The sequence below is a fragment of the Rhizobium sp. SEMIA4064 genome (genome assembly GCF_003025035.1).
Taxonomy (GTDB): Bacteria; Pseudomonadota; Alphaproteobacteria; order Rhizobiales; family Rhizobiaceae; genus Rhizobium; species Rhizobium paranaense.
On the sequence record NZ_PYJN01000016.1, the window covers coordinates 56,540 to 114,210 of the forward strand.

Here is a 57,671-nt window from a genome sequence, read left to right on the forward strand (position 1 = left end):
ACGCTTGTCGGCATCTGGATGTATTTCCGACTGCCGGAAACGCTCAAGCCGGAGAATGTCCGCCCGCTTACCGTAAAATCGGTCATTTCCGGCTTCGGCATGGTTCTGACGAACCGCGTCGCCCTGTGCTACACGATCGCCAACACCTTCTTGTTCGGGGCGCTGTTCGGCTTCATCAATTCGGCGCAGCAGGTCTATAACGACATTTACGGGCTTGGCGTCTACACACCCCTTGCCTTCGGCGGCGTCGCGCTGTTCATGGCGCTGTCCTCCTTCATAAATTCGCAACTCGTCGGGCGCTTCGGCATGCGGCGGCTGTCGCATGCCGCTCTCATCGGCTTCGCAACCATCACCTTCCTTTGGCTAATGGTGCAGATCTATGGCCCGGCGCCGATGCCCTTCCCGCTGTTCATGATCCTCTTCGCGCTGGCCATGTTCCAGTTCGGATGGATCGGCTCGAACTTCAACTCGCTCGCCATGGAGCCATTAGGCCATGTCGCCGGCACCGCTTCTTCGGTGCTTGGTTTCATGAGCACGGTCGGCGGCGCCTCGATCGGCGCGGCGATCGGTCAGCTCTACGACGGGACGGCAACGCCGATGATCATCGGCTATTTCACGGTCTCGCTAGTCGGCATCGGCTTCGTGCTCATCGCCGAGAAGGGGCGCCTCTTTAGGCCGCAGAATGCGCCCCCGCCCTCCGACCAGTCCCTCGCCCTTCACTGACAGGCATTTTGACATGAACCCGACCCAAACAAAGCCCGCGGAGCAATCCGGCTCCGCCCGCATCGGCCTCGGCATCGTCGAATTCATCATCATCATTGCGCTGATGACGGCGAGCATCTCGATGGGCATAGACAGCATGTTGCCGGCCCTGCCGAATATCGGCCAGTCGCTGGCGGTCGCCAATCCCAATGACACGCAATTGGTCATCGGTGTCTATTTCCTCGGCTTCGGTATCTGCCAGCTATTTTTCGGCAGCCTGTCCGATGCCTATGGCCGGCGGAATATCCTCCTCGGCGGCCTCATCTTCTATACCGTAACGCTGTTTGCTGCCGCTTGGAGCGGCAGCCTTACGACGTTGCTCGTGTTGCGCTTCATCCAGGGCGTCGGGGCTGCCGCCGTTCGGATCACCACCTTGGCGATCGTCCGCGATTGCTTCGGCGGCCGCGAAATGGCGCGAGTCATGTCCTATGTCACCATCGTTTTCATGATCATGCCGATGGTCGCCCCTTCCGTCGGTCAGTTGATCGTTGCCCATTCGAACTGGCAATGGATCTTCATTGCGCTGGGTATCGCAAGCGCCGCTCTCTTCCTTATCGCGTTCTTTCGCATGAAGGAAACCTTGCCTGACAATGAGCGCCTGCCGCTCTCCATCAGTTCGGTGATGTCCGGCTTCAAAACAGTCCTGACCAACCGCGTCACCTGCGGCTACATGCTCGGTTTGACGCTCTTTACCGGCGTCATCTGCGCCTATGTGGTCTCGGTTCAGCAGGTCTTCGGCGAAGTCTATGGTCTCGGCGATTGGTTTCCGATCGCTTTTGCAGCAACGGCGGGAGGCACTGCGGTTGCTCAGTTTGCCAACGGCTATTTCGTTCGCAGCTACGGTATGCGGCGCATCTCCCATGTCGCGATGATCATCTTCACCGTTCTCGGCGCCTTCGGTTATGTCGCTGGCACGGCGGGGCTGCCGAGCTTCCTGTTCACCTATATTCTGATCTCGGTGATGTTGATGATGTTTGCGGTCATCACCACCAATTTCATGGCCATCAGTCTGGAGCCGATGGGTCATCTGGCGGGCACGGCTGCAGCAATTACCAGCTCCGTTTCCACCACCGGCGGCGTATTGCTCGGCGGCATCGTCGGTCAGATGTTCGATGGAACCGTCCAGCCGCTGATTGCCGGCCTCACGATTTTCGGGGCCTTGACGATTGTTGCCACGCTATGGGCGGAAAAGGGCAAGCTCTTTACTCATCCGGGCGACAGCCCGCAGCTTGAGCCTGGCATGGGGCATGTTTGAGCAACAGTCTCTCAACGCGGCGTCAGATGTCGCCGCGTTGGCGCTTAACCCAGCGAATGCCGGCAAGAACCGCTAGACCCAATAGCGGCCAGATCACCCAGGGTGTGCCGTGCCATGATAGAAAGTTGACACCGACGAGGCCGGCGCCGACCACCGCGAAAGTGGCAAGGCGGCGATCAAACTGCGTATTCGTCCGCGCCCAGCGAAGCCCGGCGGCCATCGTTATGCCAAGCACTGGCCACGCCGCCCAAAACTCGCCGTGCCATGTGAGAATATTGAGCGCCACCAGACCCGCAGCGATCACCGCAAGCACGCCGTAACTGCGCTCACCTCGCACAGCGGCTTCCACGATGGTCGTGGGCGTACTGGGAGCTTGTTCTCGGACGCTGCGAGGATGTGTCGGTGATGAATCCGTTTGAGATGCGCCAATCCGCACCGCATAGCTCGGTACGCCGCCGTCGATGTTCTTGACCTCCAGTTGGCCGAGAAAATCGAAGCCTACTGCCACCTTGTTACGGACCTGGTCGTAGACCGTATTCGAAATGACAATGCCGCCGGCGACTGCACATGCCTGAAGGCGGGCGGCGATGTTGACACCATCGCCATAGATGTCGTTGCCTTCGGCGATGACGTCGCCAAGGTTGAGACCGATGCGGAAGAGCATCTGCGTATCGGAGTCGCTGCTGGCATTATAGCCGGCAAGTTCGTTTTGTACGTCGATTGCCGCGCGCAAGGCCTCGACAACGCTGGGGAATTCGGCAAATACCCCGTCACCCCAGGTGTTGATCACCCGGCCGCCGTGCGCTTCGATCAGTCGCGCCATGGCGTCGCGATAGCGTTTCAGCGTCGCGAGCGTGCCTTCCTCGTCGTTCCGCATCAAGCGCGTATAGTCTTGAACGTCGGCGGAGAAGATGGTGGTCAGCTTGCGGCTCGTTTCGGTCATCTAGCTTGTCCCAGCCGGAGATCCCGCCAAACGGCGGTTGCATAGCGTGAGTGAACATAATGTTCCGCTGACGACTTTCCAAGTGGGAACACCGCTATCTCAAACGGTGAAAACCTCTCGCCTCAACACGTCCCATGATGCCCTGTCCGGTGCAATCAACAGGCCGCCCTCGACATGATGCGGCAGATAGGGCGAGCCATCGAGGCGCCTGGGGTATGCGCCCGCCTCCTCCGAGATCAGGGTGCCAGCCAAATGATCCCAAGGCATCAGCTTGTTATACATGAGATAATGGACGTGCCCGCCGGCAAAGGTGCGGTATTCATGGGCCGCGCAGCGGTAGTTGGTGAGAAAGCGAACCTTGGCGAGATTGCCCATGATCTCCGCACGCTTGCCCTTCGGCAGGTAACCGGTGGAGGCCATGCCGACCATGTCTTCCAGTGCAACCGGCGTTGCCACGGAGAGGCGCTGCGCCTCGCCATCCGGCCGTCGGAGCCAGGCCCCGCTGCCCTTTTCCGCCAGCACCCAATCGTCACCCATTGGGTCGAAGATGATGCCGGCCACTGTCTCACCCTTGGAGATCACCGAAGCCATGACGCCGAATGCGGGGATGCCGGAGGCGAAATTGAAGGTGCCGTCGACGGGATCGACGATGATGGCCAGCTCCGCCCCGGATATCTTATCGATCAGCGCGGGGTCTGCGGCAACCGACTCTTCGCCGATGAAAAGCGCGCCCGGCCAAAGCTGTTTGGCCTCCGCCTTGATCATCCGCTCGGCCTGCTCATCCGCTTCGGTCACGAGATCGGTCGCCTCGCTCTTGGCGCGGACATCGTCACTGCCGAGTCTGCGAAAACGTGGCAGAATTTCCGCCTGCGCTGCACGGCGCAAAAGCTCGGCCAGGGTCGTAATGTCAACGGGCGATGTCATGATGCAATCCTTTCCAATCAGCCAATGATCTCGCGGCGGATCATCCGCCAGCTTTCCTCATCAGGTGCCAAAATAATGCCGCCCGTCGTTTCAGCGGGAAGATAAGGCGTGCCGTCGAATTTTGCGGCAAAGCCGCCAGCCTCCTGATGAATGAGCACGCCAGCGAGATGATCCCAGGGCATCAGCCTCGCGTGACCAATGAAGTGGATCCTGCCCGACGCAATCAACCAATATTCATAGGCCGAACAATTCAGCGAAAAAGGCATGCGTATCTTCGCCATATTGGTGCTGATGCGCGAACGATCCGGCTCGTCCAAATAGAGCCAGGATATCAAGCCCGCCATCTGGCTCAACGGTACGACCGGAGCAACCGCGAGCCGGCTCACCTGCCCTCCCCGTCGCCGCAAATAGGCGCCGGCACCACGTATGGCGGTGACCGTATCCCCAAGCACGGAATCATGGATGATACCGGCAATCGTCTCGCCCTTGGCGACAACGGCGAGGATCGTTCCGAAAAGAGGCGAACCGGATGCAAAATTGAAGGTTCCGTCTACGGGATCGATGACAAAGGCGAGTTCCGCATCCGCCAACGCCGGCACGACCGACTTGTCGGCCTCGTAGGCTTCCTCCCCCACGATGAGTGCGTCGGGAAAGCGCGCTTTCAGCGCCGCTGTGATATGTTTTTCCGCCAACAGATCAGCTTGCGTCACCACATCGATGGCCGAGGTTTTTTCGGAAATACCACCAACGCCCAGATTGCGGAAGCGCGGCAGGATTTCCTGCGCCGCAGCCTCTGCTACTGTTGCCATCAGATATTCGAAGTCTAAATCGGAGAGCGTCATCGGTGGCCTTTGTCTGAAGAGGGAGCCCCTCTTATGCCCGATTCGATGACGCCGATGTGGCAAAAGCTCAGCTTTTAGCGACTGCCTAAGCCCGCGCCTGCCGTGCTGCGTCTATATAAAGATCCAAGGTCTGACCCAGCCGCCGATACATCATGTTATCAAAGGCTTCGTGTCCACCGCCACGTTGCTCCTCTTCCAGAGCGGCAATGTAGGCAGGGCGATCTTCGGGTCGGATGGCTATAGGCGGAAATCCGGCTCTAAGCAGCACCAAATTCATCAGCAGCCGGGCGGTACGCCCGTTGCCGTCGTTAAAAGGATGGATGCGGACCAATTGCCGATGTGCTCTGAACGCTGTTTCCGGCGAATTCTCCGCATGTCCGAGCCAGCGGCAGAAATCACCCATCAATGCCACAACTTCGGTCGGTGACGGAAAATGATGCGCACCAGCATCCGTGTTGACGTAACGGGCACGATCCGCATAGCGGCCGGCGATCTCGGGCTTTGATTGGGCGACCACCAAATGGTGGAGATTGCGTATGTCCGCCTCCGTGATCGGTCCGCTGCCGTCGGCGGAAATCTCGACCACCCAATCCAATGCCCGCGCGTGGTCGATGGCCTCCAGATGGTCCTTGAGCGGCTTTCCGCCGACGGTGATGCCCTTTTCAATGACCAGAGCCGTCTCGCCCGCAGTCAGGGTGTTTCCTTCGATCGCGTTCGATGTGTACGTAATGTCGATCCGCTGCGCATGTTCCAGACCGTCCAACCCGCCCACGACCATGTTTCGCTTGAGTTGATCAAGCTCATGCTTTTTGGCGAGAAGTTGCTCCGCGTCTTGGGACGGCGTCATGACGGACTGCTTTCGAATTTCGACGATCCGATTGTAGGTTAGACGGAAAAAGCGCCGAGAACCATCGCCTTATCTATTCCGGCTTCGCAGTCATCAGCGCAGCAAAATCAAACAGCTTGGGGTCCAGCAGATGCGACGGGTTCACATGCGCCAGCGCCCGCAGCATCGTATCCTTGCGGCCGGGCATGCTACGTTCGATATCGGCCAGCATGTCCTTCATCGCATTGCGCTGCAGACCGTCCTGCGAACCGCAGAGATCGCAGGGGATGATCGGAAACTGCATGGCGGCGGCAAACTTGGCGAGATCGTCTTCGGCGGCATAGGCGAGCGGACGCAGCACCATCAGGTCGCCCTCGTCGTTCAAGAGCTTCGCCGGCATCGAGGCCAGCCGACCGCCGTGGAAGAAATTCATGAAGAAGGTTTCGAGGATATCCTCACGATGATGACCGAGCACCAGGGCGTCACAGCCCTCTTCACGGGCGATGCGATAAAGATTGCCGCGGCGCAGGCGCGAACAGAGTGAGCAATAGGTGGCGCCCTCCGGCACCTTTTCCTTCACGATCGAATAGGTGTCGCGATATTCGATCCGGTGTTCGACACCGATCTTCGTCAGATACTCCGGCAGTATATGCTTCGGGAAATTCGGCTGCCCCTGATCGAGATTGCAGGCGATCAACTCGACCGGCAGCAGGCCGCGCCATTTGAGATCGAGCAGGATAGACAGCAACCCATAGGAATCCTTACCGCCGGACAGACCGACGAGCCAACGCTTCTGGCCCTTCAGCATCTGGAAATCTTCGAGCGCCTGACGCACCTGACGCAGCAGGCGCTTGCGCAGCTTATTGAAGGAGACCGACCGCGGCGCGTCGGCAAACAGCGGATGGACGGCACCATGGCCATCCTCGGCTTCGATATCGAGCTCGTCCGCTACCGTCGTTGCGATATTCATCTTGTCATACCTCGGGCTTCGCCACGCTGATACCAGAAAGCAAGGCGGGAAGACACCATATCAATCACCGAAGACCGACCATCCGGTACGTGCGGCGAGCATTTCCAGCGCCACCGCACCAAGCTGCGAATTGCCGACCTTGTTCAGCCCCGGCGACCAGACCGCGATCGAACCGATACCCGGCGCCACCGCGAGAATGCCGCCACCGACGCCGCTCTTGCCGGGCAAGCCGACATGATAGGCGAAATCGCCGGAGCCGTCATAATGGCCGCATGTCAGCATCAGCGCATTGATGCGTCGCGCCCTCTTCGGCGATACGACGGAATGGCCGGTGATCGGATTGGTGCCGCGAGCCGCGAGATAAAGGCCCGCCTTGGCCAGTTGCTCGCAACTCATCGACAGAGCGCATTGATGGAAATAGACGCCGAGTACGTGCTCCACAGGATGATCGAGATTGCCATAGGCGCGCATGAAATTGGCGAGCGCGACGTTACGGTAACCGGTCTGCGTCTCCGAGCGCGCCACCTTATCGTCAATGGTGATCGACTCGTCGTCGGCGACGTAGCGCACGAAGCGCAACAACTCACCGATCGCCTCCCGTGGCGCATGGCCGGAGAGCACGATATCGCTGACGGCGATCGCACCGGCATTGATGAAGGGATTGCGCGGAATTCCCTCCTCCCGCTCAAGCTGGACGATAGAATTGAAGGCCGTACCGGAAGGTTCGCGCCCGACGCGCTTCCATAGGCTTTCACCCACCTTGCCAAGCGCCAAGGTCAGCATGAAGACCTTGGAAATGCTCTGAATGGAAAAGGGAATATCGGCGTCGCCGATGCTGCGGACATTGCCGTCCACCGTCGCGATCGCCATTCCGAACTGGTTCGGATCGACCTTGGCGAGCTCCGGAATATAGTCGGCGACCTTGCCTTCGCCGAGGCGCGGCAAAAGCTCCGCATGGATGCTGTCGAGAATTGCCTGCAAATCGCTCATCGGCCGCTCCAAAGACAAAAAAGCCGCTCGAAAAGAGCGGCTTTTGCATTCGTAAGAAGATATCCGCCTATTAACGCGAATAGAATTCGACGACCAGATGCGGTTCCATGACGACCGGATACGGTACATCGCCGAGGGCCGGAACGCGAGCGAAGGTCGCAACCATCTTATTGTGGTCGGCTTCGACGTAGTCCGGAACGTCACGCTCAGCGAGGCTAACAGCTTCCAGAACGGTCACGAGCTGCTTCGACTTTTCGCGAACTTCGATAACGTCGCCGGCCTTGCAGCGGTAAGAACCGATGTTGACGCGAACGCCGTTCACCGTGACGTGGCCATGGTTGACGAACTGACGGGCAGCGAAAACGGTCGGAACGAACTTGGCGCGGTAGACGATCGCGTCGAGGCGCGATTCGAGCAGGCCGATCAGGTTTTCCGAAGTGTCGCCCTTGCGGCGGTTAGCTTCATCGAAGATGGCACGGAACTGCTTTTCACGCAGGTCGCCGTAGTAGCCCTTCAGCTTCTGCTTTGCGCGGAGCTGCACGCCGAAGTCGGAGAGCTTGCCCTTGCGGCGCTGGCCGTGCTGGCCCGGGCCGTATTCGCGGCGGTTGACCGGAGACTTCGGACGGCCCCAGATGTTTTCGCCCATACGGCGGTCAATTTTGTATTTGGACGATTCGCGCTTGCTCATCGCATTTCCTTTCAAAGTGTTGTAGCGGCCCGTTGCCGAACCGCGAAGGAAACACGCCCTCCTCTGAACCCCTTTTGCGAGCTCTGACAGGTTTCTCACGTTAGCGAACGGACGAAACCACGGGACATGTCAAATGAAACACCGGACATTTCTGCCCGGCGTTGGCGCGGTCTCTAAGGGGTCGTCATGAAAATGTCAACAGCGCCAAACGCGCTTTGCGGAGAATACGACAGTTATTCCGCCGCCGCCTGCTCCCCGCCATGGACGTCGGGCGCATTGGCGTCACCCGGCGTAGTCTGGCAGCCGATGTCCGGGAATGCGACGATGCGCTTGCCGGAAAAATCCGTGTGGACGACGACGCTGCCCTGTTCTTCGAAATAGCTGAGCAGGCGCCGGGCGCGACGGGCCGAGTGGGTGCCGTAGGCACGGGCTATGCGGGCGTCGGAGGGGCATGGCTCGCCACAAACGGCCGCCTTGGCAAGCAGCAGGAAGACGCCCTGGAGATCGTCGGTGACACCGGAGGAGAGCGACAGAGCTGTCGCCCAGGCGTCAGTCGCCATCGTCGCCTCATCGGCACCAGAGCGTACGATGGCAACGCGGCGGCGAAACTCCGGCAGCGATATCGGCACACCCGGCACGCGACGCATACGCAGCCGGACAAGGAATTCCTGATAGAGCACTGAATCGGTGCGGAAGGCCGAGGCTGGATCATCGAGGATTTCGGAGAGTACGGCACTCACCCTCGCCTCGCGGTCCTCAGCCGACAATTCCGGCTGGCTCACCTTCGGTTCAGCCGGCGCAGCACTGGCAGCAGGCGCTGAGCGCGAGAGCTCCGCCAGAATATCCGTCGTCGGACGCGGTGCCGGCGTGGCGCGGCGAATGGCCGGCCGTGAGAATTCCTCCGGATCCGGCGTGAAGATCAAATCCTCCACATCCTGCGGCGCGTCCGGCAACGGCATCAGCTTGGGGCTAGAGGAGCGCGCCGAGGTTTCGACCGTGCCGATGGTGATTGGCAGCGGCCGACGCGACAGCGCCGGACCGAGCGCTACGAAATTGCCCCGCTTCAGGTCGCGGAACATTTCCGCCTGTCGTCGGTCCATGCCGAGCAGGTCGGCCGCACGGGCCATGTCGATATCCAGAAAGGTGCGGCCCATCAGGAAATTCGAGGCCTCGGCCGCAACGTTCTTGGCAAGCTTGGCGAGGCGTTGTGTGGCGATGACGCCGGCCAGTCCGCGCTTGCGGCCGCGGCACATCAGGTTGGTCATGGCGCCCAGCGACATCTTGCGCGCATCTTCCGAGACGTCGCCGCCGACCGAGGGGGCAAACATCTGCGCCTCGTCGACGACGACGAGCACTGGATACCAATATTCGCGATCGGCATCGAACATGCCGTTCAAGAAGGCGGCGGCGGCACGCATCTGTTGCTCGATGTCGAGCCCTTCCAGCGTCAGAACGCAGGAGACGCGATGCTGGCGGATGCGGTTGGCGATCCCGGCAAGTTCAGCCTCGGTGCGCTCGCCATCCACCACCAGATGGCCGAACTTGTCAGCCAGCGTGACGAAATCCCCCTCGGGATCGATGATGACCTGCTGCACCCATTGCGCCGATTGCTCCAGCAGACGCCGCAACAGATGCGATTTTCCGGAACCGGAATTGCCCTGCACGAGGAGACGCGTTGCCAGCAGTTCCTCGATATCGAGTTGGGCGCTGGTCCCGCCGGACGCCGTTCCCATGTCGATGCCGACCTGCAATGCACTACCCCTTTGACAAGACTCAGATGTGAAGGCGCCCATCTTTCAGAAACGGGGCACCTCCGTCTATCAAAGATTTCCAGGCTTCGCGCCCGTGGATTGAAAAAACCCACAGGCGATTGCTGATATCAGCGGAACCGAATATTGGCCCGCGACAGCTCGCTGACCGAGGTGCATCCCATCAGCTTCATGTCGCGCTCGATCTCGGTGCGCAAATGCCGTAGCGCGCGCTCCACACCCGCCTGACCGGCAGCGGCCAGCGGATAGAGATAGAAGCGGCCGATACCGACAGCCTTTGCGCCGAGCGACAGGGCCTTCAGGACATGCGTGCCGCGTTGGATGCCGCCATCCATCATCACATCGATGCGGTCACCGACGGCATCGGCGATCTCCGCTAGTTGGTCGAAGGCGGAGCGCGAGCCGTCCAATTGCCGGCCGCCATGGTTCGAAAGCACGATGCCCGTGCATCCGATATCGACCGCACGCTTGGCGTCCTCCACCGACATGATGCCCTTCAGGCAGAACTGCCCGTTCCAGTGCTTCACCATTTCGGCGACATCGTTCCAGTTCATCGACGGATCAAGCATCTCGGTGAAATACTTGCCGATCGACATGGCGCCGCCGCTCATGTCCACATGCTCCTCGAGCTGTGGCAGGCGGAATTTCTCGTGCGTGAGATAGTTCAGCGCCCAGGCAGGCTTGATGGCGAACTGGGTGACACCAGCCAGATTGAGCTTGAACGGAATGGAGAATCCGGTGCGAAGATCACGCTCGCGATTGCCGCCGGTAATGCTGTCGACCGTCAGCATCATTACGTTGACGCCGGCATCCTTCGCGCGCTCCATCATCGCGCGGTTCAGCCCGCGATCCCTGTGGAAATAGAACTGGTAAACCTGGGGCCCCGGATACTTCTTGCGGATTTCTTCGAGGCTGACGGTGCCGAGCGACGAAACGCCGAACATTGTGCCGAGCGAAGAGGCTGCGGCTGCAACCGCATTCTCGCCCTCATGATGGAACAGCCGCTGCAACGCCGTCGGCGAGCAATAGAAGGGGGTAGCGAGCTTTTGTCCCATGACGGTGACAGACATGTCGATCTCGCTGACGCCGCGCAGGACGTTGGGAACGAGATCGCAGCTTTCGAAGCTCGACGTATTTCGCCGCAGCGTCACTTCGTCGTCGGCTGCGCCGTCGATATAGTTGAAGATCGGGCCGGGAAGACGCTTTTTCGCGAGAAGGCGAAAATCATGGAAGTTGTGGCAATCACGCAGACGCATGGCTTGCCTCGACAACGACACTGCAATCATTCTCAAAAGACATCAAATATCGACCTCCCAATAGTCCGCCGCTCAGTCCGATCGTGAATTACATCCGGTGCAAGCGTGCTTCCCACTTGTAAAGCACATCCGGCTCCTTTTCCTCATTGCCTGCCCCGTCAGACTCGTCAACTGCGAAGAAGCCGTGTTTCTCGTAAAAGCGGCGTGAAGGCTCATTTCTCTTGAATGTCCAGAGCGATAGAACTGGATAGGTCGATTTTGCGATATCGAGCAGGCGGCTGCCGATGCCACGTCCCTGCGCCTCGGGCAGAACATAAAGCTGGTCGATCCAATCCTCGAGAAAGGCGATGACGCCGACGAGGCGGCCACCCTCTTCCGCACCCCAGATTTGGCAATCCTTGAAGACCACCGCCCTCCAGAAGCCGACATCCTCTTCCGGCGTGTGAAGTCCGGCAAGCGTCGGCAGCCGCTCGTTGAAGGAAGCGCGGTGGACGGCCGCAGCCGCCGGCATGTCCGCGAGATCGAGTTTACGCAACGAAACCTTGTCAGTCATCATCAAGCCTTGAGCCCAAAACCCTGCATCAGCCGGCGGGTGGGGAAATCCGGCGCACCGGAGGTGAAGACGGCAAAATCGAAATTGTCTGGATGCACGGCATCGGCCACCTGCTGCACCAGGCTGCGGGCACGGCGTGCGATCGCTTCGGCAGGATCGAGCCAATCGACCGGCCAGGGCGCCAGCCGGCGGAAGATATTGGCCATGAAGGGATAGTGCGTACAGGCGAGCACGACGATATCGGTCTTCCGCCCTTCCTTCTCGACGAAACACTGGTCGATTTCGGAGCGAACGGCATCATCCGAGACGGCATCGCCACGAATATAGGCTTCGGCCATGCGCGCCAGATTCTCGGAACCGACCAGACGGACATGGCATTGGGTCGCAAAGGACTGGATGAGATCGCGCGTGTAGGCCCGTTTGACAGTGCCCGGCGTCGCCAATACCGAAACCAGCCCCGAGCGCGTGCGCTCTGCAGCCGGTTTAATCGCCGGCACGGTGCCCACAAAGGTCATCTGCGGAAAGGCGGCGCGCAGATCGGCGCCCGCGAGCGTGAAGGCCGTGTTGCAGGCGATAATGCAGATTTCGGGATCGTGGTCCGTGAGTAGCTTGGCGAAGAGGCTGACGATGCGCTCCCGCAAGGCCTGTTCTTCCCAGCCGCCGTAGGGAAAGCCGGCATCGTCGGCGACATAGATGAAACCACGCTCCGGCATCAGCACACGGGCTTCCCGCAGCACGGTCAGCCCGCCGATGCCCGAATCGAAGATTAGAATGGGTTTCAGCTCATTCGCCGTTGCTGTCATCGCTTGTGGTTTCCTTGGGCGCAGCAGAGGATCGGGGGTGCGAGCCGCTGCCGCGCGGAGATTTGCGCGAGAAGCGGTCGAGGGACGAGATCACACCGCGCAGGACGCTGATTTCCTGTTCCGTAAACGCCCGGCGCGAGAGGACTGCGCGCAGATTGTCGACCATTTTCGGCTTTTTCCCGGCAGGATGGAAATAGTTGCGCGCATCCAATGCTTCTTCGAGTTGATCGAACAGGCCGAAGAGCTGCTCCTTGGTGGAAGGCCGCTGTCCCACCGCCTGGAAGGGCACGGCTCCCAGATCCTCCATGCCGGATTTCATCCACTCATAGGACATCAGCAGCACCGCTTGTGCGATGTTCAGCGAGGCGAAAGCGGGGTTGACGGGAAAGGTCACGATCTCGTCGGCAAGCGCCACTTCTTCGTTGGTCAGCCCCCAGCGCTCGCGGCCGAAGAGAATGCCGGTGCCCTCGCCGGCTGAAAATCTCGCCCGCAGCGTTTCGGCGGCGGCGACCGGAGAGCGCACGGGCTTATAGCCATCGCGTTCACGCGCGGTCGTGGCGTAGACGAAATTGAGATCGGCGATCGCCTGCTCCAGCGTGTCGTAGACTTTGGTCGCCTCGATGATGTGATCGGCCTTGGAGGCGGTCGCCTGCGCCCTCTCATTCGGCCAGCCGTCGCGCGGATTGACGAGGCGCAATTCCGCCAGGCCGAAATTTGCCATGGCGCGGGCCACCATGCCGATATTCTCGCCCATCTGCGGCTCGACCAGAATAATGGCCGGCCCTTCGGCTAGAAGTTGACGCTCGCTATTGGTACCTGCCATGAACTCAAATCCCCAGGCGGTAAGCATACCGCTCAAACAAGGGCCGGAATAGCGGCGCGAGCCTCAATCGGCAAGGGAGAAGTCGGTTATCGGCACCGATTGGGCCGTGGCTGTAGTCGGCAATGCCGCTATCGTCCGGCGAGATAAGGCCCCGCCGGCGATAAGCTGATCATTGCGGCTGGTCCTGCTGTGGCGTCTGATCCGTCGGCTGCTGTTGCTGCTGCTTGACGATGTCCTGCATGACCGACTTCAGCGAATTGGTTTGGCCGGCATCATCGACCGTGATGATGTCATCGATGACGGGCTTTCCAGCCTCCTTAATGACTTCGAAGCGCACGGTGGTCGTTTTCTGGTAGTCAGCTTCGGTGCCCATACAGACGGATTTCTTGAAGGTGGCGATCACCTCCGTCGTGTCGCCTTTCGGCGGTTGCGGGGCAATGTTCAGCTCCTGCAATGGGCATGCATCCTGTCCGCCGACGATGACATCATAATCGAAGGGCGAAATACCGTCTTCATCGGCAGCGGGGAACTGTGCCGCCGCCTGGTATTTCGCAATGAAATCCTTGCTATAGAGATCCTTCAGCTTGCTCTCGTCGAAAATATCCTGCCAGTCGCTGTCACCACCTGCCCAATTGGACACGGTCGCATCCATCACCGTCTTGACCGGCGTCATCGCGTCGGCTGCCGCGGCCGAATTGGCGCCTAGCGAGAGCGGAAGGAAGACGGCGAGAAGCGCGGCAGCGGCAATTTTTTGCATGATAAAAATCCGTGATGATCGGCGAAGCGTTCGCGCGACATTAGTCGCATCCAGCACTTTGGCAATGGCCCGGACCTGAAAAGCATGCATCGCGATGAAGTGGGCGTGATCGGCAAAAACGCCGTTTCAGCGCCTCTATCGGCTTTGCGTTCCGGACTTGCGGTGCTATAGCCCTCGGGACTTCATATCACTCACTGGGACATCCGGTCCCCATCAGCTTAAACGAGGCAGAAGCATGAAGAAGATCAAGGTCGCAAACCCAGTTGCCGATCTCGATGGCGACGAAATGACTCGCATCATCTGGCAGCTTATCAAAGAAAAACTGATCTTCCCCTACCTCGATATCGATATCGACTATTATGACCTCTCGGTCGAAAACCGCGACGCCACCAACGACCAGGTGACCGTCGACGCCGCCAACGCCATCAAGAAGTACGGCGTCGGCATCAAGTGCGCCACGATCACGCCGGATGAAGCCCGCGTGAAGGAATTCAACCTCAAGGAAATGTGGAAGAGCCCGAACGGCACGATCCGCAACATCCTCGGCGGCGTCATCTTCCGTGAGCCGATCATCTGCAAGAACGTTCCGCGCCTGGTTCCGGGCTGGACGCAGCCGATCGTCGTCGGCCGTCACGCTTTCGGTGACCAGTATCGCGCCACCGACTTCAAATTCCCCGGCAAGGGCAAGCTGACCATCAAGTTCGTCGGCGAAGACGGCTCGGTCATCGAGAAGGAAGTCTTCAACGCTCCGGGCGCCGGCGTTGCCATGGCCATGTACAACCTCGACGAATCGATCCGCGAATTCGCCCGCGCCTCGATGATGTACGGCCTGATGCGCAAATGGCCGGTCTACCTGTCGACCAAGAACACCATCCTCAAGGCCTATGACGGCCGCTTCAAGGATATCTTCGAAGAAGTCTACCAGAACGAGTTCAAGGCTCAGTTCGACGAAGCCGGCATCACCTACGAGCATCGCCTGATCGACGACATGGTTGCCTCCGCCTTGAAGTGGTCCGGCGGCTACGTCTGGGCCTGCAAGAACTACGACGGCGACGTCCAGTCCGACACGGTTGCCCAGGGCTTCGGCTCGCTCGGCCTGATGACCTCGGTTCTCCTGACGCCGGACGGCAAGACGGTCGAAGCCGAAGCCGCACACGGCACGGTGACCCGTCACTACCGCCAGCACCAGAAGGGCCAGGAAACCTCGACGAACTCGATCGCCTCGATCTTCGCCTGGACCCGCGGTCTCGCGCATCGCGCCAAGCTCGACGACAATGCCGAACTCGCCAAGTTCGCTTCGACGCTCGAAAAGGTCTGCGTCGATACCGTCGAAGCCGGCTACATGACCAAGGACCTGGCGCTGCTGATCGGCCCCGACCAGCCGTGGCTTTCCACCACCGCTTTCCTCGACAAGATCGACGAAAACCTCAAGAAGGCCATGGCCGCTTAAGCCTCGGCACCATCAAGCTTCCAGGAAACCCGGCCTCAGCGCCGGGTTTTCTTTTGCCGGAAAATCTTGCCGTCAAGCTTGGCTGGTGGCAAAAATATCGCAAGATTGATGAGGAGGAGCATATGACCGAGGAACTCGTTTTCTACACCAACCCGATGTCGCGCGGGCGCATCGCCCGCTGGATGCTGGAAGAGATCGGCCAGCCCTACCGCACCGAATATCTCGACTTCGGTACGACGATGAAGGCGCCAGGCTATCTCTCGGTCAATCCCATGGGCAAGGTGCCGGCCGTCAAGCATGGCGACATCATCGTCACCGAATGCGCCGCCATCTGCGCGTACCTGGCCGAGACCTTTCCGCAGGTCGGTCTTGCGCCGACGGCAGCCGAACGCGGCCGCTATTTCCGCTGGATGTTCTTTGCCGCCGGCCCAATGGAGATGGCGGTGACCAACCGCGCGCTGGGATTCGAAATCCCTCCGGAACGCCTGCGCATGGCCGGCTGCGGCAGTCTGGCCCATGTCTTCGACACTCTGGAACAGGCCGTCAGCGTCTCGCCGTTCATCGCCGGCGACCGTTTCACGGCCGCCGACGTCTATGTCGGTTCGCATGTCGGCTGGGGCCTGAATTTCGGCACCATAGAGAAGCGTCAGGCTTTCATCGATTATTGGGGCCGCGTCAGCGACCGCGACGCCTACCGCCGCGGCAACGAACTGGACAACGCCGCGATGCCAAAGCAACCGAACCCCTGATAAGACAATCAGTTATAGCTAAAATATCAAGTGAGATATCATGCTGCTATTGCAGCGGCATGTGAATTTCCGTCAGCAATTCCGTCGGCGGCACGTCGCGAGGATTGTTGAGATATTCCTCGAACATCACGGCATCGCGCAGTTGCCGGCCGGAAGCAGGCAGCCATTCCGCATAGAGCCATTGATAGGCCTTGTACATATCGGAATATGGCCCCTTGTGCCGTAGCACAGCATATTCGCCGCCATCGATTGTTCGCCGCTCCAGCGGCGCATCGGCGGCAACCTCGTCGACCGCGTTGACGCAGGCATAGGAGCGCAGCTTGTCTACATCCACAACATCGGGATCGTCCAGATAGACACCGATCATGCGCATATCCGGCTTGCCAAGGCCGCGGGCATAGATGGTGCCGAAGAGTGTTTCGAAAGCCTGACCGATCTGCATATAGGAGCCGCGATGGGCGACACCGATCAGTGACATCGGAGAAATGGCGCGAAGCGTAACATCGAACATAACCGTGATCCTTCCTTGGGTACTGGGTTCGAAGATCGTGTGGCTTCCCTCATTCCGATATCGCGCCGGCGGCATGCCGTAGACGGATTTGAAGATGCGGTTGAACGATTGGAGGTTGGGATAGCCCGACCGCTTTGCAATGTCGTTGACGGATAGACAGGTGTTGACGAGATCGCCGGCGGCACGATGCAGCCGCAGCCGCTTGACGGTGGCAGCCGCCGTCTCGCCATAGATCGCCCGATAGATCCTGTGCCAATGATAGCTGGACATGCAGGCGATCTCGGCAAGCTTTTCCATATCGAGCTCCTCATCCAGATGCTCATGGATATAGGCCGAAACCCGCCTCAGACGGGTTTCATAAAGCGCCCATGCCGTTTCGCCGTTCATGTCAAACCTCTTGCAAATCGATCGGCCTCAAGGAACCATATCTCGATTTGACAAATCCTGCTGACTTCCGTGCACAAACGAAAACGGCGGGAGCTATCAGCCCCCGCCGGTTGTAAATATGCATATGAAAACTGGCTATTAGCCGGCGAGCGCTGCAGCAACCGCCTCAACTGCATCATCGGCCTTGGCGCCGTCCGGACCGCCGGCCTGGGCCATGTCGGGACGTCCGCCCCCACCCTTGCCGCCGAGAGCGGCCGAGGCGATGCGCACGAGATCGACGGCGCTGAAGCGACCGGTTAAGTCTTCAGTCACCGCGACGACAGCGCTGGCCTTGCCGTCTTCGGAGACGCCAATTAGAGTCACGACGCCGGAGCCGAGGCTGGTCTTGCCCTCATCGGCAAGCCCCTTGAGATCCTTCGGATCGACGCCGGAAATGGCCTTGCCAAGGAACTTGACGCCGCCGATTTCCCGCACGGCATCCGCCGCGCCGTTCTGACCGCCGCCCATGGCGAGCTTGCGCTTGGCGTCAGCCAGTTCGCGCTCCAGCTTTCGACGCTCATCCATCAGCGCCTCGACGCGCGACACGACATCGGCAGGCTGCACCTTCAATGTCGAGGCAAGTGTCTTCACGCGCTCATCCTGCTCGGCAAGATAATCGCGCGCAGACTCACCCGTCACCGCTTCGATGCGGCGAACGCCGGCGCCGACGGCACTTTCGCCGAGGACGCGGATAAGACCGATCTGGCCGGTGCCTGAGACATGTGTGCCGCCGCACAGTTCAACGGAATAGGGCTTGCCGGATTTAGCGCCGCGCACGCCCTGCCCCATGGAGACCACGCGCACTTCATCGCCGTACTTTTCGCCAAACAGCGCCATTGCGCCTTCGGCGATGGCGTCGTCGACGCTCATCAGGCGGGTTGTAACCGGCGAATTCTGCAGCACGATTTCATTCGCCATATCCTCGACGATTTTCAGCTCTTCGGCCGACATCGGCTTCGGATGCGAAACATCGAAGCGCAGGCGCTCAGGCGCGACCAGAGAGCCTTTCTGCGCCACATGGGTGCCAAGCACCTCGCGCAACGCTTCATGCAACAGGTGGGTCGCCGAGTGGTTGGCGCGCAGGCGCGAGCGCCTGTTGTGATCGACCGTCAGGACAACAGCGTCGCCGACCTTGATCTTGCCTTCCGACACTTCCGAGCTGTGAACGAAAAGGCCCTCGCCCTTCTTCTGGGTATCGCTGACCGAAAGCTTGCCGTGGTCGCTGGAGACCACGCCGGTGTCGCCCATCTGACCGCCGGATTCGCCATAGAAAGGCGTCTGGTTGACGATGATCTGCACCTTGTCGCCGGCCGAGGCGCTGTCGACGGCAACACCATCCTTGACGATCGCCTGGATCACGCCTTCAGCCGCTTCGGTGTCGTAGCCGAGGAATTCGGTCGCGCCGAACTTCTCCTTGAGCTCGAACCAGATGGTTTCGGTCGCCTTGTCGCCGGAACCTGCCCAATGCGAGCGTGCCTCAGCCTTCTGCCGTTCCATTGCATCGGTGAAGCTCGATATATCGACGCCGATGCCGCGGGCGCGCAATGCGTCCTGTGTCAGATCGAGCGGGAACCCGTAGGTGTCGTAGAGCTTGAAAGCGGTCTCGCCGTCGAGGCTGTCGCCCTTGTGCAGCGTGGAAGTCGCATCGGCAAGCAGTGACAGGCCGCGTTCCAGCGTCTTGCGGAAACGGGTTTCTTCCAGCTTCAGCGTCTCGGAGATCAGTGCTTCGGCGCGCACGAGCTCAGGATAGGCGCGGCCCATCTGCTGAACCAGCGTCGGCAGCAGCTTCCAGACCAGCGGATCCTTGGCGCCGAGCAACTGCGCATGGCGCATGGCGCGGCGCATGATACGGCGAAGGACATAGCCGCGGCCTTCGTTCGACGGTAGCACGCCGTCGGCGATCAGGAAGGCAGACGAGCGCAGGTGATCGGCGATGACGCGGTGGCTTGCACGGCGCTCACCCTCGGCCTTGACGCCGGTCGCCTCTTCCGAAGCTTCAATCAGCGCGCGGAACAGGTCGATATCGTAATTATCATGTTTGCCCTGCAGCACAGCCGCAACGCGCTCGAGGCCCATGCCGGTGTCGATCGACGGGCGCGGCAGGTCGACCCGCTGCTCCTTGGTGATCTGCTCGAACTGCATGAAGACGAGATTCCAGATCTCGATGAAGCGGTCGCCATCCTCTTCCGGCGAGCCAGGAGGGCCGCCCCAGATATGATCACCATGATCGTAGAAGATTTCCGAGCACGGTCCGCAGGGGCCGGTATCGCCCATGGCCCAGAAATTGTCACTGGTGGCGATGCGAATGATCTTGTCGTCCGAGAGACCGGCGATCTTCTTCCAAAGATCGTAGGCAACGTCGTCGGTGTGATAGACCGTCACCAGCAGCCGCTTGGCATCGAGGCCGAATTCCTTGGTGATCAGGTTCCAGGCAAGCTCGATGGCGCGCTCCTTGAAATAGTCGCCAAACGAAAAATTGCCGAGCATTTCGAAGAAGGTGTGGTGACGGGCGGTATAACCGACATTGTCGAGGTCGTTATGCTTGCCGCCGGCGCGGACGCATTTCTGTGCCGTCGATGCCGTCTTGTAGGGGCGCTGCTCCAGGCCGGTGAAGACGTTCTTGAACTGCACCATGCCGGCATTGGTGAACATCAGCGTCGGATCATTGCGCGGAACAAGCGGGCTCGACGGTACGATCTCGTGGCCGTTCTTCTTAAAATAGTCGAGAAAGGTCGACCGGATTTCGTTCACACCGCTCATATTGGGCCCTTCAGTCCTTGCCTCGAGCGAGATTTCGTCTCGCTCATGTTCCTTCACCTAGTATGATCCTGTTCAAAAACCGCTTCGCACTTTTTCGGGATCACGCGCTGGCAAAATTTAATAAATCCAGTGGCTTTTATCGTCCGCTCCCGGCCCTGTCCAGCCGCACAAGCAAAACCGGCCGCACATCCCTTGGACAATACGGCCGGTTTTGAATTTTAGTCTTGATCAGTCCTGAAATCGCTCGCGGAAATTACGCGTCCGCGGCGTCGCTGTCATCAGCATCAGGTCCGCCATTCTGCAGGAAGCGATCGGCGATGAGACCGGCATTCTGGCGCAGCGACAGCTCGATCTCACGGGAGAGATCCGGATTGTCGCGCAGGAAGAGCTTTGCGTTTTCTCGACCCTGACCGAGACGCTGGCTGTTATAGGAGAACCAGGCACCGGACTTCTCGACGATGCCAGCCTTGACGCCGAGATCGATCAGCTCACCGGTTTTGGAAACGCCCTCGCCATACATGATGTCGAATTCAACCTGCTTGAAGGGAGGCGCCATCTTGTTCTTGACGACCTTGACGCGGGTCTGGTTGCCGACCACCTCTTCGCGCTCCTTGACGGAGCCGATACGGCGAATGTCGAGACGGACGGAGGCATAGAACTTCAGCGCATTACCGCCAGTCGTCGTTTCCGGCGAGCCGAACATGACACCGATCTTCATGCGGATCTGGTTGATGAAGATCACCATGGTGTTGGACTTCGAGATCGAAGCCGTGAGCTTGCGCAACGCCTGGCTCATCAAACGAGCCTGAAGGCCCGGCAGGCTGTCGCCCATTTCGCCTTCGATTTCGGCGCGCGGCGTCAGCGCGGCAACGGAGTCGACGACGAGAACGTCGATGGCGCCGGAGCGCACCAGCGTATCGGTGATTTCAAGCGCCTGTTCGCCGGTGTCCGGCTGCGAAATCAGAAGGTTCTGCAGGTCGACACCGAGCTTGCGGGCATAGACCGGATCGAGCGCGTGTTCGGCGTCGACGAAGGCGCAGATGCCGCCCTTCTTCTGGGCTTCTGCAATGGTCTGCAGCGCCAGCGTCGTCTTACCCGAGCTTTCCGGTCCGTAGATCTCTATGATACGCCCCTTCGGCAAGCCGCCGATGCCGAGCGCGATATCGAGGCTCAGAGAGCCGGTGGAAACTGTTTCGATTTCGACCACATTCTCGTTCGAGCCGAGCTTCATGATCGAGCCCTTGCCGAACGACCGCTCAATTTGAGAGAGTGCCGCTTCAAGTGCCTTGCTTTTATCCACCGATTTGTCCTCTACAAGCCGCAAAGAATTCTGAGACATCCGATCCACCTTTAGGTTATTGAAGCCGCTCAAGCAATGTCGCCGCTGATGAGAATTGTGTACTCTATTTGTTCTCATGCTACAAGAGCACAACAAGCAATTGAAAGAAAAAGGTAAAATGAATTCCGTTCTACATTTGTTTTCTTCTTTCATAGCAAGCACTTACGTGCCCTTGTCCGGCATTCTGCGCGAAAAATTCCCCGGCTCGATTCGCCTTTGGAACCGCTGAGGAGATCGGGATGGCAAAGAAGATTCTTGTTCTGGGTGGTGCCCATATCGACCGGCGCGGCCGCATCTTCGGCGAGACGGCGCCGGGGGCCAGCAACCCGGGCGCCTGGTTCGAGGAACCGGGCGGCGGTGGCTTCAACGCGGCACGCAATCTGGCCCGCCTCGGCTTCGATGTACGGCTGATCTCGCCGCGTGGCGGCGATGCGGCCGGCGAGATGGTGGCGGAGGCGGCGCTCAATGCCGGCGTCGACGACAAGCCCTTCGTTTTTCTCGACCGCAAGACGCCGAGCTATACGGCGATCTTGGAGCGCGACGGCAATCTGGTGATCGCGCTTGCCGACATGGAACTCTACAAGCTCTTCGTTCCGCGCCGGCTTGCGGTCCGCGCCATCCGTGACGCCTTCGAAGCCGCCGATCTCATCCTTTGCGACGCCAATCTGCCGGAAGAAACGTTGGCTGCCATCACGATGCGCGCTGCCGCCAACAGCAAACCGCTAGCCGCCATCGCGATTTCCCCAGCCAAGGTGATGCGCCTGAAGCCTTGCCTTGCCGGTATCGGCCATCTTTTTCTGAACGAGGCCGAAGCCGCGGCGCTGACGGAGAGCCGTCCGGACGATCCGCGTCGTTGGGTCGCCGGGCTGCGAGCGCTCGGCCTCAAGGGCGGCGTCATCACGCGTGGCAAACGCGAGTTGATTGCCTTCTCCGGTGACGACGCCATCAGCCTGCAGCCGCCCGTCGTCGATGAGGTCGCCGATGTCACCGGCGCCGGCGATTCGCTTGCCGCCGGCGTTCTCGCCGCCCTGCTCGCCGGTCACGATCTTAGCGAGGCCGCGCGCCACGGGGCAGCGGCAGCCGCGATCACCGTGCAATCACCTTTTGCCACGGCGGAGGATCTTTCGCCCGAGCTTCTGAACGCAATGCTGGCTCTTGTTCCCGAAGCCGCTATCTTGTCGTTAAACCCATGAATTTCGCATCTCCCATCTCAGCCAATCGGATACAACCATGAGCAAGCCTATTTCTCCCCTGCTGCCGATCTCCTATTCGAAGGAGGTTGCTGCGGCAAAATTGCGCGGAGCGCCGTTGGTGGCATTGGAATCGACCATCATCACCCATGGCATGCCCTATCCCGGCAATATCGATATGGCGCGCAGCGTCGAGGCCATCATCCGGCAGGAAGGCGCCGTGCCGGCAACGATCGCCGTCATTCACGGCGTGCTGCATATCGGCCTGGAGCCTGAAGAGTTGGAAGCGCTTGCCCAAACCAGCGGCGCGATGAAGGTGTCGCGTGCCGACCTCGCCTTCGCGATTGCCGAGCGCCGCACGGGCGCCACCACGGTCGCCGCGACGATGATCGCCGCGGCGCGCGCCGGCATCAAGGTTTTCGCGACCGGCGGCATAGGCGGCGTGCATCGCGGCGCCGAGGAAAGCTTCGATATCTCGGCCGACCTGGAAGAGCTAGCGCGCACCGATGTCATCGTGGTTTGCGCCGGCGCCAAGGCGATCCTCGATATTCCGAAAACGCTGGAAGTGCTCGAAACTCGCGGCGTACCCGTCGTCACCTACGACAGCGCCGAGTTCCCCGCCTTCTGGTCGCGTTCTTCCGGCCTGCCGAGCCCGCTGACGCTGAACAGCCCGGCCGCGATCGCCAACTTCCAGACAACGCGTGAACAGCTCGGCATCAACGGCGGCATGCTGATCGCCAATCCCGTGCCGGAAGCCGATGAAATCCCGCGCGAGGAGATGGAAATCTACATCGAACGCGCCTTGGATAGCGCCGAGCGCGACGAGATCGCCGGCAAGGCAGTCACCCCCTATCTGCTCAGCACCATCTTCGACATCACGGACGGCCGCAGCCTGAAGACCAATATCGCGCTGGTCGAAAACAATGCCCGCCTTGCCGCTGAAATCGCGGTTGCCCTGACGGATTGAGACAAGAAAGGCAGCCGCTCTAGGCTGAAAACCCAATCATATAGTTGATTATATATTGTCTTTCTGATTCAATCTAGCTGTTTGAAGGAGATTGGATCATGGCAGGGGAATTCTGGCTCGATGATTATCAGTGGGCGGCGATTGAGCCGCTGCTGCCGACGAACCAACCCGGAGCGCACCGCACCGACGATCGCCGCGTGATCAGCGGCATCATCCATGTGTTGAAGTCTGGCTGCCGCTGGCAAGACTGCCCGGCCTGTTATGGACCTTCGACGACGATCTATAATCGCTTCCATCGATGGTCGGCCCGCGGTATCTGGCGTCAGCTATTCGATGCTCTGGTCAAGACGGATGACACCGATATTCAGATGATCGACAGCACAACCGCCAAAGTCCACCGCTCGGCTGCAGGTGGAAAAGGGGGGCGGATGCCCAGGCCATCGGGCGCTCGCGAGGCGGCAGAACGACAAAAATCCATGCTGTTGTCGATCGTTGCGGCCGCCCCGTCGCGGTCAAAATAACACCCGGCCAGCGCGGCGACGCTCCCGTCGCCATCAGCCTGCTCGAACCCCTACCGCCCAGTCGTCTCTGCGCTGCCGATACCGCCTATGACAACAATGCCCTACGGCTTTTCCTCATCCAGCGAGGAACCTGTCCCGTCATTCCCAACAACCCGACCCGTAAACGAATCCAGCCGTTCGATCCCCAGGCCTATAAACGCAGAAACATCATCGAACGCATGTTCTGCCGTCTCAAGGACTGGCGCAGGGTCGCTACGCGCTACGACAAGCTCGCCACAAACTTCGCCGCAACATGCTATATCGCCGCAATCATCATTTGGTGGATCTGATTGCGTCTCGACCCTAGGTCAAGGAGAACAGACCTAGAGCGGCGCGCAGTTCCGTAAGGGTTGCTTCCGTCCGCTCCCTTGCCCTGAGCGTACCCTGTCGCAGCACACCCAGGGCGTAGCCAGGATCAGCGGCATAGCGAGCACGGCGCTCACGGATCGGGGCGAGCAGAGCTTGCAGAATATCTTCAAGCCGTCGTTTCACGACCATGTCGCCAAGGCCGCCCTTTCGATAATGCTCCTTCAGCTCCTCGGCGAAATCCCTATCCTCGGCAAAGGCATCGAGATAGGTGAAGACGACATTGCCCTCGACCTTTCCCGGATCAGCAGCGCGCAGATGGGCGGGATCGGTGTACATCTGTCGCACGGCTTGCCGAATATCGTCCGGCGACGCGGATAGCGGGATAGCGTTGCCTTGCGACTTGCTCATTTTGGCTTTGCCATCGATGCCTGGCAGACGACCGACGATCGGGATCATCGCCTCGGCTTCCAGAAGAACTTCGTGGCCAACCTGCCGGTTGAGGCGACGCACGATTTCGTTGGTTTGCTCGATCAACGGGGCTTGATCTTCGCCTACCGGGACGATCGTCGCCTTGAAGGCGGTGATGTCAGCCGCTTGAGCGACGGGATAGCAAAGAAACCCCGCCGGAATATCGCGTTCAAAACCGCGGAGCTGGATCTCTGTCTTGATTGTGGGGTTGCGCTCCAGCCGCCCGACGGCGACGAAGTTAAGATAGAGCACCGTCAGATCGGCCAACGCCGGCAACGCGGATTGCAGGCAAAACGTCGTCTCGGTCGGGTCGATCCCGACGGCAAGATAGTCGTAGACAACCTCCAGCACGTTACGGCGAATCTTCTCCGGATCATGCGCGTTGTCGGTCAGAGCCTGCATATCCGCCAGAAGCAGGAATTGCTGGTGAGTGTGCTGGAGGGCCACGCGGTTCCTGAGAGAACCGACATAGTGACCGAGATGGAGAGGACCCGTGGTCCGGTCGCCCGTGAGAATGACCGGGCGATTGTCGATAGGTAAAGACATTTGGTTGCTCCACAGAGGAGCCGCCGCGATCGGGGAGAGTGCCGGGAAATGACCATGCCTGCCGGATCACGGCGGCAAGGGTCGATTTCAAGAAATGACGACTGCCGCTCCTAGAAGGAGCGCCACCACATCCGGAGGCCGGTGTTCGCGAGATCGGTCATGTCGGTTTGATGCCATGGATCGAGCAAAGATGGCAATGGGAAACATCTGACTTGTGCCCCCCCCCAGCGTTCAAATCTTGCGCGCGCCTTAGTTAGCAAGACGATAAAGCGCATCGAAACAGCGCTTTCTACAGCTTCCCTCACCTAGCGATCCAACGTCTCCCTGACGACAACGGCAAGCTGCTTCAGCGAGAATGGCTTCGGCAGGAAACCGAACTTGGCGTCGGCCGGCAGATTGCGAGCAAAGGCATCTTCGGCATAGCCGGACACGAAGATGAACTTCATGTCGGGATATTTCTTACGCAATTCGCGCAACAGCGACGGCCCGTCCATCTCCGGCATGACGACGTCGGACACGACGACATCCACCTGGCCGTCGAGTTCATCCATGATGTCGAGCGCTTCGACGCCGGACCCCGCCTCATAGACGGTATAGCCGCGTGTCTCGAGCATGCGCTTGCCACCCCGACGCACCGCCTCCTCGTCTTCGACGAGCAGAACGACGGCCGACTTGCCGGTGAGATCGGCAGGTTCTTCCGGCGGCGGGACGACGGCGGCGACACTTTGATCCATCGCCGAGACGTCGCGGCTCTCCGACACCTGACCTTCGATCACCGTCGGGATTTCGACGATGTGGCGCGGCAGGAAGATGCGGAAGGTCGTACCCTTGCCGACTTCGGATTCCGGATGGATGTAGCCGCCCGATTGCTTGATGATACCGTAGACCATGGCAAGGCCAAGTCCGGTGCCTTTGCCCACTTCCTTTGTTGTGAAGAATGGCTCGAAGATCTTGTCCATGATATCGGGCGCAATGCCCGTACCGGTGTCGCTGACCTCAACCAACACCATTTCCTCATGCGGCAGATAGGCGTAGTTGAAGCCGGCCACTTCCGTTGCCGACAAATTGCGGGTGCGCAGCGTCAGCGTGCCGCCGCCCGGCATGGCGTCGCGCGCATTGACGCAGAGGTTGATCAGCACCTGCTCGAACTGTGACAGGTCGGTCTTCACCGGCCAGAGATCGCGGCCATAGTCGACATCCAGCTTGACATGCGTGCCAGACAGCAGCCGGTCCACCAGCATGCGCAGATCGCCGATCACATCCGTCAGATTGAGGATCGTCGGCCGCATCGTCTGCTTGCGCGAGAAGGCCAGCAACTGCCGTACCAGTACGGCCGCACGGTTGGCGTTGCGCTTGATCTCCATGAGATCGGCGAAGCTCGCGTCCGATGGCCTTGCCTGCAGCAGCAGATGGTCCGATGACAACAGGATCGCCGTCAGCACATTGTTGAAATCATGCGCGATGCCGCCGGCGAGTGTACCGACCGCATTCAGCTTCTGCGTCTGCGCCATCTGCGTTTCCAGCGCCTTCTGCTCGGTCACTTCGACGGCATAAACGATGGCCGCTTCTTCAGGCGCTTCGTCGGTCTGATCGATGACGGCATTGATATAGAAGCGGAAATGCCGCGTGTCGTCTTTCGGATTACGCGAATCGATCGGCGGGATATCGCCCTGCCGGTCCTTGGCGGCGGCAAGCGCCTGCTCCAGCCGCGGCCGGTCAGCTTCATAGACGATGTTCTCGAGGGCGGCGCCACGCTCGATATCGTCGCGCGAAACGAGATCGGAGAAGAGCTTCAGGAAAGGTGCGTTGGTGCGCAGAATGTGACCCGCGCCATCCACGGAGGCAATCGCCATCGGCGTGTTGTTAAAGAAGCGGCTGAAGCGCATCGCCGCGACGGAGGCGGATTGATCGTTATCGCCGCCGTTCTGCCGGGTCAGCACGATGGTGCGGCTTTCACCCGGGGCGCCGTCGCGCATCGACGTGACACTGTGAACGATCTGCACCGGTAGGCTCTGGCCGTTGGCGCGGCGCAGGTCGAGATCGAGCGTCACCGTCTTTTTGAGGCCGGGTTCGGCCTGGACGGACTGGATCAGCGTCAGGCCCTCGCCGGCCACGAGATCGCCGATGGTCATCGAACCCGGCGTGAATTTGGTCAGATCGAAGCCCAGCCATTCGGCAAGCGTCGCGTTCAGATAGAAAATCTCGCCCTTGCGGCCGGCCGAAAAGAAGCCTGCCGGCGCGTGATCGAGATAGTCGATGGCGTTCTGCAGTTCCTTGAAGAAGCGTTCCTGATCGTCCCGCTCAGACGTGATGTCGGTGATCTGCCAGATATGCAGCGCCTTGCCGCGCCCCTGCTCCGGCGGCAGCACACGCGCTTTCAAGCGATACCAATGCGCGCCGTTACCATTGCCTTCCCCGGGGCCGAGCGGCTTCAGGAGCCGGAACTCTTCCGAACCCTCCTTGCCCTCGCGCAACCCATTGGCAAGACGATAGAGCGCTTCATTGGATTCGCGATTACGCGACAGCAGCGTTTCCAGCGACTGCACCTCGGTCGCCTTGGCCGCGCCAGTCAACTGACCATAAGCGCCGTTGGCATAGATGATGCGGCCCTTTTCGTCGGTGATCAGCGTGCCATCCGGATGGCTGTTCAGGAATGAACGCGCTAGGCTGTCGGACTGCGTCTGCGGCATGACCTCGACGAAGCCGATAATCGACGAGACGAGAAAGAAAATGCCGACCATGGCGAGAATGCCGAGCCCGCCAAGCACGGTTTCGTTGTCGAGCTGGTCCTTGAAGATAACAAAAGCGGCGGCGGCGGCCACCAGCACTAGGGCGAGCAGAATGATGCGCAGCACGGTGCCCGAACGAACCCCGCGATCCACCAGCGGCACGCTATACTCGTCGGACTGACGCTGCTTCGTCATAAACCCCTCGTCTCCGCCCTCTTCCTTCTCCCGTCAGGCACTTGACGGATCGCGGATTCGGACCTTTCGAATCTTCTTTAGCAATTTGCGGCATCAGCAAAAAGCTTTGCGGGGCTAGAAAGGCCTGTATTCACAAGGAAGAGCGCTGGACAAAGAACGATCTATCTTGTTTCCAGAGCGGACCTGTCCATATGATCGCCTCATATCGATACAAAGGTGAAGACGTTGGGCCGGTCGTTTTTGCGGCAAGGCTGCGACATCGGGGATAATTACGGAGTATCTCGAAATGTGGGACGAAATCGCCGGGGCCTATGGCAGTCGCTTCTTCCTCGCAGCCGGTGGGGTCGGCATTGCCCTTCTCCTATTGATCTGCATCCTCTGGATCTTCCGAAACCGCGCTCCCTCGCCTTTCGTGCGCGGCGGCAAGAACCGCCAGCCTCGCCTGCAGGTGCTTGACGCCGCCGCCGTCGACGCCCGCCGCCGCCTCGTGCTGGTACGCCGCGATGGCATCGAGCACCTTATCATGATCGGCGGCCCGACCGATATCGTCATCGAGTCAGGGATTTCCGATGCCGCCAAGGCGGGCATGCCGGCACCGACCCCGGTCGGAACGCCGCTGGCCTACGAACGCCGGCTGGAACCGGCGCAGGAAGCGCCGCGCCTCGATCATGCACCGGCGGCAGCTTCGGAACAGCCGATCCCACAGAGAGCTTCAGTCGAAGCCTATATGCCGCCGGAACCCAGCCCTGCCGTAGAACCGGCTCCTCTTCGTGCCGCACCGGCAATCGAACGCCCGCAACCTCCCGTAACACCGCAGCAGCACATGCCACAGTCGGCGGCGATGCTTGGCGAAGCGGAAGTAGCCAATATTCTCGATGCAGCTCGTCAGCACGTATTGCCACAGCAGCAGCCGGCGCGTGTCGCTGCAGCCGCGCCGCAGCCCGTCCTCCAGCCGATGGCTCCTACCGTTGCTTCGGCGGCGCCAGTGGTGGCACCGCCGCCGGTGCGCGAACCCGGCGCCGATTTCCAGAGCATTTTGGAAGCGGAAATGTCTAATAATCTCACGGCGGAACGGATCATACCGAATGTGCCGCCACAACGGCAGATACAGCAGCCAGTCGCCGCCCCGGCGCAGCGCCGCGATCCGGAACTCCCGCCGATGACCGGCGCGGATAGTGCGCTTCAGAAAGAGGTCGCACGTATTTTCGGCGAAATGAGCGTCAACCGCGACAAGTGAGGCGCCGACGGGCGTTCTGGTGGCATGAAAAAGGCACGGCGGATATCTCTGCCGTGCCTTAATTTTGCGTTCCAATCGGAGTGGTCTGAAACCTATTCGTCGCGATAAACCTTCTCGCGGCGCTCGTGACGTTCCTGTGCTTCGATCGACAGGGTCGCGATCGGGCGGGCGTCCAGACGCTTGAGACCGATCGGTTCGCCGGTTTCCTCGCAGTAACCGTAGGTCCCGTCTTCGATACGCTGCAACGCGGCGTCGATTTTTGAGATAAGCTTACGCTGACGGTCGCGAGCCCGAAGTTCGATGGCTCTGTCAGTTTCGGAAGAAGCCCGGTCAGCAAGATCGGGATGGTTTGCGCTTTCTTCGGCCAAATGGTCGAGGGTTTCGCGCGCTTCTCTTAGGATATCATTTTTCCAGGCGACTAACTTCGCTCGAAAATAAGCTCGCTGATTCAGATTCATGAACTCCTCGTCTTCCGAGGGCACATAATTGCTAAGATCGATCTTCTCACTCAACGCGATTCTCCTGAAGAACATCTCATATGGCGCGCTGTATAGCCCAACCGGTAGTAACGATTCAAGCCAAATAGACGTGGTAAACGGATTTTTAAATTTGTCATAAAAGTTGGCTAAAGGTTTATTTTTCCATTATATATTCGCGATGACGTAAATGTGATAGAACCATAACCTTCGCGTGAATGACCGCCAACCCCTCCGTATTGCCGTTCGCCCCGCAGTTGACGGCATATAGGATCAGGCGGTACGTCAAAGGCAAATCGAGCACGGGAATTCCGCTATGACCCGCATCACGCCTCCACCGTCCCGGATTTACCTGTTGCGTCATGCCAAGGCTCTGCGGCCAACACCTGGTCAGAAGGATTTCGACCGCGCGCTTAGCAGTGATGGCTATGCCGCCGCTGAAATTGTCGCCAAAAAAGCCGTCGACAAAGGCTACAAGCCGGAACTCGTCATCTCCTCGACAGCTTTGCGATGCCGCCAAACCGCCGACGCTATTCGCCACGCCATGAGCCCCTCTACCAAGTTCCGTTACGTCGACGCGCTATATGACGCCACAACAGACATCTATCTCGAAATCATCTCATCGCAGGTGACCGAGGACTCCGTCATGTTGGTCGGCCATAACCCGATCATTGAAAGTACGCTGGAAGCACTGATTGGCCATCACGCCTTGGTCTCCGCGATTCCCAAAGGCTTTCCGACCGCCGGACTCGCCGTTGTCGACTCGACGCCGTCGGGCTGGGTCCTCACGGATTTCGTCAAAAAATAGGTTCGGCAGAAAAATATCAGGTGGAGCAATGATTTTGCGGCCCTGATCCGCAAAGCGCGGTCTCTTTTCGGGCCTCCTATTGCTTCCTATATTGACGATCACGCTGTCATTCTGGGATCCCGCCTTGCCGCCAAGCCTGACCTCCTTCACAGACGACGCCCTGATCGCATTCGACAATCTCGTCGACCGCACGACTGGCCTCGTCAATCCGACAATAAGACTCGGCGTCACCGGCCTTTCCCGTTCCGGCAAGACCGTTTTCATTTCCTCCCTGGTGCACAATCTGCTGAACGGCGGTCGCCTGCCGCTGTTCGAGGCGGTGCAATCCGGCCGGGTCTCCGCCGTTCGCCTTGAGCCGCAGCCGGACGATGCAGTCCCGCGCTTTCAATATGAGGATCACATCCGCGCACTGGTGAAGGAACGCATCTGGCCGGATTCGACGCGCGCCATCTCGGAACTGCGGATCACGCTGGATTATCAGAGCGCCAGCGGCTGGAACCGACTATTTTCGCCCGGCCGCCTTTCCATCGACATCGTCGACTATCCCGGCGAGTGGCTGCTCGACCTGCCATTGCTCGGCAAGGATTTCCGCGCCTTCAGCGAGGAGACGCTGACGCTCGCGAAAACCGGCATTCGGGCGGAGCTGTCGCGTGCCTGGCTGGCGATGACGCAGTCGACCGATGCTTCAGCTTCCGCTGACGAGATGATTGCGCGCGAACTCGCCACCGCTTTCTCTGCCTATCTCAAAGCCTGCAAATCCGACGAACGTTCGTTGTCGACGTTGCCGCCCGGCCGTTTCCTGTTGCCGGGTGACCTCGACGGTTCGCCGGCCCTGACCTTCGCGCCGCTGGTGCCTCCGCCCGAAGGCAAAGCGCAGAAGGGGTCGCTCTGGGCAATGATGGAGCGCCGCTACGAGGCCTATAAGTCCGTCGTAGTGAAACCCTTCTTCCGCGAGCACTTCGCCCGCCTCGACCGGCAGATCGTTCTTGTCGACGCATTGCAGGCCATCAATCGTGGCCCGGAAGCGGTTCAGGATCTGGAACGCGCGCTGACGGATGTGCTTGCCTGCTTCCGCCCCGGCGCCAATTCCTTCTTCTCCTCCCTGCTTGGCCGCCGCATCGACCGCGTTCTGGTTGCCGCTACCAAGGCCGATCATCTTCATCACGAAAGTCACGATCGGCTGGAGGCGCTGACACGCCGCCTGGTGGAACGCGCCATCGAACGGATCGGCATGGCCGGGGCCGGCATCGAGGTCATGGCAATCGCGTCTGTCCGCGCCACGCGCGAAGCGACGGTCAAACGCGACGGTCAAACGCTTCCTGTTATCGTCGGCACGCCGATGGATCGCGAGGCGATCGGCGGCGAGACCTTCGACGGCAGTCGCAAAACGGCGGTCTTCCCGGGTGACCTTCCGGAAAATCCGCAATGGCTGTTCGATGCGTTTGAACCCGGTGCGACAAATGTCCATCTGCCCGAGGTGAGCGTCGTCCGCTTCCGCCCGCCGGAACTGGACGAGACCGGCGCCGGCATCAAACTCTCCGTGCCGCACATCCGCCTCGACCGCGCCATGCAGTTCCTGTTCGGAGATCGCCTCGCATGACGAAGCCGACCGCAGACGATCCCAAAGGCCTTTCGCGCCGTCCCGCTGCCTTTTCAGTCGAGCCGGAAATGTCGAAGGACGATTCGGCTACTAAAACAGTTGCGGAGCCGCCGCGCCGCAAGCCACAGAGTTTCGATACGGAAGTCGTCCTGACGCCGGATGAGGAAGATCCTTTCCTCAACCCTGCTCTTACCGCCTCCGATGTTGATATCGCAGTAGCCAAGCCGCGCCGCCGCGGTTTTTCCTTCGGCAAAATTGCCGCCGGCGCCTTCGGCATTCTCGTGTCTCTCGCCTTCGGTCTGTGGACCGACCAGTTGATTCGCGATCTCTTCAGTCGCGCCGACTGGTTGGGTTATACCGCCCTCGCGGTGCTCGGCGTCGGCATTCTCGCCGTCCTCGCCATCGTCATTCGCGAGACCGCCGGCATGATGCGACTTGCGGCGGTGCAGACGATCAAAGCGGAGGCCGAAGCCGCTATCGTTGAGACGCGCCCCGCGCGCGCAAAGGCACTCGTCCAACGCCTCTGCACGCTTTTAGAGGCCAATCCGGAAACGGCGAAGGGCCGCGCGACCTTAAAAGCGGCAGAAAACGATATCATCGACGCGCCGCAATTGATCGACCTTGCCGAACGGGAACTGCTCGGTCCGCTTGATCGACGCGCCCGCGCACTGATTCTCGGCGCCTCCAAACGAGTTTCGGTCGTCACGGCCGTTAGCCCCCGTGCGCTGGTCGACATTCTCTACGTGCTCTATGAATCGGCCAAGCTGGTGCGCGCCATGGCGGAGCTTTACGGCGGCAGGCCCGGCACGCTCGGCATGATCCGGCTGATGCGCGACGTGCTCGCTCACCTTGCAGTTACCGGCTCCATTGCCGTGGGTGACAGCGTCGTACAGCAGCTAATCGGCCACGGTTTGGCCTCGAAACTCTCGGCCCGGCTGGGCGAAGGCGTCGTCAATGGCATGATGACGGCGCGCATCGGCATCGCTGCGATGGATCTCTGCCGGCCACTGTCGTTCAAGGCGTTGAAACGGCCGGGAATCGGCGATTTCGCCGGAGATCTGGCGCCCAACATCACCGGCCGCTGAATGCTGCAAACGCCTGCGAAAGCGCCTTTTGCCTCCATAAGAAACCAAGCATTAACCATTCTGAGGCAAAAGTGGAAACCAGTTTCCAGTTCCTCTTCGTTAGGGAATGTCCATGTTTTCGCGCCAGTTTCTTCTTGTTTGCGGCCTTGCCGCCGCGGCTCTCTCTGCAGGTGCCTGGGTGCAGTCCGCCGATGCGGCATCCCGTGACAAGGCCTTCTTTCAGTCCGTCGCCGGCTCATGGCGAGGCCCAGGCGAGATCGTCGCCGGCAAGTACAAAGGCACGAAATTCACCTGCAATCTGACCGGGCAGCCGCTCAGCGGCAACAGCGCCGGCGTCAAGCTCGACGGAACCTGCCGCGTCGGCGTCTTCCAGCAGCCGATGACGGCGGAAATCACCCAGAGCGGTGGCAGCTATAGCGGCAAATTCCTGGACGGCGCGGCCGGCAAGGGCCTGGATGTTACCTCGGGCACGGTCAACGACGGCACCGTGGTCCTTGGTCTCAATCGCCAGAAGCTCAACGGTGCCATGATTGCCCGCGTCGCGGACAACAAGACAATGAATGTAACGATTTCCGTCAAGGTCAATGATCAGATGGTGCCTGTCATCGGTGTGACGCTGCAGCGGGCCGCTGATCTCGATCAGATGGCTGTTGGGTCAATCCAGTAACGCTTATGCACTAACAGCAAATGACGCCTCCGCCTGAAATTCAGGTCGGAGGCGTTTATTTTTTGAGCGCTGACTGGATATGCCTTGGCACATGAGATGGCACGGGCGTTACGCCGTTTTCCACCAATCGCGGTTTTCGTCCGCCACTTCTATTCCCTGCACATCCGCTTCGCCCAGCCAATCCGCCACCTTGCGTCCGCTGATCAAGAGATCGGCCCCAAAATCCGCAAGCGGCATCAGCACGAAGCCGCGCTCGGTCATGCGCGGATGCGGGATCGTCAATAGCGGTTCGACCCGAACGATATTACCGTAGGTCAGGATGTCGATATCGATCGTCCGCGGCCCCCAGCGTTCGATACGCACCCGCTTCATGTCACGCTCGATACCAAGGCAAACATCGAGCAGCACCTCCGGCGACAGTGTCGTATCGACCGCTGCACAGGAATTGTAGAAGAAGGATTGGTCCGTTTTTCCCCAGGGAGGCGTGCGGTAAAGGCGGGAAACCGCAGCGACGCGGCAGTCCGCCCGCGCATCGAGCATGCGCAACGCGCGCGCCATGGCTCGAACGGGATTGTCGAGGTTGCCGCCAAGACCGAGAGTGGCGCGCGTCAGTCCGACTTCAGGCAAAATGCTCAACGCTCACCTGCACATAATCGAGAACGCCGGGAACCGGCGCATTGGGTTTGCGCACCGTGATCTTCGCCCTCCGCACGCTCGGAAAGCGCCGGGACAATTCCTTCGCGACATCGAGAGCCAGCGCCTCGATCAGATAGCGACGGCGCCCCGTGACGATCTCTTCGATAACGCTGAAGGCAATGCCGTAATTGACGGTGTCCTCGATCGAATCCTGCGCCAATGCCTCACCGGCATCGACATCGAGCTCGGCATCGACGAAAAAACGCTGGCCAAGAAATTCTTCTTCGTCGTGCACGCCATGGCGGGCGAAGAAGGCGCAGTTCTGAAGGGTGATGGTGTAGATCATATCGCTCATGGCGTCCTGCCGCCTAATTTCGCCCGTGTCTTGAGGATAGCATCGGCAACCGCCAGGGCATCCCTGTTGATTGCGACATTGTGTACCCGAAAAATTGCCGCACCTTGCAAACGCAATATAGCACTGGTCGCAGCGGTCCCCACATCCCGATCCGGCGCTTCCCGTCCGGTAACGGCGCCCACGAATCGTTTGCGCGAGGTGCCGGTCATCAAAGGCAGTTCGAAGCGGAGCAGTGCCGTGAAGCGCGCCATCAGCTCCAGATTTTCCTCGACATCCTTGGCGAAACCGAAGCCGGGATCGAGAACGATACTCTGCCTGTTCACGCCGGCCGCTGCTGCGATATCGAGCGATCGGCTGAGAAACAGCACCTGGTCGTCGATGACGTCAGGAAGCTTTGTCCGTTCGCGACCGGTATGCATGATGCAAAGCCCGGCGCCCGTCTGCGCCGCCAGCGTTGCAATTTCCGGCTCGCGCTGCAGGCCGAAGACATCGTTGACGATGTGCGCGCCGGCACTGATCGCCAGTCTTGCGGTATCGGCACGATAGGTATCGATGGAGATCAGCGCATCCGTCTTGCCGCGCAGCGCTTCGATGACCGGCAGAACGCGCCCTTGCTCCTCGGTGGCGCTGACTGCCTCGACATCCGGCTTGGTCGATTCCCCGCCGATATCAATGATGGCTGCCCCTTCCTCCACGCAGGCAAGCGCATGTGCGACCGCCGCGTCGACCGCCTCATAGTGTCCGCCGTCGGAAAAAGAATCCGGCGTCACGTTGACGATCGCCATGATGGCGCTCCGTTCGCCGACATCGAGGCTGCGCCCATGCGCGACATGCCAGCTATGGCTGCGAAGCTCTGTCACGATCCGTCCATCCCATTGAAAATGAAAAAACCTCGCGCCGGATATTGCGCTTGCAGTGGCTATGCCGCAAGCTCCGTCGAAGTTCAACCTGGTAGCAGCACGAATGCCGTTTGCACGCCGACAGATCCGTGTCTCGCTTATCCTATTGCTTCTGTGCGGCATTTCCACCGGCGCCGACGCGGAGGTGGTCGCCCGCAAATCCGTCTCCTATTTCGATATCAAGGGCGACAGCGCCGATGCGCTCGATGCGTCATTGAATGCGCACGGGCCGGTTACGATGGGCTCCAGCAGCCGCCATCCCGGCGCAACCAAGGTTCGCTTCGGCGGCAGTGCAACATACGCAGAGCGGAACGGCCGCTGCTATATCTCCGACGTCAGGATTACGGTCGACACCGAAATCATTCTGCCGCGCTGGCGCGACCGTCGGCATGCGAGCCGGCAACTGTCGATGATTTGGGATACGCTCTCGGCGGATATCCGCCGCCACGAGGACCGGCACGCGGAGATTGCGCGCGAACATGCGCGGCGGATGGAACAGTCGATCCTTGCCCTGCCTTCCGCCAAGGATTGTGACACGCTTCAGGACAAGGCAAACGCGGTCACCACGCAGGAAACACAGTTGCATGATGAGGATCAGGCCCGATTCGACAAAATCGAGGCGATCAATTTTCAGAGCCGCATCCAGAGGCTGATGACCTATCGCAGCCAGCAAACTGGTGAATGACGGGTCGCTAAGACACTTTTTTCGCGAAAATTGCGTCCTGACCACAGCAATCTGTGTGAAAACTGTCACTATACCTGTGAATCATTCACAACTTCTCATTTTTGAACTTTACGAGAATCTGAAATAGGTTTTTCCTATCAAATATCGGGGTGATCCGCTTCGGCGGCTTATCATCGGAAGCCGGAGGGGTTTTCGCAAAGACCGATCAAAGTTCTTGCGTTGACGGGTTATTCGTCCCGCCGCGCCGTCGAGTTGACGTGTAACGCGTGCGTCCAGTGTTCTCCTGGCGCGTCCTGAAGCCGCAGGTGTTTCCTCCCTTGCCTGTTGGTGATGCGCCCGCCTTGCCTCGCTCGCTGCGACAAGCTGAGCGGGGCTTCTTTTTGTTGACGCATCCCAAATCTGCTGGGAGGTAGGCCTCAGGCTTGGCGCTCCGGAACATGCACGACGAGGCCGTCAAGCGCCTTCGTCAGCTTGATCTGACAGGAGAGACGCGAACTCGGGCGGACATCGAAGGCGAAATCCAACATGTCTTCTTCCATCGCTTCCGGGCCGCCGACCTTCTCGGCCCACTCCTCGTCGACATAGACATGACAGGTGGCGCATGCACAGGCGCCGCCGCATTCCGCTTCGATGCCTGGTACGGAATTGCGTACGGCATTTTCCATCACGGTGGAGCCCTCGTCGGCGTCGAGATCAAAACGGGTGCCGTCGAAAGCGACGATGGTCAATTTGGTCATGTGATTGAATTCCGGTATTCGTGAGTGAAGGGAGGATCCGGAATTTTTCTTCCAACAATTCCCGGGGGCAGTCAACAATTGCGCCGCCGAAACGGCAGAAACCGTTTGGCGGCGCAATGGCAAAGATCAAGTGATCGCGCGCGGCGTCAGCTCAACGCGACAACTTCAGAATGAAGTTCTCAGCCTCGATGACGCAGGCCGTGACAGCAGCCATGCGCGCGGCATCACCGACATCGCTTTCGAGCGCATTGGCGGCATCGGCCACCTTGAACGCACCGACGGCACTTGCCGCGCCCTTCAACCGATGCGATGCGGCCGCTGCACGCTTGCGATCGCCGCAGCCGATTTCCTGCAGACAGGACCGCGCCTGCCGGGCAAACATCTGAAGCACTTCCACTTCGAGCGCCTTGTCGCCCATCGTCTGCTTCGCCAGGTGAACCAGATCGATCGCCCGCTCTCGCGACGGCGCCGCACCCCGCGAATTGTCCGGAGCTTCGAACGCGATATTCAATGCTGCCATGTGCCAAGTCTCCCGTCTTATATCTATAACTGTCTCTGGGATCTGCCGTATGGTTGCGGCCAGCCGATGGCGATCCAGTTAAATTTTGGCACAGGTGGGGCCTAAATCTGCCGACATGGTTAATGCGCGTTAAACATGGCTAAATTATTAGGTTTTCAGCAAGTTGCGCAGATGAAAAGTGTTAACAATGACTTAATGGGACAAGACTCCAGCCGTGGAATTAATTGTCACGCATGGGGGAATGTGTCACTACGGTACTGGCAAATTGGGTTCATGGCACATGCCTTTGCCCAAGGGGTGGATAGTGGTAATGTTTTAATACCATTCGTTTGAAAAAGCGGATATCCACTATGAAATGTAATGGGAAATCCACCTCCGGCGTCAGTCGAGGCGGGTGACCTAACGGGAGGCAGGTTCGTCTTTTCCGGACGTTGGCGGATTTCCGGAGAAGACACGGCAGGCCCGATCGAGTTGTAACGAGGCGTAACCGTATGGCGAACAAAAAGTACATCGAGTCGATCGAAGACAAGGCCTTTCAGGCTTTGGATGAAGCTTTGCAGATCGATTTCAGTGACGAGACCTTGGAGCCTCGCAACGGTTCAACGCCTGACACCCCGGAGACAAGAGTGTCTGAGCCATCGAATCCGCCTGCAAGACAGACCCAGGATGATGCGGCACGCAAGGCAGCCGCCGCGCGGAGCGCCGCAGCGGCCCGGCCGACCGAAGTGCCGAAGAGCCCGATCTTTGCTCCGGCCAATGACGCCAACCGCGTCAGCCCGGCCAGCATCCTGAAATCCCTCGATGGCGGTTCGCAGAGCCGCGCCGTCCGTAACGCGACGATCTTCTCGCTGTTCTGGATCATCGGCGGCATCGGCCTCGCTTTTCTGCTTTACGGCTCGCAGCTCCTGAACATCCGCACGGTCGCCGATCTCGCCGCCCTTCCCGGCGTCATCGCATGCATCATCGGCATCATCGTTCCCGTCCTTCTCTTCTATGCTTTCGGCATGATGATTTCGCGGGCCCAGGATATGCGCAATGCGGCCCGCTCGATGGCGGAAGTCGCGCTGCGCCTCGCCGAGCCGGAAACCGTTGCTTCCGAACGCATCATGACCGTCGGTCAGGCGGTGCGCCGCGAAGTCTCGGCCATGAACGAAGGCATCGAGCGGACGATCGCACGCGCCACTGAGCTTGAGACGCTGGTTCATACCGAAGTCAATGCGCTGGAGCGCAGCTACGCCGATAACGAACTGCGCGTGCGCGGCCTCGTGCATGAACTCGGCTCGGAACGCGACGCCATCGTCAACCACGCCGAACGCATCCGCTCGTCGATCGTTGGTGTTCACGACCAGATCAAGGAAGATCTGTCGCTGGCGACCGAGGAAATTGCCGTGCGCCTGTCGACCTCGGGCGAAGCTTTCGCTTCCATGATCGATACGCGCGCAGCGACGCTGATGGAGAAAACCGATACCGCCGTAGAGACGCTCGGCACCCTGCTCGCCGCCAAGACCGACAGCCTGTTGCAGAATCTCAATGCGTCCGGCTTTGCGCTGAGCCAGGAATTCGATACGCGTCTTGAATCGCTGTCATCGACGCTGGCGGAACGCGGCAAGGAGCTGTTGGGCCAGTTCGAAACCCGCGCCTCCACGCTCGATGCCAACACCGACAAGCTGAACACCGCGCTCAACGAACGCGCCCGTCAATTGAACGAGACTCTGGTCGCCCGCACGCGTGAAATCAGCGAAAGCCTGACCGGCAGCGAACGCTCGATCACCGGCACACTCGACAATGTGCTCTCCAAGCTCAACAGCGCCCTTGATGAAAAGGGCGCAAGCTTCCGCCAGAGCCTGCAGTCGACTGCCGACGACACTATTATGGACATCGACCTGCGCACCGGCTTCTTCGAAGAGCGTATGCAGTCGACCGTGGCGCAGATTTCGACGGCCTTCGACGAACGCGTCTCGGAGTTCACCTCCGCTTTCGACAAGCGTGCCGGCTCGCTGGACAGCAAATTGTCGGAAAGCCTGACACGGATCAACGAAACGCTGAGCGGCGGCTCGGATGCCATCGACGGCATCCTGAATTCCAGCATCGAGCGCCTCGGTTCTTCGCTGACCGACCAGTCCTTTGCGCTGGCAACGACGCTCGCCACCAGCCAGGAAGTGCTGGAAAGCGCGATCGGCTCCAAGGCCCTCGAGATCGCCTCCGCTCTCGAGGGCGCAACGAACGGAATTACCTCGGCCCTCGCCTCCGGAACCAACGAGCTGAACTCCGCCCTTTCCTCTCATGCGGGCACCTTCACCTCCGCCGTCCAAGGCGTAACGCGTGACGTCTCCGCCGCGTTGAAGAGCGGAACCGAGGAACTGACATCCGCTTTCGCCGGCCGCTCCAACGAACTCAACGATACGCTTGCGGCACATTCGGGCGAATTCACCAAGGCGCTGCAGACGGCGACGTCGGATATCTCCTCCGCCCTCAACAAGGGCACGAGCGAGCTCACCAACACCTTCCTCGGCCGCGCCAGCGAGATCAACAATACGCTTTCGGCCCGCACCGGCGAAATCACGCAGGCGCTTGGTTCGGCGCACGAGCGCATCGACGCCGTCATGGCCGAGCGCAGCGCCTCCCTCTTTGGCGCGCTCTCGGACAACCAGTCACGTTTCGAGCAGACTCTGACTGACCGCTCCGAGGGTATCATCAATGCCGTCACCGGCAGCCATGAGCATCTGACCGCAGCCCTCGACGAGCGCACCTCGATGCTGGCCATTTCGCTGGCCGAAAACCAGCTTCGTCTTGAAAATACGCTCGCAAGCCGCGCCGATGCGATTACCAGCACCGTTGCCGAAACCCACAGCAAGCTCGCCGATACCCTGGACGACAAGGTGATGGCGCTCGCCATCGCCCTCTCCGATGGCCAGTCGCGCATCGAAGACACGTTCACGGGCCGGGCCGAAAGCCTGACCAGCGCGCTGGCGGAGACGCACGACAAGCTCACCGACACGCTCGACGACAAGACGATGGCGCTGGCCATCGCTCTCTCCGACAGCCAGGCACGCCTGGAAGACACGTTGTCCGGTCGCGTCGAGGGCTTCACCGGCGCGATTGCCGATACGCACAACGCACTGGCCAGCACCCTGGATGACAAGACGAGAGCACTGGCCGCGGCACTCAGCAATAGCCAGTCCCGTCTCGAAGAAACGCTCTCTGGTCGTGTCGAAGGCCTGACGAGCGCGATTGCCGATACGCATAGCAAACTCGCCGACACGCTCGACGACAAGACGATGGCGCTTGCCGTTGCGCTCTCCGAGAGCCAGGCCCGCCTGGAAGATACTCTTTCTGGCCACGCCGAAGGCGTCGCAGATACGCTGGACGGCAAGACCAAGGCTCTGGCGGCAGCATTGACGACCGGCCAGTCGCGCCTCGAGGAAACGCTGTCCAATCGCGCCGAAGCGATCACCAACGCCTTCACGGGCAGCCACAGCAGCCTTGCCGACGCGCTGGACGAAAAGGCGATGGCCTTGGCCATTTCGCTTTCCGACACGCAATCGCGGCTTGAAGATGCCCTTTCCAGCCGATTGGACGCGCTCTCCGATACGGTCGCTGGCACGCACGACAAGATCGTCAGCAGCCTCGACGACAAGACGCTGGCGCTTGCCATCGCGTTGTCAGACAATCAGGCTCGCATCGAGGAAACGCTGGCAAACAGCGCCGAGGCGATTGCCCACTCCGTTACCAGCGGCCATGCGGCGCTGACCGATGCGCTCGACGACAAGAGCATGGCATTCGCCATCACGCTCGCCGAAAATCAGAGCCGTTTCGAGAGTGCTTTGGAATCCCGTTCCAACGCCCTGCTCGATAGCGTCGCCGGTGCGGAATCCCGCGTCGCCGGTGCCTTTGGCGACAAGGCCGATGCCATCCGCGCCGCTTATACCGAAAATCAGGATCGTCTCGACCGCTCGCTCAGCGCTCATACCGAAGCGCTCTCCGGCCTGCTCGGCAGCAGCAGCGACCGCCTCGAAACCGTCGTTGGCGGTTCGGCCGAGCGCATCGAAAGCGCGCTCAACACCACGACGCGCCAGCTCGAAAACACGCTGGGCATCGGCCTGTCGCAGATGGACGAAAACCTTGCCTCCGCCTATGAGCGGATGCGCAACACCCTCGAGGACCGCAGCAACGCCATCAGCCTGACGCTGCGTGATGCCCATGCGCAGCTCGACAATACGCTGACTGAACAGGCAACCGCGATCGGCACCTCGATCGCCACCAGCGCCAGCATGCTGGAAATGTCGCTGGAAGATCGCGAAGCTTCGCTGCGCCAGACCATCGACGCCAGTGCAAGAGCGCTCGAGGACCGGCTGCATGGCGGCGCGGGCGATATTGCCGGTCGCATTCAGCAGGCAGCCGGCGACATCACGCGCTCGGCCGAGACATTCTCTTCCAACCTCAACCAGTCCATCGACGGCATGACCAGCCGCTTCGCCGAGACCGGTTCGCGCGTTGAAGCCAGCCTGTCCGCCCTCGAAAACCGTATCCATGATGGCGTCGGCGGCGTTGCAGCGCAGGTCGATGCTGCCGGTAACCGACTGTCCGACACGCTTTCGAGCGGCGTCACGCAGATCGACCGTAGCGGCGGCGACGCTGCGGCCCGCATTGCAGCCGCGCTCGACAATCGCCTGGCAACCATGGCGGAAGCGATCGATAGCCGCACGGCCAATCTGAGCCAGGCGCTCGAAAGCGGCAGCGCCCACATCGAAGAGCGCCTATCGACCATGGACCGCGCTCTGAATGTCGGCCTCGAAGCCGTCAACCGCACCATCGAAGGCAAGGCCACGAACCTCGCCACGACGTTGCGCACTGCCGTTGCCGATGCCGCTCAGGGCATGGACAGCGAGGCGACGCGCACGGCCGACCTGCTTGCCCGCACCGGCCAGCAATTCGCCGACGATCTCGGCAACCGCAGCGATGCCTTTACCCGCTCCATGAACGAGCGTTCCGAAGAGATCGTCACGCGCGTCTCCGAAACGCATAACCGTCTGGCGAGCCAGGCGGCTGCAGTCGCTCAGACATTCTCAGAAGCCGGCAACGCGATCGTCAACAAGGTTGCAGAGGCTGAGGGCCTCGTCGGCAACCAGGTCAACGCCATTTCGCAGGCGCTGTCGTCCGCAGAGCAGTCGCTGGAAGCACGCGGCGCCGCCATCCGCAACACGCTCGCCGGTGGCAGCGAACAGATCGCCTCCACCATGGCGCAGGTCGAGCGCTCGCTCGACGAGCGCAGCAATGCGATCCGCACCAGCCTTGAAGATCGTGCTCGCGAGATCAACTCGACGCTTGCCGATGTCGACAAGGCTCTGGAAGCCCGCGGCACGTCGATCCGTTCTTCGCTGGACGAGCGCACGCGTGAGCTGAACTCCATGCTCGCCGGCCGCTCCAGCGAGTTGTCGCGCCTGATCGATGAGAAGGCCCGCCCGATCGTCGACCGCTACGCTGCGACCGGCCAGGAAGCCGCAGCGCTCATCTCGGCCGCCGCTCAGGAAAGCAGCGATCGTTTGCGCGCCGAAAACGCCGCTCTGATCAACGCGATCGCCTCGCGTACCAATGATACGCTGGCAGCAATCTCGGCTCGCACCGAACATGCCGCCAACGCAGTCAGCGCGCTGGAGAACAACCTTCTTGCCAGCGTCAACGGCATCATCGAGCGACTGGCGGAGAACAACTCCGCGATCGCCGGCATGCTGACGAGTGCCGCCGAGGAATTCGCCACCATCGACGGCCGCCTCAACGCGACATCGGCCCGGTTCGCCGACTCCGCATCGAAGGCGGGCGAAATGGTGTCTGCCTCGACGCGGCTTCTCGAAGGCAAGGTCGACAAGCTCTCGGATGTTTCCGGCAAGACGCTGTCGCAGGTCGGCGGCATCATCGGCCGCTTCGACGAGCATTCCAAGGTTCTGTCGCAGGCCTCCCAGCTCTTGGGTGCTGCACAGTCGAACCTCGTCTCGACGCTGGAAGAACGCGAAACGGCGTTGCAGAACCTGTCCATTGGCCTGGTGCAGCGCTCAGAGGAGATCGAAAACACCATGCGCGCCCTCGGCAGCATGGTGGAAAGCGCCTTCGACCGCGCCGAACAGCGCTCCAACCAGGTCACCGGCAATCTGCGCCAGGGCGTTCAATCCTCCTTCGCCGATATCGGCCGTGTGCTCTCCGACGCGGAAACCCGCGCCGAACAGGCTGCGGAAAGCATGCGCAGCGCGCTTCAGAAGGCGGGCGAAGAAGCCAACCAGACGATAGACGGTACCTTCGCCAACGCCGAGCGTCGCTCGGGCGAGCTGACGAACCGTCTCCGCGGCGGTCTCTCCGCTTCGATCGCCGACATCGAGCATATGCTGACAGAAGCCAGCAAAACTTCGGACGGCGCAGCCCAGCAGTTGCGCGAGACACTGCGCGTCGCCGTCGACGATGCCGTCGGCCGCTTCTCGGGCGCCACCGACGAGATCCGCCGCTCGGCAGGCGACATCCGCAGGGAACTCGACCTGACCCGCAGCGAACTGAAGCGCGGCGCCTTCGACCTGCCGGAAGAGGCCAAGGAAAGCGCTGCCGCCATGCGCCGCGCCGTTGCCGAACAGATCAAGGCACTGCAGGACATTTCGCAGATCGTCGGCCGCTCGACGCAGCAGTTGGAAATCTCCGAGCCTTCGGCCCGTGCGCTGGCCGATGCGCAGCCGGCTCAGCGTCCTCGTCCGGCGGCACCTGCCCCGGCAGCGCCGGCTCCGGTTGCGGCAACTCCCCGGCCCCAGCAGCCTGCCCCGCAGGCGCCCGTTCAGCCGATAGCACAGCAACCGGCGCCGCAGCAGTCGATACCGCAGCAGCCGGTGCCTCAGCCACAGCAGCCGCCGATCGAGGCTTTGGGCCTCCGTGGCACCATCACCGAGCGTCCGGTTGCGCCGCAGCCGCGCCCGATCGAGACGCCGGCTCCGGCCCGCCAGGAAACGGCGGCTGGCGGCGGCTGGATCAGCGATCTTCTGCGCGGCGCGTCGCGCGACGACCTTGCCGACCTGCCGCCGGCCCGCCAGGCTGCACCACGCCCGCAGACGGAGGCAGCACCGGTCGCGCGTAATCCGCGGCATGTGGTCGAATCGCTGAACTCGCTTTCGGTCGATATCGCCCGGGCCATCGACCACGATGCTTCTGTCGATCTGTGGCGGCGTTATCAGCGCGGCGAGCGGGATGTCTTTACTCGCCGCCTCTACACGCTGAAGGGCCAGCAGACCTTTGACGAGATCAAGCGCAAATACGACCGCGAGCCGGAATTCCGCACCGCCGTCGATCGCTATATCGCCGATTTCGAAAAGCTGCTTGCGGACGTCGCCCGTACCGACCGTGACCGCAGCGTCACGCAGTCCTACCTGACCTCCGACACCGGCAAGGTCTACACCATGCTGGCGCATGCGGCGGGACGTTTGAGCTGATAGCTCGGATAATGCGCAAACAAAAATCCCCGGTCATCGAGCCGGGGATTTTTGATTCAAGCCGAAATACGGGGAAAATGCGTCACAAAAAGAGCGGCCCGCCGGGCCGCCTTTTCATTCCGATGTCAGACTGAGTTCAGTGAGCGACCTGCACTTTGGAGATCAAACCGCTGGTGATACCGACAAGCAGGAAGCTGTTGTGGATGCGAACCCAATGATAGCCGCGTGGCGGAGCCGACAGGTGATAACGGCGATAATCGACGCTGGCCGCGCGGCTGCGATCGGAAGCGGATAGCCGACGCCCCTTCACCCAATCGCCCTTGCGGACGACAACTTTCTTCTTGGCGCCATTTTTCTCAACGACGACAGCCTGCTTGTTCTCCGGCGCCGCACTGGCTTCGGACGCCATCGCCAGCGGGGTTGCCAGAACCGAAGCGGCGAGCAGGACGGAGAAGAGCTTTTTCATCGAATGTTTCCTCAATTTATTTTCTTATTATCTGCGGGCAGAGTTATCCTGCAAGAGGTGAAGCGAATCTGAAGAGATTGTTACAATTTTGTAATAGAAATTATGCGTTTGCGAGCATTTGTTAATCGAACAAATACGTAAGTTTAGTGACAGGCGGCAGCTCAAAAACAATCCCGCCCGCCCTTGCGAACAAAGGCAGGCAGGTGAGCGATCGACAAATCGAAAACAGTTCACAGCTCGTCGTAGTTAAACCAATCGAAATCAGCCGTCTTTGCCCGGCCTGACGTATCGAAGGCAAACATGCCGGTGAAGGCGCCCGTAAAGGAACCATGTTCGCCACGGCCGCCCTCGTCGGAAATGACGCCAGCGTCGAGGACCGGGCCGATAGCCAGCCATGCTCCCATGCCCTCGGCCTGCCAGAAAAACTGCAGGTCGTTGTCGTGGACCTCCATGGCAAGCTGGATACGTCCATTCGGAACGGAGACGCCGCCTCCGATCGGGAAGCTCAGCCGACCATTCGGGTAATCGCCGCCGCAGGTCATGATCGTGACGGAACGGCCAAGTTTTTCGTGCAGGGTGACGACAATCGCGTGCAGCTTGAACCGGTTATAGTAGTGCGTCAGGCCAGCGACCTGCTGATAGGTGTCGGGCTGAAACTCGATGACCGTTTCGGCGCGGAAGCTGTGATGCTCCTGCCGGCGGGCAACGAGTGCCTGTTCGAACCAGGAGCCGATGCTTTCTCGCGCAAATAGACGCAGGTGACCGGGCCGTTCCGTCAGGCTGAAGATGCGTTCCGGCTGCGGCGTACGCAACCACTGGAAATCCTTCGGTAGCTCGGCGCCATCGAAATTGTAGCCGCTGCGGCGCGGCTTCTCGATGGGCAGCGCGTGGCGTAGGCCCTGCACCTCGACATCGGGAACCACCGTGCCGTTTTCGAGGTAGAGCCACTCATCTTCCTTCCAGACGCATTTCTGCAGGCTGGTTTCGCGCCCGAGCGTGCAGCGGCGATGCGGCGGTAGCGGCCGGCCCGAGAGATGCGTGTGATAGAACTGGCCATCTGATGTTTCGACATATTGGCCATGCCCTGCCCGCTGCAATGCCGCTTCCGGATGATCCTTCGAGGTGATGAGATGCTTGTTCGGATGCAGCTCGTAGGGTCCATCGATATTGCGCGAACGCGCCATGGTGACGGCATGGTCATAGCCCGTGCCGCCTTCGGCCGTCGTCAGATAGTACCAACCGTTCCGCTTGAAGAGATGCGGTCCCTCGACCAAACCGAGTTCGGTGCCGGCAAAGATATTCTTGATCGGCCCCTTCAGCGATTTCGTCTGCGCATCCCATTCCTGCAGCAGAATACCGTCGAAGGCCGGCGTCTTCGGCGAGCCGCCATAGCTCTCGGTGCGGTGGTTCCACTGCATGTTGACGAACCATTTGCGGCCGTCATCATCATGGAAGAGCGAGGGATCGAAGCCCGATGAGTTGACGTAGGACCGCTCGGACCATTCGCCCTCGATCGTCGGCGACGTCACGATGTAGTTATGCGCATCCTTGAAATTGCCATCGTAGCGTTTGACGTCGGTATAGACCAGCCAGAACAGGCCATCGGCATAGGAAAGGCATGGCGCCCAGATGCCGCAGCTATCCGGCTCGCCGCGCATGTCGAGCTGCGAGGCCCGCTCCAGCGGCCGGCGCACCAGCGTCCAATTCACCAGATCGCGCGAATGATGGATCTGCACGCCCGGATACCATTCGAAGGTCGAGGTGGCGATGTAGTAATCCTCGCCCACGCGGCAGATGGATGGATCGGGGTTGAAGCCCGGCAAAATCGGGTTGCGGATCATGGAACCATCTCCTCCAGAGAACATGCAATATGCGCCGTTCGCACAGCTATGGATACGCCACCGGCAACGGCCTGCCGATCACGACGCAGACAAAGAAAAACGCCCGGAAGCTGGTTCCGGGCGTCCTGAATGCTTATTCGCGCTCGGCCGACTTGGCCCAGAGATTGATGTCAGCCTCGCGGGCGTAGACATCGATCTCTTTGAGCTCTCCTGCGGTAAATTCGAGATTGTCGAGCGCCTTGACGCAATCGACGATCTGCGACGAGCGGCTGGCGCCGATCAGTGCGGAGGTAACGCGGCCGCCGCGCAGAACCCACGCGATCGCCATTTGCGCCAGCGTCTGGCCACGCTTCTCCGCGATCTCGTTGAGCTTGCGGATATTGTCGATGATCGACGGACGGATGAAGTCGCGCTTCAGGAAATGGTTCTGGGCAGCGCGGCTGTCCTCGGGAATGCCGCCCAGATATTTCGTGGTCAACATCCCCTGTGCAAGCGGCGAGAAGACAATCGAGCCGATGCCGAGGTCTTCCAGCACGTCCACAAGGCCGTCATCCTCGACCCAGCGATTGAGCATGGAATAGCTCGGCTGGTGGATCAGGCAGGGCGTGCCGAGATCCTTCAAAATGGCTGCGGCTTCGCGGGTGCGCTGCGAATTGTAGGAGGAGATACCGACATAAAGCGCCCTGCCCGAACGAACGATATGATCGAGCGCACCGCAGGTCTCTTCCAGCGGCGTATCCGGATCGAAGCGATGCGAATAGAAGATATCGACATAGTCGAGACCCATGCGCTTCAGGCTCTGGTCGCAGGAAGCGATCAGGTATTTGCGGCTGCCCCATTCGCCATAGGGACCCGGCCACATGTCGTAGCCGGCCTTGGAGGAAATGATCAGCTCGTCGCGCAGGCCGGCGAAATCGGTGCGCAGAATTTCGCCAAAGGCGGTTTCGGCGCTGCCGGGAGGCGGACCGTAATTGTTGGCGAGGTCGAAATGGGTGATGCCGAGATCGAAAGCGGTGCGGCACATGTCGACCTTGCGATCATGCGGGGTATCACCGCCGAAATTGTGCCAGAGCCCTAGCGAAACCGCCGGCAGCTTCAGACCGGAGCGGCCTGTTCTGTTGTATTTCATGTTCGCATAGCGATCGGATGCCGGTTGCCAAGCCATAGTTCCAATTCCTCTGTGATGAAAAACGCGCGGGCTAATTACCCGCGCGCAAACTAGCTTTTCCCGCGCTCACTTCAAGAGCTCCTGCGCCTCTTCGATGCCAAGTGCGGCCGGCTGCGTGCAGGTCGTGGTCAGATCGATGAAACGGTTCTCCGCACCCGATTTCAGGATCGAGGTCATGACATCGACACCGTGCAGCGTACGGTCGAGCGAGCAGCGGGCATCGCGGCCCTCGATCAGTGCTGCCGCCATGTCGGCAAGGCCTGCCGTGCGGTAGTTGGCTCGTGCGCCGTTCGGGCTCTCCTGATTGATAATGCCGAAAGGATGCGCCCATTCATCGATTGGCTTGATGTCCTTGCTGCGGCCGCTGGCTTCGACCGTGCCGCCGAAGAAGTTTGGATCGGGCACGTAGAGCGAACCTTCGGTGCCGTAGAGTTCCATATTGGCATGGCGATGCGACCAGACATCCCAGCTTGCCGTCAATGTCACCGTTGCGCCGCTGACGAATTCCAGCAGCGCCTGGATCGTCGTCGGCGTCTTCACCGGGATGACCTCGCCGCTGCGCGGCTCGCTGGTGATGGTACGGGTTTCCGACGCCATCGACGTCATGGCGCCGACACGCTTGACCGGGCCGATCAGGTTGATGAGGTTGGCGACGTAATAGGGGCCGAGATCAAGGATCGGACCGCCGCCCGGCAGGAAGAAAAAGTCCGGGTTCGGATGCCACATTTCCATGCCCGGGCTCATGACATAGCAGGCGCCCGAGGTAATACGGCCGATGCCGCCGTCGTCGATGAACTTGCGAGCGAGCTGATGGGCGCCGCCGAGGAAGGTGTCTGGAGCGCAGCCGACGGCAAGCCCCTTTTCCTTGGCGATACGGCGCAGCTCTTCGCCCTGCTCCAGCGTCAGCACCAGCGGCTTTTCGGAGTAGACGTGCTTTCCGGCCTCCAGGATGCGCTTGGAAACCGGGAAATGCGCATCCGGGATCGTCAGGTTGACGATGACGTCGAGCTCGTCATTGGCGAGCAGTTCGTCGATCGTTTGCGCCTTCACCTGATATTCCTCGGCGCGCAGGCGCGCCGCGTCCATGTTGATATCAGCGCAGGCGAGCACTTTCAGGCCCTTGAAGAGCGGAGAAAGCTTGAAATAGGTGGTTGAGATATTGCCGCATCCGATGATGCCGACGCCAAGTTCCTTAGTCATGTGGAATGCCTCAGTAGGTCTTGAAGGATGCGATGGAACGGGTGATCAAGCGATCGATATCGCTCGGATTGTCGTGCTCGAGCACATAGTGCTTTGCCTTGGTGCCGGCGAGCGCCTTAATCAGCTTCGGCCACGGGACAGTGCCGTGACCGAGGTCGGCCCAGCCGTCTTCATCCTTGTTTTCGCCAGCCGGGGCGATGTCCTTGACGTGGACGGAGGAAATGCGCGAGCCGAGCTTTTCGATCCATGCGAAGGGATCTGCGCCGCCGCGGACGACCCAGGCAATATCAGCTTCCCAGGAGATATCCGGAGCGCCTTCGAAGATCTGTTCGATCGGCAGCGAGCCATCGGCCTGTTTGACGAATTCGAAGTCGTGATTGTGCCAACCGAACTCGAAGCCGGCATCCTTGTAGGGCTTGCTCATCTCATGCAGACGCTTGCCGAAAGCGAGCCAGCCGGCAGCATCCTTCGGGCGCTGATCGGCGGCCAAGTGCGGCGCATAGATCGAATCCATGCCGAGGACCTTGGCAACGGTCAGCGATTTCTGCACCTGCCCATCAAGGAAATCCGGGCTGAAATGGCCGCTCGCCATGGCCAGGCCGTTCTTGTCGAGCTCGGCACGCAGGCTCTTCAAACCAGCTTCGTCCAGATCGGAATAGATGCCGCCAAAACCTTCGACTTCCGCATAACCGGCCTTGCCGAGCTTTGCGAGGATATCCGAATAAGGCTGAAAATTGCGGGCGCTATAAAGCTGGAATCCAAGTTTCGTCATCGATATTTCCTCCAATGGCCTCGCGGCCGTCTGTTTTGGGCCTGCGGCCCGTAAGTCGCCACCGAAAGGCGGCTGGTATCTCAGTCCACCGATTGGCTGGACTGCAAATCGTAGAAGCGGAAGTCGGGAACGCTGCCGGCAAGCGGTTTAGCCGGCGTGAAGACGATGCGGCGGCTCTCACCGGCGGCAAGATCGAAGGCGTTGTCGGAGTAACGCCCTTCCGTCTCGCTTTCGATCATCACGAACAGCGCCAATCCCTTCGCCGTCACGGTGAGCTGCAACGTGCCGTCCTCCTCGATCTCCTCCCGTTGCACGGTAAGACCTGCGGGTTGAAGCTCCAAAGCCTTGTAGGTGCCGTGAACATAGTGCCCCTCGCCGCCCATTCCGTTCGATGCGGTGAAATGCCACGCCAACAGGCAATCGGCCGGCACCTGAGATACGTCGATCGACAGCGCGGTGACGGCCGCATCCGGCGTGCAGACCGCATGAGCCTTCGTCAGCGGCACGCGCTCGCCATCGAGCTTGAGCAGCGACACGGCAATGTCGACGGTGACATCGGCATTGGTGTCATTGACGAGCGAGAAGCGGATGGTCTGGTTGTCCTCGGAGGGAATGGCTGCGACCGAAACCGGCTGGAAGAAGCGGCGCACGAGATAATGCATCGCCTTCCAACGCCCGCCGTAATCGAGGCTCGACCAGGAAGCCACCGGCCAAGTGTCATTGAGCTGCCAATAGATGGTGCCCATGCAATGCGGCTTGAGCGACCGCCAATATTCCACCGCCGTCTTGATGGCGAGGCCCTGCTGCACCTGGCTCAGGTAGACGAAATTCGGAAAGTCCTTCGGGAAGCGGAAATAGCGGAACATCGTGCCGGCGATGCGCTCGTTGCCGCCGGCATTCTTCTGGTGCAGTTCCATCACCGGCGACGCGATATTCATATCCTTGGCGGCGGCATAGGTCTTGATGACAGGCAGCGACGTGTAGGACTGGAAACCGAATTCCGAGCAGAAGCGCGGGCGCACGGAACGGTAATTGTCGAAGGACTTGTTCTCGTGCCAGACCGACCAGTAATGCATGTCGCCGGAGCCGTCGGCATGCCAGGCGTCGCCGAAATTGAGATAGCCGGACGCCGGGCTCGACGGCCACCAGATCGCGTCCGGCGCAGCTTTCTTCATCGCCTGCTCGATCGTCCGATTCAGGCGATCGTAGGAAACAAGATAGCGGTCGCGATCCCTGCGGGATTCCTCGAACCAGGTGAGCGCCCCCACGAGCTCATTGTCGCCGCACCAGAGCACGATCGACGGGTGCGTCGCCAGGCGCTTGACCTGATAGCCGACCTCCGCTTCAACATTCCCCAGGAAATCGCCGGTCGAGGGATAAAGATTGCAGGCGAACATGAAGTCCTGCCAGATCATCAGACCCAGGCGGTCGCAGATATCGTAGAACCAGTCATGTTCGTAAAAACCGCCGCCCCAAATGCGGATGATGTTCATGTTGGCTGCAGCGGCCGACTGCAACAGGTCCTCGGTCAAAGCAGGGCTTGAACGTGAAAACAGCGCATCTGCCGGAATCCAGTTGGCGCCGCGGGCGAAGATTTCGCGTCCGTTGACCTTGAGTGCAAAACGGCTGCCCGCTTCATCCTCGTCCGTGATCAGCTCGACGGTGCGCAGACCGATCTGCCGGGTCACCGTCTCGGAATTGGTCTCGACGGAGAGCATGTAAAGAGCCTGTTCGCCGCTGCCAGCCGGCCACCAGAGCTTTGGCTTGTCGATATGGAGGACATGCGTCACCGAGGTCTCGCCGGCATTGACGCCGATGTCGAGCCGCACACGTTCATCGCCGAGCGAGAAATAGACTTGGGCTACGCCGATGCCCCTTGCGAACAGCGCCACAGTCACCATCAGGTCGACCGAGCCGTCGGTATTGTGCACCTGGCGGGTCACTACATTCTCGATGCGGGCAGTCTCGAGCTTCTTCAGCGCAACCGTGCCGTAGAGGCCGAGCGGTGCGACAGCGATATTCCAGTCCCAGCCGAAATGGCATTGCGGCTTGCGCAGCATGTTGCCGTTCGGGATTGGCGAATTGGCGGTGCTGTAGGGAATGTAGAACGGCTGCTTTGCCTGAAGTTCCGCACCCGCCTTGATGCTCGAATGCAGCACGATGCGGACGGTATTCTGGCCCGTCTTCAGTGCCTTGGAGACATCTGGGCGGTAGCGCTGGAAGCAATTGTCGCCTTCGAGGACGAGCGTATCGTTGACATAAACGCTCGCGACCGTGTCCAGATAGTCGATGTCGAGATACCAGTCGCCTTCTGCATCATCGAGCGTAAAGCTACGTTCGACTTGCCAATCTTGCTTTGCGACCCACTGCACCACCTCTTCGTTGCGGCCGAAATAGGGATCCGGAATGACGTCTGCGGCATGAAGGGCGGTATGGACGTCGCCCGGCACGGGCATGGAGATGGAATGATCGCTGTCCGGCGAGGTGAGCCGCCACTGACCAGCCAGATCGACAAAAAAAGTGCCATTAAGTGAAGACGACATCGGACCTCCAGAACCGCTGCATATGGAGGCGACAAAAGCCGCCTCCATTCATGTGATTATATTCTGAGCTCTGTCTCAGCGTCGAAGAGCGAGGCGAGCGACATATCGAAGCCGAGCTTCACACGCGCACCCGCGCTGAAGCGCCGCGCCCCGTTGATACGCACCGACATGGTGTGGCCAGCGTGCTTGAGCCAAAGCAGGTTATCGGCACCCATCGGCTCTTCGATATCGACGGTCGCATTGTGCACCTCCGTATCGGGACCCAGATCCTCGTTCACCTTGATGTGCTCGGGCCGAACCCCGAGAATGACCTTACGGCCCGGCTCCAATGCCTCGCCGGCATCATAGCCAGCGAGCGAGAAAATCACATCATTGGTGGCGAAGGCTATCTTGCCCTCGCGGCTCACCAGCTCGCCATGCAGGAAATTCATCGACGGCGATCCGATGAAGCCGGCAACGAAGAGATTGCGCGGCCTGTTGTAGATCGTTGCCGGATCGTCGAGCTGCTGGATGATGCCGCTCTTCATGATGGCGATGCGGTCGGCAAGCGTCAGCGCCTCGATCTGGTCGTGGGTGACATAGATCATCGTGTTCTTCAGCGACTGGTGCAGACGCTTGATTTCGACGCGCAGTTCCGAACGCAGCTTGGCATCGAGGTTCGACAAGGGCTCATCGAACAGGAACACGTCGACATCGCGCACCAGGGCACGGCCGATCGCTACGCGCTGGCGCTGGCCACCCGAAAGCTCGGCCGGCTTGCGCTTCAAGAGCGGCTGGATCTGCAAGATCTCAGCGGCCCGCGCGATGCGCTTGTCGATCTCCGCCTGCGGCAGCTTGGCGACGCGCAGCCCAAAGGAAAGGTTCTTTTCAACCGTCATCTGCGGATAGAGCGCATAGGATTGGAACACCATGCCGATGCCGCGATCCTTGGGCTCTTCCCAGGTGACGTTCTTGCCCTTGATGAAGATCTTGCCTTCGGTGATGTCCAGCAGGCCGGCGATGCAGTTGAGCAATGTCGACTTGCCACAGCCGGACGAGCCGAGCAGCACGAGGAATTCGCCGTCGTTGATCTCGAGGTTGAGGTTTTTCAGAACCGTGACCGCGCCGAAATCAAGCGACAGGTCTTTGATGGAAACGCTGCTGGTCATGGATCACCCCTTCACGGCGCCGGCGGCAATGCCGCGAACGAAAAGCCGTCCCGACACGAAATAAACGACCAATGGAACAAGACCCGTCAGGATCGTTGCAGCCATGTTGACGTTGTATTCCTTCACACCCTGGACAGAATTGACGATATTGTTGAGCTGCACAGTCATCGGGTAATACTCCGGCCTGGTGAAGACGACGCCGAACAGGAAGTCGTTCCAGATGCCCGTAATCTGCAGGATCATGGCAACGACGAAGATCGGCAGCGACATGGGCAGCATGATCTGCAGGAAAATCTGCCAGAAACCCGCCCCGTCGATACGCGCAGCCTTGAAAAGCTCCACGGGCAGCGATGCGAAATAATTGCGGAACAGCAAGGTCAGGATCGGCATGCCGAAGATGCAGTGCACCAGGATCAGTCCGCTGAGCGTGCCGTAGATCCCGATTTCGCGCAGCACGATGACGATCGGATAGATCATCACCTGATAGGGGATGAACGCGCCGACGATGAGGATCGCGAAGAAGAAATCCGCGCCCTTGAACCGCCAGTTGGCAAGCGCATAACCATTGACTGAAGCGACTGCGATCGAAAAGATCGTGGACGGCACGGTGATGCGTACGGAATTCCAGAACCCGCGGGAAAGACCGTCGCAATTGAGACCGGTGCAAGCCGTTGCCCAGGCTTTCACCCAGGGTTCGAACGTGATCTCCAGCGGCGGTGCGAAGATGTTGCCAAGCCGGATTTCCGGCATGCCCTTCAGGGATGTAACGATCATCACATAAAGCGGCAGCAGATAGTAGGTGGCGGCAACGAAGAGCGTGCCGTAGAGCATGATGTTGCGGCCGGAAATCGCGCGGCGCGGCTTTGCACCCTGCGGTTCCGAGAGCGCCTTGTCAGTCGCAACGGCGCCGCTGTTCGCATTCTTAAGAGTGATTGTATCAGACACGGTTGCGCCCTCCGCCGAATTCCAGATAGGCCCAGGGGATAATGACGATAGCGACGGTCACCAGCATCATGGTGGAGGCTGCAAACCCCTGACCGAGGTTCTGCGCCTGGAACATGTAGTCGTAGACGTATTTCGCCGGGACTTCCGAAGCGATGCCAGGTCCGCCGCTCGTTTGCGCGACGACAAGGTCGTAGACCTTGACGATACCGCTGGCGATGATGACCAGCGTGGTGATGAAGACCGGGCGCATCATCGGAATGACAATGAACAGATAGGTCTTCCACATGGGGATCCCATCGACGCGCGCTGCTTTCCAGATGTCTTCATCGATGCCGCGCAGGCCGGCGAGCATCAAGCACATCACAAGGCCCGTTCCCTGCCAGAGCGCAGCGATCAGCACGCCGTAGATGACGATGCTCGGCGTATAGAGCGGATCGAAGGTGAAGGTGGTCCAACCGAGCGAACGCACCACCGACTGGATGCCGAATTCGGGATTGAGCAGCCACTGCCAGACGAGGCCGGTGACGATGAAGGAGAGGGCGAAGGGATAAAGGAAAATCGTGCGGAAGGTATTTTCGAACCGGATCTTCTGGTCCATCAGCGCAGCCAGCACGAAGCCGATGACGAGACTGAAGATCAACGAAAAGATGCCGTAAACCGCGAGATTTTCAATGGACACGACCCACCGAGGTGCTGCCCACAGGCGGTAGTATTGATCCAGTCCGACGAAGCTGAGACGTGGCAGCAGCTTCGAATTGGTGAAGGAATAAACGACCGTCCAGATCGTGCCGCCCAAAAAGATGACGACAGCCGTAAGGATCATTGGAATGGATGCAATCTTCGAATTCAGATTGCGCAGATATTGATTTGGCCGGCCGGCTTTCGCTTGACCCGTCATTGTGCCTCCTCCTGAAGCGCGACTGCTTCGGTGATCTGGAACTGGTCAATGACCGCAGCTCCTGCCGCTCCCTCCTCATCGGCGGTCGACCGTCACATCCGTGTGGGCCGGCCGCCTATAAGAAGCGCTGTAATTAGCCGGGTAACATGATGCGTCCCGACCGTGATACCGACCCACAAGGGGCCGGTATCACTACAGCGAGAAGATTGGGATCAATCGGCCGCAGAGATGATCTCGACGAAGCGCTTCTGCGCCGCTTCCGGCGTCATCGAAGGACTGGCGAAGAACTCGGAGAACAGATCTTCTTTCTGCTTCTGCGTATCGGCAGAGAGAAGTTGGTCCGTACCCTGGATCACATTGCCCTTCTTCAGAATCTCCAGGCCCTTCTTCATGCAGTCGTTCGCCGCTGCGAGGTCCACATCGCCACGCACGGGCAACGAGCCCTTCTTGAGATTGAAGGCAACCTGGGTCTTCGGATCGAGAAGCGTCTTGGCGAGAGCTTCCTGAGCCTTCGACTTCGCCTCGTCCTTCAGCAGCGGGAAGTAGAATGCGTCACCGCCCGTCGAGATGATTTCGTTGACACCGAGACCCGGAAGGCAGGTGTAGTCCGTGCCGGCCTTTTGCCCTGCGAGGGCAAATTCGCCCTGCGCCCAGTCGCCCATGATCTGGCCGCCGGCCTTGCCGGTGATGACCATGTTCGTCGCCTGGTTCCAATCCTGAACGTTGGAGCCCTTGGACATCTTGCGGGCGTCGTCGGCGGCCTTGAAGACCTTCGCGATTTCCGGACCGGCCGCTACTTTGGCATCCCTGTCGCCGAATACTTTCTGGTAGGTGTCCTTGCCGGCGATCGCGACCATCAGCACGTCGAAGGCACCGGTTGCCTGCCAGGGCTGACCGCCTACAGCGAGCGGAACGATGCCTGCCTTCTCCAGCGCGGGAGCGGCGGCGACAAATTCATCCCAATTCTTCGGAACCGGAACGCCGGCCTTCTTGAAGGCGGCATTCGAAAGCCAGAGCCACTGCCAGGAGTGAATATTGACCGGTGCGCAATAGATCTTGCCGTTGATCGTGCAGGAATCGAGCAGGCTCGACGGACGGATAATGTCCTTCCAATGCTCCTGCGTTGCGACATCGGTCAGATCGCGCATGAGACCGGCCTGCACAA

At 60.2% G+C, this 57,671-nt stretch carries 48 protein-coding genes (2 of these 48 running past the window's edge); 14 read left to right on the forward strand and 34 right to left on the reverse strand.

What is annotated here, in order from left to right; translation table 11 throughout:
• Positions 1-723, forward strand: the 3' portion of a protein-coding gene (locus C9E91_RS10310; protein WP_107108200.1) for a multidrug effflux MFS transporter. The gene continues 510 nt to the left of window position 1, outside the view; only the last 723 of its 1,233 coding nucleotides appear in the window; the start codon falls outside the window, past its left edge; it ends in the stop codon at positions 721-723.
• Between the two features lie 13 nt (positions 724-736).
• Complete coding sequence (locus C9E91_RS10315) at positions 737-2,017, forward strand: multidrug effflux MFS transporter (RefSeq protein ID WP_107108201.1); 1,281 nt, start codon at positions 737-739, stop codon at positions 2,015-2,017.
• Positions 2,018-2,039: 22 nt separating this feature from the next.
• On the opposite strand, the gene C9E91_RS10320 is transcribed toward C9E91_RS10315, so the two are convergent.
• The 13 genes from C9E91_RS10320 to C9E91_RS10380 all read right to left on the reverse strand — a co-directional run bounded on the left by C9E91_RS10320 (position 2,040) and on the right by C9E91_RS10380 (position 14,161).
• On the reverse strand, positions 2,040-2,960 hold the full coding sequence (locus C9E91_RS10320) for an adenylate/guanylate cyclase domain-containing protein (RefSeq protein ID WP_107108202.1): 921 nt from the start codon (positions 2,958-2,960) through the stop codon (positions 2,040-2,042).
• A 99-nt stretch (positions 2,961-3,059) separates the two neighbouring features.
• Positions 3,060-3,884, reverse strand: a complete 825-nt coding sequence (locus C9E91_RS10325; RefSeq protein ID WP_107108203.1) for an inositol monophosphatase family protein — start codon at positions 3,882-3,884, stop codon at positions 3,060-3,062.
• A 17-nt stretch (positions 3,885-3,901) separates the two neighbouring features.
• Positions 3,902-4,726 (reverse strand): inositol monophosphatase family protein, encoded by an 825-nt coding sequence (locus tag C9E91_RS10330; protein ID WP_107108204.1) that lies wholly within the window; start codon positions 4,724-4,726, stop codon positions 3,902-3,904.
• 85 nt (positions 4,727-4,811) lie between these two features.
• Complete coding sequence (locus C9E91_RS10335; protein ID WP_107108205.1) at positions 4,812-5,573, reverse strand: Fic family protein; 762 nt, start codon at positions 5,571-5,573, stop codon at positions 4,812-4,814.
• A gap of 73 nt (positions 5,574-5,646) precedes the next feature.
• Entirely contained in the window at positions 5,647-6,522 is an 876-nt protein-coding gene (gene ttcA, locus C9E91_RS10340) for a tRNA 2-thiocytidine(32) synthetase TtcA (protein ID WP_107108206.1), read from the reverse strand.
• Between the two features lie 60 nt (positions 6,523-6,582).
• A complete protein-coding gene (locus C9E91_RS10345) occupies positions 6,583-7,512 on the reverse strand; it encodes a glutaminase (protein ID WP_107108207.1) in 930 nt (309 codons plus the stop codon).
• Between the two features lie 70 nt (positions 7,513-7,582).
• Positions 7,583-8,200, reverse strand: a complete 618-nt coding sequence (gene rpsD / locus C9E91_RS10350) for a 30S ribosomal protein S4 (RefSeq protein WP_107108208.1) — start codon at positions 8,198-8,200, stop codon at positions 7,583-7,585.
• 233 nt (positions 8,201-8,433) lie between these two features.
• Positions 8,434-9,951 carry a helicase HerA domain-containing protein gene (locus C9E91_RS10355; RefSeq protein ID WP_107108209.1) on the reverse strand — a complete coding sequence of 506 codons (1,518 nt, stop codon included), beginning with the start codon at positions 9,949-9,951 and terminating at the stop codon, positions 8,434-8,436.
• Positions 9,952-10,079: 128 nt separating this feature from the next.
• Positions 10,080-11,225: an alpha-hydroxy acid oxidase gene (locus C9E91_RS10360; protein ID WP_107108210.1), complete on the reverse strand. Its 1,146-nt coding sequence runs from the start codon at positions 11,223-11,225 to the stop codon at positions 10,080-10,082.
• A gap of 88 nt (positions 11,226-11,313) precedes the next feature.
• Positions 11,314-11,778: a GNAT family N-acetyltransferase gene (locus tag C9E91_RS10365; RefSeq protein WP_107108527.1), complete on the reverse strand. Its 465-nt coding sequence runs from the start codon at positions 11,776-11,778 to the stop codon at positions 11,314-11,316.
• 2 nt (positions 11,779-11,780) lie between these two features.
• Positions 11,781-12,581: a glutamate racemase gene (gene murI / locus C9E91_RS10370; protein ID WP_107108211.1), complete on the reverse strand. Its 801-nt coding sequence runs from the start codon at positions 12,579-12,581 to the stop codon at positions 11,781-11,783.
• Complete coding sequence (locus tag C9E91_RS10375; protein WP_107108212.1) at positions 12,562-13,404, reverse strand: RNA methyltransferase; 843 nt, start codon at positions 13,402-13,404, stop codon at positions 12,562-12,564. The genes murI and C9E91_RS10375 overlap by 20 nt, the downstream gene beginning before the upstream one ends.
• A gap of 169 nt (positions 13,405-13,573) precedes the next feature.
• Complete coding sequence (locus C9E91_RS10380; protein ID WP_107108213.1) at positions 13,574-14,161, reverse strand: hypothetical protein; 588 nt, start codon at positions 14,159-14,161, stop codon at positions 13,574-13,576.
• Positions 14,162-14,396: 235 nt separating this feature from the next.
• Between C9E91_RS10380 and C9E91_RS10385 the strand changes: the two genes are divergently transcribed.
• Together C9E91_RS10385 and C9E91_RS10390 are read left to right on the forward strand one after the other, a co-directional pair.
• Entirely contained in the window at positions 14,397-15,611 is a 1,215-nt protein-coding gene (locus C9E91_RS10385) for an NADP-dependent isocitrate dehydrogenase (RefSeq protein ID WP_107108214.1), read from the forward strand.
• A gap of 122 nt (positions 15,612-15,733) precedes the next feature.
• On the forward strand, positions 15,734-16,360 hold the full coding sequence (locus C9E91_RS10390) for a glutathione S-transferase family protein (protein ID WP_107108528.1): 627 nt from the start codon (positions 15,734-15,736) through the stop codon (positions 16,358-16,360).
• A gap of 46 nt (positions 16,361-16,406) precedes the next feature.
• On the opposite strand, the gene C9E91_RS10395 is transcribed toward C9E91_RS10390, so the two are convergent.
• The 3 genes from C9E91_RS10395 to recA form a co-directional block, all read right to left on the reverse strand.
• On the reverse strand, positions 16,407-17,258 hold the full coding sequence (locus tag C9E91_RS10395) for an AraC family transcriptional regulator (protein ID WP_107108215.1): 852 nt from the start codon (positions 17,256-17,258) through the stop codon (positions 16,407-16,409).
• Positions 17,259-17,396: 138 nt separating this feature from the next.
• A complete protein-coding gene (gene alaS / locus C9E91_RS10400; RefSeq protein ID WP_107108216.1) occupies positions 17,397-20,057 on the reverse strand; it encodes an alanine--tRNA ligase in 2,661 nt (886 codons plus the stop codon).
• Positions 20,058-20,310: 253 nt separating this feature from the next.
• Positions 20,311-21,396 (reverse strand): recombinase RecA, encoded by a 1,086-nt coding sequence (gene recA, locus C9E91_RS10405; RefSeq protein ID WP_107108217.1) that lies wholly within the window; start codon positions 21,394-21,396, stop codon positions 20,311-20,313.
• Positions 21,397-21,635: 239 nt separating this feature from the next.
• On the opposite strand from recA, the gene C9E91_RS10410 reads away from it, so the two are divergent.
• The 3 genes from C9E91_RS10410 (at position 21,636) to C9E91_RS10420 (ending at position 24,403) form a co-directional block, all read left to right on the forward strand.
• On the forward strand, positions 21,636-22,589 hold the full coding sequence (locus C9E91_RS10410) for a carbohydrate kinase family protein (RefSeq protein WP_107108218.1): 954 nt from the start codon (positions 21,636-21,638) through the stop codon (positions 22,587-22,589).
• A 37-nt stretch (positions 22,590-22,626) separates the two neighbouring features.
• Positions 22,627-23,553, forward strand: coding sequence for a pseudouridine-5'-phosphate glycosidase (locus tag C9E91_RS10415; protein ID WP_107108219.1), 927 nt, complete (start codon positions 22,627-22,629; stop codon positions 23,551-23,553).
• Positions 23,554-23,651: 98 nt separating this feature from the next.
• Positions 23,652-24,403 (forward strand): IS5 family transposase gene (locus C9E91_RS10420; RefSeq protein WP_245407469.1). Its coding sequence is split into 2 segments (ribosomal slippage): positions 23,652-23,982 and positions 23,982-24,403, totalling 753 coding nucleotides; the frame shifts between segments, so codons are not numbered across the junction.
• A 13-nt stretch (positions 24,404-24,416) separates the two neighbouring features.
• Here C9E91_RS10420 and trpS read toward each other — a convergent pair.
• Positions 24,417-25,436 (reverse strand): tryptophan--tRNA ligase, encoded by a 1,020-nt coding sequence (trpS, locus tag C9E91_RS10425; RefSeq protein ID WP_107108221.1) that lies wholly within the window; start codon positions 25,434-25,436, stop codon positions 24,417-24,419.
• Positions 25,437-25,741: 305 nt separating this feature from the next.
• Complete coding sequence (cckA, locus tag C9E91_RS10430; protein ID WP_107108222.1) at positions 25,742-28,360, reverse strand: cell cycle histidine kinase CckA; 2,619 nt, start codon at positions 28,358-28,360, stop codon at positions 25,742-25,744.
• A gap of 286 nt (positions 28,361-28,646) precedes the next feature.
• Here cckA and C9E91_RS10435 point away from each other — a divergent pair, with 286 nt between their 5' ends.
• Positions 28,647-29,597 (forward strand): flagellar biosynthetic protein FliO, encoded by a 951-nt coding sequence (locus C9E91_RS10435; protein WP_107108223.1) that lies wholly within the window; start codon positions 28,647-28,649, stop codon positions 29,595-29,597.
• Between the two features lie 92 nt (positions 29,598-29,689).
• On the opposite strand, the gene dksA is transcribed toward C9E91_RS10435, so the two are convergent.
• Positions 29,690-30,109 (reverse strand): RNA polymerase-binding protein DksA, encoded by a 420-nt coding sequence (dksA, locus tag C9E91_RS10440; RefSeq protein ID WP_015340076.1) that lies wholly within the window; start codon positions 30,107-30,109, stop codon positions 29,690-29,692.
• 280 nt (positions 30,110-30,389) lie between these two features.
• On the opposite strand from dksA, the gene C9E91_RS10445 reads away from it, so the two are divergent.
• The 4 genes from C9E91_RS10445 (at position 30,390) to C9E91_RS10460 (ending at position 34,233) form a co-directional block, all read left to right on the forward strand.
• Positions 30,390-30,881, forward strand: a complete 492-nt coding sequence (locus tag C9E91_RS10445) for a SixA phosphatase family protein (protein ID WP_107108224.1) — start codon at positions 30,390-30,392, stop codon at positions 30,879-30,881.
• A 124-nt stretch (positions 30,882-31,005) separates the two neighbouring features.
• Positions 31,006-32,481, forward strand: coding sequence for a YcjX family GTP-binding protein (locus C9E91_RS10450; protein ID WP_107108529.1), 1,476 nt, complete (start codon positions 31,006-31,008; stop codon positions 32,479-32,481).
• A complete protein-coding gene (locus tag C9E91_RS10455; protein WP_107108225.1) occupies positions 32,478-33,566 on the forward strand; it encodes a YcjF family protein in 1,089 nt (362 codons plus the stop codon). The genes C9E91_RS10450 and C9E91_RS10455 overlap by 4 nt, the downstream gene beginning before the upstream one ends.
• Before the next feature lie 112 nt (positions 33,567-33,678).
• Positions 33,679-34,233 carry a hypothetical protein gene (locus C9E91_RS10460; RefSeq protein WP_107108530.1) on the forward strand — a complete coding sequence of 185 codons (555 nt, stop codon included), beginning with the start codon at positions 33,679-33,681 and terminating at the stop codon, positions 34,231-34,233.
• A gap of 108 nt (positions 34,234-34,341) precedes the next feature.
• On the opposite strand, the gene folK is transcribed toward C9E91_RS10460, so the two are convergent.
• Genes folK through folP form a run of 3 tightly spaced genes read right to left on the reverse strand, consistent with a single transcriptional unit; the run spans position 34,342 to position 36,084 of the window.
• Complete coding sequence (gene folK, locus C9E91_RS10465; protein ID WP_107108226.1) at positions 34,342-34,860, reverse strand: 2-amino-4-hydroxy-6-hydroxymethyldihydropteridine diphosphokinase; 519 nt, start codon at positions 34,858-34,860, stop codon at positions 34,342-34,344.
• A complete protein-coding gene (gene folB / locus C9E91_RS10470) occupies positions 34,853-35,215 on the reverse strand; it encodes a dihydroneopterin aldolase (protein ID WP_107108531.1) in 363 nt (120 codons plus the stop codon). Before folB ends, folK begins: the two co-directional genes overlap by 8 nt.
• Before the next feature lie 5 nt (positions 35,216-35,220).
• Complete coding sequence (gene folP, locus C9E91_RS10475) at positions 35,221-36,084, reverse strand: dihydropteroate synthase (RefSeq protein WP_107108227.1); 864 nt, start codon at positions 36,082-36,084, stop codon at positions 35,221-35,223.
• A gap of 103 nt (positions 36,085-36,187) precedes the next feature.
• On the opposite strand from folP, the gene C9E91_RS10480 reads away from it, so the two are divergent.
• A complete protein-coding gene (locus C9E91_RS10480) occupies positions 36,188-36,808 on the forward strand; it encodes a DUF922 domain-containing Zn-dependent protease (protein ID WP_107108532.1) in 621 nt (206 codons plus the stop codon).
• Positions 36,809-37,224: 416 nt separating this feature from the next.
• Here the strand turns inward: C9E91_RS10480 and C9E91_RS10485 are convergent, their stop codons facing one another.
• Both C9E91_RS10485 and C9E91_RS10490 read right to left on the reverse strand, forming a co-directional pair.
• Positions 37,225-37,545, reverse strand: coding sequence for a 2Fe-2S iron-sulfur cluster-binding protein (locus C9E91_RS10485; protein ID WP_107108228.1), 321 nt, complete (start codon positions 37,543-37,545; stop codon positions 37,225-37,227).
• A gap of 151 nt (positions 37,546-37,696) precedes the next feature.
• Entirely contained in the window at positions 37,697-38,065 is a 369-nt protein-coding gene (locus tag C9E91_RS10490) for an Hpt domain-containing protein (protein ID WP_107108229.1), read from the reverse strand.
• A 491-nt stretch (positions 38,066-38,556) separates the two neighbouring features.
• On the opposite strand from C9E91_RS10490, the gene C9E91_RS10495 reads away from it, so the two are divergent.
• Positions 38,557-45,525 carry an apolipoprotein A-IV repeat region-like domain-containing protein gene (locus C9E91_RS10495; protein ID WP_107108230.1) on the forward strand — a complete coding sequence of 2,323 codons (6,969 nt, stop codon included), beginning with the start codon at positions 38,557-38,559 and terminating at the stop codon, positions 45,523-45,525.
• Positions 45,526-45,661: 136 nt separating this feature from the next.
• On the opposite strand, the gene C9E91_RS10500 is transcribed toward C9E91_RS10495, so the two are convergent.
• The 10 genes from C9E91_RS10500 to C9E91_RS10545 all read right to left on the reverse strand — a co-directional run.
• A complete protein-coding gene (locus C9E91_RS10500) occupies positions 45,662-45,991 on the reverse strand; it encodes an RcnB family protein (RefSeq protein WP_107108231.1) in 330 nt (109 codons plus the stop codon).
• Between the two features lie 230 nt (positions 45,992-46,221).
• A complete protein-coding gene (locus C9E91_RS10505) occupies positions 46,222-47,832 on the reverse strand; it encodes a glycoside hydrolase family 43 protein (RefSeq protein ID WP_107108232.1) in 1,611 nt (536 codons plus the stop codon).
• A 133-nt stretch (positions 47,833-47,965) separates the two neighbouring features.
• Complete coding sequence (gene mgrA, locus C9E91_RS10510; protein WP_107108233.1) at positions 47,966-48,997, reverse strand: L-glyceraldehyde 3-phosphate reductase; 1,032 nt, start codon at positions 48,995-48,997, stop codon at positions 47,966-47,968.
• 69 nt (positions 48,998-49,066) lie between these two features.
• Positions 49,067-50,200, reverse strand: coding sequence for a Gfo/Idh/MocA family protein (locus tag C9E91_RS10515; protein ID WP_107108234.1), 1,134 nt, complete (start codon positions 50,198-50,200; stop codon positions 49,067-49,069).
• Positions 50,201-50,210: 10 nt separating this feature from the next.
• Entirely contained in the window at positions 50,211-50,972 is a 762-nt protein-coding gene (locus C9E91_RS10520) for a sugar phosphate isomerase/epimerase family protein (protein ID WP_107108235.1), read from the reverse strand.
• A gap of 80 nt (positions 50,973-51,052) precedes the next feature.
• The gene (locus tag C9E91_RS10525; protein ID WP_107108236.1) at positions 51,053-53,515 is read right to left on the reverse strand and encodes a beta-mannosidase; all 2,463 of its coding nucleotides are present in this window, start codon (positions 53,513-53,515) and stop codon (positions 51,053-51,055) included.
• 56 nt (positions 53,516-53,571) lie between these two features.
• Positions 53,572-54,663 (reverse strand): ABC transporter ATP-binding protein, encoded by a 1,092-nt coding sequence (locus C9E91_RS10530; RefSeq protein WP_107108237.1) that lies wholly within the window; start codon positions 54,661-54,663, stop codon positions 53,572-53,574.
• A gap of 3 nt (positions 54,664-54,666) precedes the next feature.
• Positions 54,667-55,608, reverse strand: coding sequence for a carbohydrate ABC transporter permease (locus tag C9E91_RS10535; protein ID WP_107108238.1), 942 nt, complete (start codon positions 55,606-55,608; stop codon positions 54,667-54,669).
• Positions 55,601-56,506 (reverse strand): carbohydrate ABC transporter permease, encoded by a 906-nt coding sequence (locus tag C9E91_RS10540; protein ID WP_107108239.1) that lies wholly within the window; start codon positions 56,504-56,506, stop codon positions 55,601-55,603. Before C9E91_RS10540 ends, C9E91_RS10535 begins: the two co-directional genes overlap by 8 nt.
• 212 nt (positions 56,507-56,718) lie before the next feature.
• On the reverse strand, positions 56,719-57,671 hold the 3' portion of the coding sequence (locus C9E91_RS10545) for an ABC transporter substrate-binding protein (RefSeq protein WP_107108240.1). Its footprint extends 283 nt past the window's final position; 953 of the gene's 1,236 nt are visible here — the last part of the coding sequence; the start codon falls outside the window, past its right edge; it ends in the stop codon at positions 56,719-56,721.

What these genes read in the sequence shown, in the direction of transcription:
- C9E91_RS10540 (WP_107108239.1), bottom strand. Translation starts at nt 56,506, where the DNA reads ATGACGGGTCAAGCGAAAGCCGGCCGGCCAAATCAATATCTGCGCAAT.
- C9E91_RS10365 (WP_107108527.1), bottom strand. Translation starts at nt 11,778, where the DNA reads ATGACTGACAAGGTTTCGTTGCGTAAACTCGATCTCGCGGACATGCCG.
- C9E91_RS10395 (WP_107108215.1), bottom strand. Translation starts at nt 17,258, where the DNA reads ATGAACGGCGAAACGGCATGGGCGCTTTATGAAACCCGTCTGAGGCGG.
- C9E91_RS10385 (WP_107108214.1), top strand. Translation starts at nt 14,397, where the DNA reads ATGAAGAAGATCAAGGTCGCAAACCCAGTTGCCGATCTCGATGGCGAC.
- C9E91_RS10490 (WP_107108229.1), bottom strand. Translation starts at nt 38,065, where the DNA reads ATGGCAGCATTGAATATCGCGTTCGAAGCTCCGGACAATTCGCGGGGT.
- mgrA (WP_107108233.1), bottom strand. Translation starts at nt 48,997, where the DNA reads ATGGCTTGGCAACCGGCATCCGATCGCTATGCGAACATGAAATACAAC.
- C9E91_RS10480 (WP_107108532.1), top strand. Translation starts at nt 36,188, where the DNA reads ATGCCGTTTGCACGCCGACAGATCCGTGTCTCGCTTATCCTATTGCTT.
- C9E91_RS10345 (WP_107108207.1), bottom strand. Translation starts at nt 7,512, where the DNA reads ATGAGCGATTTGCAGGCAATTCTCGACAGCATCCATGCGGAGCTTTTG.
- C9E91_RS10325 (WP_107108203.1), bottom strand. Translation starts at nt 3,884, where the DNA reads ATGACATCGCCCGTTGACATTACGACCCTGGCCGAGCTTTTGCGCCGT.
- C9E91_RS10390 (WP_107108528.1), top strand. Translation starts at nt 15,734, where the DNA reads ATGACCGAGGAACTCGTTTTCTACACCAACCCGATGTCGCGCGGGCGC.
- C9E91_RS10445 (WP_107108224.1), top strand. Translation starts at nt 30,390, where the DNA reads ATGACCCGCATCACGCCTCCACCGTCCCGGATTTACCTGTTGCGTCAT.
- C9E91_RS10380 (WP_107108213.1), bottom strand. Translation starts at nt 14,161, where the DNA reads ATGCAAAAAATTGCCGCTGCCGCGCTTCTCGCCGTCTTCCTTCCGCTC.
- C9E91_RS10460 (WP_107108530.1), top strand. Translation starts at nt 33,679, where the DNA reads ATGTTTTCGCGCCAGTTTCTTCTTGTTTGCGGCCTTGCCGCCGCGGCT.
- C9E91_RS10520 (WP_107108235.1), bottom strand. Translation starts at nt 50,972, where the DNA reads ATGACGAAACTTGGATTCCAGCTTTATAGCGCCCGCAATTTTCAGCCT.
- C9E91_RS10335 (WP_107108205.1), bottom strand. Translation starts at nt 5,573, where the DNA reads ATGACGCCGTCCCAAGACGCGGAGCAACTTCTCGCCAAAAAGCATGAG.
- C9E91_RS10330 (WP_107108204.1), bottom strand. Translation starts at nt 4,726, where the DNA reads ATGACGCTCTCCGATTTAGACTTCGAATATCTGATGGCAACAGTAGCA.
- C9E91_RS10455 (WP_107108225.1), top strand. Translation starts at nt 32,478, where the DNA reads ATGACGAAGCCGACCGCAGACGATCCCAAAGGCCTTTCGCGCCGTCCC.
- murI (WP_107108211.1), bottom strand. Translation starts at nt 12,581, where the DNA reads ATGACAGCAACGGCGAATGAGCTGAAACCCATTCTAATCTTCGATTCG.
- recA (WP_107108217.1), bottom strand. Translation starts at nt 21,396, where the DNA reads ATGTCTCAGAATTCTTTGCGGCTTGTAGAGGACAAATCGGTGGATAAA.
- C9E91_RS10360 (WP_107108210.1), bottom strand. Translation starts at nt 11,225, where the DNA reads ATGCGTCTGCGTGATTGCCACAACTTCCATGATTTTCGCCTTCTCGCG.
- folB (WP_107108531.1), bottom strand. Translation starts at nt 35,215, where the DNA reads ATGATCTACACCATCACCCTTCAGAACTGCGCCTTCTTCGCCCGCCAT.
- C9E91_RS10415 (WP_107108219.1), top strand. Translation starts at nt 22,627, where the DNA reads ATGAGCAAGCCTATTTCTCCCCTGCTGCCGATCTCCTATTCGAAGGAG.
- C9E91_RS10530 (WP_107108237.1), bottom strand. Translation starts at nt 54,663, where the DNA reads ATGACCAGCAGCGTTTCCATCAAAGACCTGTCGCTTGATTTCGGCGCG.
- C9E91_RS10435 (WP_107108223.1), top strand. Translation starts at nt 28,647, where the DNA reads ATGTGGGACGAAATCGCCGGGGCCTATGGCAGTCGCTTCTTCCTCGCA.
- C9E91_RS10495 (WP_107108230.1), top strand. Translation starts at nt 38,557, where the DNA reads ATGGCGAACAAAAAGTACATCGAGTCGATCGAAGACAAGGCCTTTCAG.
- trpS (WP_107108221.1), bottom strand. Translation starts at nt 25,436, where the DNA reads ATGTCTTTACCTATCGACAATCGCCCGGTCATTCTCACGGGCGACCGG.
- C9E91_RS10485 (WP_107108228.1), bottom strand. Translation starts at nt 37,545, where the DNA reads ATGACCAAATTGACCATCGTCGCTTTCGACGGCACCCGTTTTGATCTC.
- C9E91_RS10375 (WP_107108212.1), bottom strand. Translation starts at nt 13,404, where the DNA reads ATGGCAGGTACCAATAGCGAGCGTCAACTTCTAGCCGAAGGGCCGGCC.
- C9E91_RS10320 (WP_107108202.1), bottom strand. Translation starts at nt 2,960, where the DNA reads ATGACCGAAACGAGCCGCAAGCTGACCACCATCTTCTCCGCCGACGTT.
- C9E91_RS10500 (WP_107108231.1), bottom strand. Translation starts at nt 45,991, where the DNA reads ATGAAAAAGCTCTTCTCCGTCCTGCTCGCCGCTTCGGTTCTGGCAACC.
- alaS (WP_107108216.1), bottom strand. Translation starts at nt 20,057, where the DNA reads ATGAGCGGTGTGAACGAAATCCGGTCGACCTTTCTCGACTATTTTAAG.
- C9E91_RS10515 (WP_107108234.1), bottom strand. Translation starts at nt 50,200, where the DNA reads ATGACTAAGGAACTTGGCGTCGGCATCATCGGATGCGGCAATATCTCA.
- cckA (WP_107108222.1), bottom strand. Translation starts at nt 28,360, where the DNA reads ATGACGAAGCAGCGTCAGTCCGACGAGTATAGCGTGCCGCTGGTGGAT.
- ttcA (WP_107108206.1), bottom strand. Translation starts at nt 6,522, where the DNA reads ATGAATATCGCAACGACGGTAGCGGACGAGCTCGATATCGAAGCCGAG.
- rpsD (WP_107108208.1), bottom strand. Translation starts at nt 8,200, where the DNA reads ATGAGCAAGCGCGAATCGTCCAAATACAAAATTGACCGCCGTATGGGC.
- C9E91_RS10315 (WP_107108201.1), top strand. Translation starts at nt 737, where the DNA reads ATGAACCCGACCCAAACAAAGCCCGCGGAGCAATCCGGCTCCGCCCGC.
- C9E91_RS10410 (WP_107108218.1), top strand. Translation starts at nt 21,636, where the DNA reads ATGGCAAAGAAGATTCTTGTTCTGGGTGGTGCCCATATCGACCGGCGC.
- C9E91_RS10505 (WP_107108232.1), bottom strand. Translation starts at nt 47,832, where the DNA reads ATGATCCGCAACCCGATTTTGCCGGGCTTCAACCCCGATCCATCCATC.
- C9E91_RS10525 (WP_107108236.1), bottom strand. Translation starts at nt 53,515, where the DNA reads ATGTCGTCTTCACTTAATGGCACTTTTTTTGTCGATCTGGCTGGTCAG.